This is a genomic window from Microbulbifer elongatus (genome assembly GCF_021165935.1).
GTDB classification, from domain to species: domain Bacteria; phylum Pseudomonadota; class Gammaproteobacteria; order Pseudomonadales; family Cellvibrionaceae; genus Microbulbifer; species Microbulbifer elongatus.
In genome coordinates, this window is record NZ_CP088953.1 from 344,825 (window position 1) to 402,495 (window position 57,671).

Consider the following 57,671-nt stretch of genomic DNA (forward strand, 5'->3'; position numbering starts at 1 on the left):
ATGTAGTACTCGTAGCTGCCGTCGCGGCCAAAGCCGAGGCCCGCCACCTGGCACATATCGGTGATGCTGATGGTGCCGTCGGCGTGTACCTGTACGAACTCATCCAGCAGGCCCTGGTAAGCTTTTTTCGCGGTGGCCAGGTACTTCTCTTTCGGCAGGTAACCCTGGTTCAGCGCTTTGGCGTAGAAGTAGGTGAACATGGTGCTGGCGGTGGATTCCAGGTAGTTCCCACGCTTGCCCGGCTTGTCGATGATCTGCCACCAGGTACCGGTTTCCGCGTCCTGGTATTTTTCGATCACCGGTGCAATTTCGGCGATCATGCTCAGCAGGTACTGACGCTCTTCGGTGTTCTCTTCGGGAATAAAGTCCAGTACATCCACCAGCGCCATGGCCAGCCAGCCCATACCGCGGGCCCAGTGGTAGCCGGAGAGACCGGTTTCCTTGTCTGCCCAGACCTGCTGACGCTTTTCGTCCCAGGCGTGGTAGAAGAGGCCGGTTTCCGGGTCTTTCAGGATTTCGTTCACCAGTTTGAACTCCGCCAGCACTTCTTCCACATCGGGTTCTTCGTGCATCAGCTGTTCGTATTGGGCCAGGAACGGAATGCCCATGTAAACGCCATCCAGCCATACCTGATACGGGTAGATTTTCTTGTGCCAGAAGGCACCGGCGCTGGTGCGCGGGTGTTGTTCCAGTTGCTCAAACAGGGTATCCACGGCTTTTTTGTAGGCCGGATCCTGGTTGCGCTCGTACATGCGCAGCAGCATGGTGCCGGCGCGGATGCTGTCGATATTGTATTTTTCCTGCACGTAACCGTTGATGCTGCCATCTTCGTTGACGAAGGAACCCATCACGGTCTGCACTGCATCCGCGTAGCGCGCTTCCGGTGCGACCATATTCAGTTCGTCGTAGGCCTGCAGCACCATACCGGTGGTGTACTCGAAATAGGACGGGCGCTTGCGGATGTGGTCATAACCACCGAAGCGGTAATCCAGGGTTTTGCGCTCAAGCTCGGAGTCCGCCAGCTTTTTGCTCCATTCCAGCGCAACCTCTGCGGTCAGCGGCTTGTCGGTTTCGGCAACACTTGCCGCAGTGGTCAGGCGCTGACGCAGCGGCATGGTGAGTTTTTCCGCTTCCTGCTTCAGGTAAGTTTCAAACTCGGCCTTGGTGGTGATAGGGCCGTGCTCACTTTTGCTTTCGTTGGCCCAGGCCGCCACGAAGTAGTACTGCACTTCTTTGTCTGCCGGCTTCAGGATCGCCACCTGGTTGTGCTCGTCGGTGGTGGTTTCCTTGATCACCTTGTTCTTGGCAATCACCGCCATACCCAGGTTGGCGCCATCCAGGCTCTGCGGGCCGTAGGTGCCGAAATAGGTATAGGCGTGGCCGGTAATATCGGTATCGCCCAAGATCAACTCGGTGCCCTCGTGATTCACGATACCGGCCACCAGGTTATCCAGCTCTTCGCTGGTTTTTGCATTCACTTCCACCAGGCGGCTGCCGGCGTGCATGGACAGTACGGCAGTCAGGTCGGTCTGCAGGTCGGCAACGGGCTTCCAGCCTTTGTACTGCACCTTGAACGAGGAGTAGAGCTCGCCGTTTTCGGCGATGTCTACTTGCCAATCCTGTACATCGCTTACGCGAATCACTTTTTCGCCGTCCCAGTAGCCGTAGCCACCAACGCCAACGGAGCTGCCTACTTTCAGTACGTCCATGCCCCAGTCGGCCGGTTCGTGGTAGGAATCAAATCCGTCCTGTCCTACCCCCTGCAGCACCGGGGTCTGCACTTTTTTGCCGAAAATATCAAAGCCGTTGCGCCAGTCGAGGTACACGCGGTAACCCACCAAGTCGGATTCAATACCGGGACCTTCGTAGCGGATAAAGTAGGAGTGGTCGGTGTGCTCTTCAGGCACATCGAGGGAGCTTACGTTCTGGAAGCTGCCGCCCTTGTATTCACGCTCAACCCATTCTCCACCCACCTTGTGGGAGATTTCGGCCTGGGTGCGTTTCTCGCCTTCTAACGGCGCATCGGCTTCGGCGATACGCAGTTTCAGAGTTTCATCGACGGCAACATCTACAGTGAAGAGGATGCCGTCTTTGCTGCCATCGGCATCTTTGTCGATGGTCTGCACGGGAATCTGTTCAGCCTGGTTCCACACTGCAATCGGGGAGGCAAAACCGGCTTTCAATCCGAGTTCGTAGAAGCTGAGGTAAACCGCTTCGTCCAGGCGCGGGAAATCGGACGGATTGGATAGTTCCAGGTGGGCGATAGCGCTGGGCTTTTCTGCAGCCGGAGCCGCAGCCTCTTCCGGGGACTGCGCGGCCTTTTCGCCACAGGCAGTCAGGGTCGCCGCGGTGAGCGCGAACGCAAGGGCATTCAGACCCCGCTTGCTTTGGGACGGATCAAACAGTTTCACAGACATCTCCACAAATTCGGGTTTTATTCTGTTGTTTGCCATTCGAAAAAAGAACGGCGGTAAATCGAAAAACGGCCGGGTGCGACTTCGAATTCTCAACACCGGTGTTTCCACCGGCAGAATCCCTGCACCCGGCCGCTCTATTCAGTACTGCATCGAGCTCTTAATCGTTACTTTTAATTAAAAGTTTGGATTAGAACTTGTACTGAGCACCTACGTAGTACTGACGACCGGTAGTGTGGTCAACCACGATACGACCGGAGCTGTCGATCATCTGACGGTTGGCTTCGTTGGTCAGGTTGATACCTTCGAAGCTCAGCTTCCAGTTGTCGTTCACGTCGTAGCTGGCTACGAAGTCGATGTTGCCAGTACCTTCGGTGTACTCGGTGTCATTACCGTTACGCACAGCCGCCGGAGATTGAGTCAGGTAGTCACTACGCTTCGCGTAGGAAACACGTGCGCTCCAATCTTCGTTTTCGTAGTACACGGTGGCGTTGTAGGTATTTTTGGACATACCGGTCAACACGTCGTACATCGGGTTTTCTTTGGTGCCGTAATTCATCTCGGAATCTACATAGGTGTAGTTCAGAATGAGGCCGTAGTTGTCGAAGAACATCTGCTGATACTGCAGCTCGATACCGCTCAGCTCACCACCTTCACCGTTTACGTTACGAGAAACATCCCAGATACTGGTTTCGTCGTAACTACCCTCATCGGCAAGCGCAGACGCGTCCAGGCCAGTTTCAGCCCAGGAAATACCGGAGTCGGTCTGACGGGTAATGAAGGAATCGATATCCTTATAGAAATAGGCTGCTGCGAATACCGCCTCATCAGAGAAGTACCACTCGTAAGACACGTCATAAGCCCGGGCACGGAACGGATCCAGTTTCGGGTTACCGTAGCTGATGCTGCCGTTAAACTGATCAATTTTACCGCCTGGAGTCAGCGACCCCAGAGACGGACGCGCCATGACGTCGGCCACGGACAAGCGCACGACCATGTCTTCATGGACGTCCAGCGCTAGGTTCAGAGATGGCAGGGTATCGTCATACTTGTTTTCGGCAGTGACGCCAACCAGGTTGCCACCGATGTCGGCGAGACCTGCGGATTCAACTTCAGTCGTTACCTGACGCACACCCACATTACCGCGCAGCGGCAGACCCGCAACTTCGGAACTCCAATCCAACTGCACAAAGTAGCCAAGGCTATCTTCTTTCACGTTACGGATATCTTGCGCACGCGGTGCCATACCGGCCGCAACTTCGTCAGCATAAGTGGCCAGGGTGGAATGCACATCGGGGGAGAACCAGCTAATACCCTTCATACTGGTTGTGCTGCCCGCGAGTTCAGTTGCGGAAATACCGCTGAACTTCGGACCAGAGCGCATTTCAGCCACATCGAACTCAAAGCTTTTCTGAGACACGCCACCTTTCAGCGTCATGGTGTCGTTCAGATCAAACTCCAGATTGAACGCCGCGGTGTCAAAGCTGTTATCCACAGTGTTTGGACGATGACGCAATTCAACGAAGTCAAAATTGGACGGGTCGGAAGTATCGAAGTCCGCAAAATCAATGCTGCCGCCGGAGGTGGTGGCGTTGTAGGTAAAACTGTTCTGCACATTGATTGCATCAACGATGGCAGTGGTCTGCATCGGGTTGCTGTAGTTGGACTCGGATGTACCCCAAAGGACATCACCGCGCAGACGATCGGTAAACTCGTGAGATGCACGGATTGATACCTGGTCGAATTTGGTTTCCAACTCATCGAAACGGTGCTCAACACGTAGATCGTAATTATCTACCGTCATGGAAGTAATGGTGCCATTACTGTCCATGGTGTAATCCGTCACATCGTATTCCGGGTAGTTGCCGCCATCCTTCAAGCTAACAGATACAAACTCTTCTTCACGAGTAGCGTCGAACCGAGAGGTCAGATAATCAACCAGAATTTCGGTGCTTTCGGTGGGACGGAACTGCAGAGTACCGGTAAAGCCCTGGCGCTCCTGCTCGTGGGTAAACTTGCCGTAGCGCGGAATACACGGGAAGAAACCTTCGTTCAGTGCTGCCAGCTCACTGTCATCCGCACAGGCAGAGCAATTGGCAATTTCTTCACTGGCAGTCCAGCGCACTGTGGAGAAACCTTCCTCCAGAATATTGCGATCGGAGTAGGAGTAAGAAGCCATCCAGCCGAACGTCTCGGCTTCGTTCTTGCCGCCTACCAGGAAGGAGGTACGCGGATTCGCTTCCTGTGACTGGCTGTTATAGCCGTACTGCATGTTGGCCGCGAAAGTAAACTCATCAGCCATGTCCAGCGGTCGGCCGGTACCCAGGTCAACGGTTGCACCCAGGGAACCCTCGTCGAGGTCTGCCGCCATGGTTTTATGAACGGTCAGATTGGAGAACAGCTCGGAAGCAAAGGTGTTGAAGTCAAAGGTGCGATCGCGGTTCGCGCCGCCGGAGGAATCGGCACCGCCGGTAGTGGAAATCGCTTCCAGACCGTTGATGCGCACACGAGTGAATTGGGAACCCAGGCCACGAACGGCAATGTTACGGCCTTCACCGGCATCACGGGTAATGGCGACACCCGGAATACGCTGCAGGGATTCCGCCAGGTTGAGGTCGGGGAAATCGGCGATATCTTCCGCCAGAATGGTGTCTTTGCTGCCTACAGCATCGCGTTTCTGGTCGAGGGCTTTTGCGAGGCTGGCACGGTAACTACCAGTTACCGTGATCTCTTCCAGGGCTGCATCGCCAATTTGGCTGTCTTGGGCTTGTGCAAAGGCCGGCACCGCAATCATGGCCATTGCAAGAGTGAGTGGTTTCAGCTCAAAGGTCTTCATGACTCTCATCTCCGCTTGTCGTCGTTATTCTGGTAAAACCTTTTTGGTAATACCGCTTATTATCAATGCAGGTCGATAGTCGCACACGGATTACCAACTATCAACTTTTGGCTGACCAATTTTTTACTTTTTTTGATTGCTTTACGGCCGATTAGGAAGAATATCGCGCCAGCCCGGCTTAATCCAGCGCGCGGGAGAGCGCGCTGTCGGGCTCAACGTGGTTGCATTTGCGTTAGATGGCTGAGAGGTCAGCCGGGCTGGAATAGCTGACCATTGATCGATAATTGACTCACGGTCAGGCCAGTCACTTCTTCGATTACACCAATGGAATCCGCGTGCTCAATGCGGCTGTTGGAAATTCGCAGATCGCGAATCGGGGCGCGCTCGAAGCCGCGGATCTGGAAGGCACGCCTGGCTTTCTTGCACACCAGGTTTTCCACCTGAATGTTGTAAACAGTGGGGTCAAAGTCGCCCTTGTCGCCTTCTTCGTAGTAGAAGTTGATGACGATGACGTCTTTTACCTCCCCAATGGTCAGATTCCGTACGTAGATATCGTGAATCTCGCCACCGCGCACGGAGTTGGTCTTGATCCGCAGCCCCCGCTCCAGGTGCGGGCTGCTCATCACACAGTCTTCCAGAAAGACGTTGCGCACGCCGCCAGAGATTTCGCTGCCCAGCACCAGGCCACCGTGACCATCGCGCATCTGACAGTTCCGCACCACCACATTCTCGGTCGGCACATTGACGCGACGGCCATCCGCATTGCGACCGGACTTGATCGCAATACAGTCATCGCCGTTATCGAACAGGCAGCCTTCAATCAGCACATTGCGGCAGGATTCCGGGTCGCAGCCATCGGAGTTTGGCCCATGGCTTCTCGTGGTCACACCGCGCACGGTGAGACTGTTGCACAGCACCGGGTGGATTACCCAGAACGGAGAGTTCTCCAGGGTCACACCTTCGATCAGCACGTTATCGCACTCGTAGAACTGCACCAGGGGCGGGCGCAGGAAGGAGCCTTCGGCGTAGAGGCGCTCGGCCACCGGCACACCGGCCTCGACATCTTTCATCAATGCATCACGGGGGCCGTGCTAGGTATCACCTTCATTGGTGCTGTTGTCGCACTTGGTATTTTTCCCCTTCCAGGGCCACCAGGTGTGGCAGTCGGCACCGCCGTCGATCAGCCCCTTACCGGTCAGGGCGATATTCTCGCACCGATGGGCGTAGATCAGCGGGGAGTACCCCATCATCTCCATGCCCTCCCAGCGGGTTTTTACCGCGGGCAGATAGCGTTCGGGTTCGGGGATAAAGTGAATCTCCGCACCTTCCTGCAGGTGCAGCTCGGTATTGGAAGCCAGATGAATGGGGCCAGTACGATATTTGCCCGCCGGCACCACAATGCGCCCGCCACCGGCCTTGCGGCTTGCCTCCACCGCTGCGGCAAAAGCTTCGGAGGCATCTTCACCCTCGCCTTGCGCGCCCAGGTCGCGCAGATTGAAATCGCGCGCGGGAATCACCGGCAGCTGGATATCGGACAGAATCTTCGGCACCCGAGCCCAGGGGCCGGCATATTCGGCCCGTGGCGGGCGGCTCATGGCGACGGCCTGGGGCAGCAGCCCCGGCACAGCGGGTAGCGCGGCAGCGGCGGCCAGTGATTGCAGGAAGACTCGGCGGTTGAGTCCGGTCATAAATACCTCCCGGGACTTATTCTTTTACAGGCGTAGGACTAGTGTTCATCGCTGACAGGTCACACAAATGGCAAGACCAGTTTCAAAGTCGGCTCAATAATGTCATACCAATTTAACCAGGACAATAACCATGCGGTCACGCCGATCGTGAATCCGCCTGTCCGGTTCGCGACAAAACTCCTGGATCGCGGCCGAGATAGCAGGCACAAAAAAGCCGGCACAGGGCCGGCTTTTCGGGGAGGCGGGATTGAGTCCTAGGGCAGCGCAAAACGCTGACGCGCGGCGCTCATTTCACGGCGCGCCTGCTCCAGTGCCTCGGCTTCCGTGGCATCGAGCAACTGCTGCACGACCCGCTGAAGGTGATCGCGCATGGCATTGCGCGCGCCGTCCGGGTCGCGGCTCTTGATCGCATCCAGAATCCGGCGGTGCTCTTCAATACGGGGCTTGGACCCGGCCTGACGCACCTTTTCCAGAATGCGGGCGGAAACCGATGAACTGTTGCGCAGCTTCCACAGGTGCTCACAAACCGACACCACCGCGTCGTTGTGGGTGCATTGGGCGATATGCAGGTGAAACTTTTCATCCGCGACTTCCGCACTGGATTCCGTCGCATTCTCCGCGACCATTTCTTCCAGGATGGACTCCAGCTGCTGCACCTCATCGTCGGTCATTTCGCGCGCAGCCAGGCCCGCGGCCTCGCCCTCAAACATCATGCGTGCCTACAGGATCTCGAATGCACCGATATCGCTCTCCCCGGCGGAAAAGGCGCTGGCTTCGGAGTCGGTCACGTAGACCCCGGAGCCACCTTTCACTTCCACACAGCCTGCCAGCTCCAGCGCAATGATCGCCTCGCGCACGGTGGGGCGGCTGACCTCAAAACGTTCGGCCAGTTTGCGCTCTGCGGGCAGACGGGTACCGGCCGGGTAGTCACCGGCGGCAATGGCAGCGGCCAGTTTTTCGGCCACCTGTTGATAAAGTCTGGCACCCTGCATTGAACTTCACTCCTGCAAATTTTGCTGCATCTGTTTTTGTTGGTGTTGCGCTCCGGGTACACCTATTTCGGTGCACCGCCGGCGCGGCCCATGCCGCACTCCGCTCGCGCGGCCGCCAGCCGACTCCCAACCGCTAGGTAATGGTAATCCCGATTGGGTCACTTTCAGACAAACCTGCCTGACCCATCCGCCCCCGCTACCGCACCGCTCGTCCGGCTCCCAAGCCGCATTTTCCGGCAAGTTTCGTGTGAACCGGTGCATATATATAAGTTGGGGAAATATTGCACGGATTCTAGCAGATGGGGTTTAACCACCACAATACAGAAATAGCCAATACAGTCTTACCAAATTGGTCTACCCTTCCGATTGCGGCCTTACCAATATAGTGTTAGATTGCAACCAATCATAACGACAACTGACCGCAAGTCCTTTTCAGCGGAGTCAGGACAAGATGGATCTCATTCATATACATACCGACGATAACGTCGCCGTCAGCAAGGCCCCTCTGCCCGCCGGCACGCTGGTCAACTGGCACGGCAGTCTGATGCCGCTGGTGACCGATGTACCCGCGATGCACAAGGTCTGCGTGCACCCGATTGCAGCGGGCCAGCCCGTGATCAAGTACGGCCAGGTTATCGGCTTTGCGCGGGAGGACATTGCTCCCGGCACCCACGTGCACGAATTCAATATGCAGGCGGGCGACCATCAGGTGGAGCACGACTTCTGCCGGGACTATGTGCCGACGGAATACGTCGCGCCAGAGCTGCGTGCCACATTTATGGGATATCGGCGCCCCACAGGCAAAGCCGGCACCCGCAATTATCTCGCCGTGGTTTCCACGGTAAATTGTTCGGTGACGGTGTCCCGGGCAATCGCCGCGCATTTTCGCGATAGTGGCAAGCTGCGTGATTTCCCCAACGTGGACGGTGTTGTTGCTCTGGGCCACGACAGTGGCTGCGGTATGTCCACGACCGGCGAAGGCTACCAGACCTTACTGCGCACCCTCCACGGCTATATCGCACACCCGAATTTTGCCGGCGTTCTGCTGGTTGGCCTGGGTTGCGAGGCCATGCAGATCGGTAGCCTGATGCGCGAAACCGGTCTTCGGGAAGGCGACAACTTCCAGATAATGACGATCCAGCAACAGGGGGGGACTCGCGCGGCGATCGAGTCTGGCATCGAGCGCCTGACTGAAATGCTGCCGGCTGCCAATGCCTGCGAGCGCGAGGTCATCCCGGCATCCGAACTGACCCTGGCGGTGCAGTGTGGCGGCAGTGATGCTTATTCCGGTATTACCGCCAACGCCGGTCTCGGCGCTGCTGCAGATATTCTGGTGCGCCAGGGGGGCACCGTGATCTATTCAGAAACCCCGGAGATTTTTGGGGCAGAACACTTACTGACTCGCCGAGCCTGCTCGCCTGAGGTCGCACAGAAGCTGGTCGACCGGATTACCTGGTGGGAGCATTACACCAGGATTAACGGTGTCGAGCTGAACAATAACCCATCCCCGGGAAACAAAGCCGGTGGCCTGACGACGATTGCCGAAAAATCCCTCGGCGCACAGGCAAAAGGCGGCACTACCGCACTGCAGGACGTTTACCTGTATGGTGAGCAGGTGCGCGAAAAAGGGCTGGTGTTTATGGACAGCCCGGGGTTCGACCCGGTATCCGTCACCGGGCAGGTGGCGAGTGGGGCGAACATCGTATGCTTCACCACCGGGCGCGGCTCGGCATTTGGTGGCAAACCGGTGCCGAGTATCAAGCTGGCGAGCAATTCGAACCTGTTTGAGCGTATGCGAGAAGATATGGATATCGACTGCGGCGGAATACTGGATAAACGGTTCACCGTCGCCGAGTGCGGCGAGATGATATTTCAGCATGTTCTGGCGATCGCTTCCGGCGAGCAGAGTGCCAGTGAAAGGCTGGACTACGGCGACAATGAATTTGCCCCCTGGCATATCGGCGCGGTGGTGTGATGCCATCCAGTCCGCCACAAAAAACCGGCATCCGATGCCGGTTTTTTGTGGCCACCGATGGTCAAACGGCAGTAATCAGGCCGTTTCCACCTCCTTTGGAAAATCCACCAGCGCCGACTGCAGATAGGCAGGCGTGCACTTGGGACACTGCTTGTACACAAAGGCTTTACGCGCGCGGTGATATTCTGCCTGCGGATCAAAGAAAGTGCGCCGCATAATCTCCAGCTCCTCACGACGATAGGCTGCCAGGGGCTTGATACGCTCATCCTCGGCGCGACGCTCCTGTTTCTCCGTCAACAACAGACTGACGCTTTCCGGTGCGGCCAGAGCCGTGCAGTAATCCCGCAACTCACGGTTAAAGGCCTCCGGATCTTCCGAAAACAGCAGATCGGCATAACCGTCCTCCAGCGCCTCCGAGGCAAGCACCGGCATACAGGAGGTGGTGTAGCGCTTCGCCATCTCGCCACCCAACCGGCGCGGCAACAGGTAGGTCCAGTACTCGGAACCGTATAGGCCCATGGTCTGATAATGGGGGTTGATCACAACCCCATCGCGCACGATGACCAGGTCTGACGCCAGCGCCATCATGGCCCCGCCAGCACCGGCATTGGAGCGCACCGCAGAAACCGTGATCTTGTCCTGGGTATGGATCACCTCTGCAACAAAATCATCGATGGCGTTAATGTTTTCCCAGGACTCCTCGGCCGGGTCATCCGCCGCTTCAATGGTATTGAGGTGGATACCATTGCTCCAGAACTCATCCCCGCCCATAAGCACAATCACCTTCACATCGGAAGCCGCCAGCTCGCGGTACTGAGCCAGCAACGCTTTGCACTGCCCGGTGGACATGGCACCGCCGTGAAAGGACCAGAATAGATAGGCCACATTATCGGTGTACTCGACCCAGATATCCTGCACCGCAGGCGGTGCTTCCGGAAGCGCATCCACCGGGTAATCCAGCAATGGCGGAATCACGTCTGCCGCCGGTAATTTGAAGCTACCGGCGACTTTGGCGTGAGAAAGCCACACCGCACCATCTACCGTTGCCCGACAGATGCGGCCACCGGCACTGACCAGATACGCCCCCGGTGTGCCGGTAAATTCCTGCGCCGCCACGCCGCCGAACAGGTTAACGGTGACCCCGCCGATTTCTTCCCGAATACCGGGCAGGCTATCCGCGGCACGCAGTTTTTTCAGCACGACCGCGGTGGTGTCCTGCTGCCAGTCGATGGCGCGGTCCTTCTGCGTCATGGTAGGTAACAGACAACCGGGCGCACGGGCTTCATCCAGCGGGCGCGGCACGAAATCATTCTCCATAAAAGACTGGATCGCCTGCTTTACCAGTGCCACCGCGGTGGTGGTAACTTCGCGGCGATAAAGGCTGGATTTGGACGCGCCCGGACGCAGTGGAAAGTTTTGTGTACCCCAGATATCCCCGGCATCCATGGTGTCATTGGCCTGCAGCAGGGTGACACCCCAGCGGGGCTGCTCCTGATGGATGGCCCAGTCCAGCGACGAAGGCCCGCGATCGCCTTCGATGCCGGGATGCACCACCAGACAGGGCAGCTGCTGCCATATCGCATCGGGAATTTTATGTTTTAAAAACGGACAGATGATCAAATTCGGACGAAAGCGCTCGACCGCTGCTTCCATCTCGGCGTCACTGGTCGCTAGTTGCACCAACAGTTCACACCCGGATCGAGACAGTTCGCGGTGCACGCGCTGACTCAAACCATTGAAAGCACTGCACAGTAGCAGTACGCGCATTTATACCTCCATGTATATTGATTGTTATTATTTACGTCCCCACATGCTTGCTACATACACGGTGAGACAACAGGATGATAATAAAAATTATCCCGAAATCAGCAAGCGATTTAGATTATCTCCCTTCAGTGAGAACCAGGTCCGACTAAATTGTTGCATTAAGTCTGCCAATTTTGCATCAGCCCCGGGTCGTAGAAATAAAAAAGGCACGAGTCTCGTGCCTTTTTTATCAGGTTTTTACGGTATTGAACGAATGACCGGTAAAAACGACGTATCGAATTTTTGTTCGGTTTCCATGCACCGTGGCGACGGCAATGGATGCCTGCGGGCACCACTGCGTGTCAGGAACGTTCGGGTGCTTTACTCAGCAGTACAATAATCAACGTAGCCAGTGGACCGAACAGCAAACTGATTATCCACCAGAAAAGCCCACTGCGATTTTTTCCCTGGGCAAGCCCCGCATTAATCAGAGACAGCGTTCCCCAGCCAACCAGCCACTCTCGCGACTGGATCATGACCTGATACTCTTCCATGCGGCGGACTCCTTGAAAATGGGGGCTATAACCGTAAAAAAATCAGGCAGCGTTAACTGTCCTGCAGGAAACGGGCAATCGTGCGGAAACCGTGCCCCTTGGCACCTTGCGCCCACTGATCGTTGGCACCGGGAAGGTAGGAGCCGGAAAGATCCATATGCACCCAGCCGCGCCCTTCATCACGTACGAATTTCGCGAGAAACGCCGCAGCAGTGGATGCGCCCGGGGTACCATCCATTCCGACGTTGGCAATTTCTGCAAACCCTGAAGGGATCTGCTCCAGATGAAATTTTTCCAGCGGCAGGCGCCAGGCTTTTTCATTTTCTGCTTTTGCTGCACTCAGCACCTTGTCCGCCATGGCATCTTCCAGGCTCAGTACCGAGTTGTAGTCCCGCCCGACTGCCATTTTCGCGGCACCGGTCAGGGTTGCTGCGTCGAGAATATACTGCGGGTTCTGGTCACTGGCCTCCAGCAGACCGTCCGCCAGCACCAGGCGCCCTTCCGCATCGGTATTCAGAATTTCCGCGGTCACACCATTTCTGTAGGTGATCACATCACCCAGTTTGAAAGCGGTTCCGGAGATCAGGTTCTCCGCACAACACAGGTACAGCTTGACGCGCTTCTGTAATCCTCGGGCGATAGCCAGTGCCAGGCCGCCGCTCACCATGGCCGCGCCGCCCATATCGGATTTCATATGCGCCATGCCCGCCGACGGCTTGATACTGTAGCCACCGGAGTCGAAGGTAATACCCTTACCCACCAGGCAGATATCCACCGCAGCATCGCTTTTTCCGGTGGGGTTGTAGTCCAGCTGCAGCATGGCACCGCCCCGCTCACTGCCACGACCTACGTTGTAGATGCCCATAAAGCCTTCATCCAGCAGCGCGTCACCGTCGACGATGCGGTAGCTCACCGCATCCGGCGCGAGCTTCTGCAGCATGTCAGCAGCACTTTCCGCCAGGGCGCGGGGAAAGATGTTTTCCGGGGAGCCGTTGGTGATCTCGCGCACCCATAACCCGGCCGCCTTGCGCGCTTCCAGTTCCTCGCGCTCCGCGCCCTCCGCCAGCCCCCAGTCCAGTGTGCTTTTGCGGTTGGGATTGTAGTAACCCGCCCAGAATGCCCAGCGGCTCTCCAGATCCCAGTTGTCACCGGCAAGAGTGATGTCGGTGATGCCCATACCATCCAGACGGCGCGCAGCGCGCTGTACTGCCACCAGAAGACCGCCGGTTGCGTCGGTGGCATGAATACGCGCTTCGGATTCCGCAAAGCTCAGCAGTGCATTTTTCCCCCAGTGCTCTGCCGCCGCAGTTGTTTCCAGCTTTACCTGCATCGCCGTTGTCATCTTCACACCTTGCTTGATTTCGAGAAATAGAATGATGGGTAGCCTAATGGCTGCCTGTGTCTGTGACACTGTATTGGGTCATTCTAGCAGCCTGCAAGGGCCAAAGGTTTGCGCGCCCCGGGACACTGCCGATACACTTCAGGGGTTAAAAATAACGACAAGGATGTGACTTATGGCCGATGCCTGCCACTACCACTCCAGCGCCGATGCCGTCTGGCACTGCACTGGATGCAGTAAGGAGTACTGCGGGGACTGCGTTCCCGGATCTGTGGATAACTATTATCAATCCACCCCCAAATGCATTCTGTGCAACAACCGGCTGGAAAATGTCGGCGCCAGCAACAAGGCCAAGCCGTTCTGGCAGATGGCCCCCTTCTACTTTCGCTACGCTATCAGCCCCGGTCCCCTGACCGTTTCCGCCATCTGTGCAGTGGCGGCGCTGGCCATCAGCGGACTTGGATGGCTCTCCATCTTTGTACTGGTGGCCATGCTGGCGGTGGTGATCCGCTACAACCTGCTGGTGATCGAGAAACTGGCCAGCGGCGACCTGAACGCCCCAACCTTCGGCGACGCCCAGGACGGGCGCAGCGCCGCGGTCTTTGCCCGTGTGATCGGCATGATACTGGTCGCCGGTGGCGGCGGTGCGCTGGTAATGAGCACCTTTGGCGAGGGCGCCACCCAGGCCTACTCCATCGCGCTGTCGCTGCTGGGCCCGGCGGCGATGATCGTGCTGGCGCTGGAACACAGCCTGCGGGCGGCAGTAAACCCCCTCAAGCTGCTGCATTTCACCCTGATTATCGGCTGGCCCTACTGGCTGCTGTGGTTGTCCACAAGTGCGGTCTCGGCGGCGCCGGGCCTTCTGCTGCCGGTGGTCGCCGGCAAACTGCCGGTGTGGATGCTATTGCCGTTACTGGCCTTCGCCACCAGCTATTTCTCGATCGTGACCAGTGCCATGATGGGCTACATCTGTCTGACCCGGCAGAAAAAGCTCGGCGTCACCTCACAGGTGGACGACCAGGACTATCTGGAGGAGCGGGAGTTTGACCGGCGCAAGGCGCTGGCGGATGCGAGTATTTTCCTGCGTGAAGGGCGCTTCGATGAGGCGCGCAAGACGCTGGTCAGCGTACTGCGCCAGCAGCCCAACGATATCCCCCTGAACGAACGCTATTACCGCCTGTTGCTGGCCACCGATGACAAGAAGGCCCTGCGGGAACTGGGGCCGCACCTGCTGGAACGGTTCGTTACCCTGAACCAGCCCCACAAGGCCGCGGAGCTGTATGTGGCGACCATGCAATCCCACGGCGCTCCGGCCATCGACAAGTCCTTATTGCGCCACCAGATCGCCGAGGCACTCTACCGCCAGCGCCAGTTCAAACCGGCACTGGCGTTGGTGAACAACCTGCACAAGGAAGACCCCCACTATACCCGTCTGGATAGCGCATACCTGTTACTGGCGAAAATCTATATGGACGGGTTCAACCGCACGGACAACAGCCGCAAACTGCTGGCGTTTGTGCGCGGTAAGTTTCCGAAAAGTGCGGTGCTTGGGGAAGTGAAACAGCTGGAGGCGATTCTCGCCGCGGAAGAAAACGCACAGCCTGCTTAACTTTCGTCACCCCCGCGAAGGCGGGGGTCCAGAATACCGAGGTGCCGAAAAAAAATTCTGGATTCCCGCCTTCGCGGGAATGACGGTAGAGAGACCTAAACCGCCGCCGGCTGTAACGTCCGCGCAAAATCCAGTGCCCTGCGCGCACGCTCTTCATCGCCGCAACGGCGGTAGTGTTCGACCAGGCCATTGGCCAGGCGCGCCATCAGCGGGTGGCGCTGCTGTTTTTGCTGCAGGCGCTGCAGTAAGACTTCCACCAATCCCCAGTGTTTTTCCCCCGCCGCCCGCTGCGCCAGAACAAGACACACACGCGCCGTGAGCGCACGGGGCTCTCGGGTTTGGGCGAGATAGGATTCCAACCCTTCCGCTACCGGCGCAAAGTCCTGCTCGGGCATCTTGGCCAGGGCAAACAGCCCCAGCCAGGCGCGGTGGTGGGCCTCGCTTTCGGGTGCCAGAGCGGTGAGCTCGATGGACTTCCGGATCAGGGACAGGGATTCCGGATGCTGCCTGACCGCGGCGGTGGCGGCCTGACCCGCCTCCAGCAGCTTGCCGCTATTCTGCAGGGATTCGATACGCGCCAGCGCCAATTGCTCCGGGGTCGGAGGCAGGTCTTCTTCCACTTGGATCTCGCGGCTGGGGCGCACGCGAATCAGCGCCATGGTGCAGACAAACCCCGCAATCAGTCCGCCGAAGTGCGCCCAGTAGGCGATATTCTCGCTGCCGAAGAAATACCCGAAGACTTCCTTGCCCAACCACAGGGGCAGCACCATCAGTGCCGGTGCGGTGAATTCGCCAAAAGCAAAACCCAGGGTGTAGAAGAACCGCAGTCGACGAATCCCGTAGACGGCAACAAACATACCCATCACCGCAGAGACGGCACCGGAGGCACCGATCATCGGCATCATGCTGCCCGCTTCCACCCCCATGTGCAGACCGGCGGCGGCGAGGCCACCGACAAGATACAGACCGATAAACCAGGCGGCACCCAGTGCCAGTTCCACCGACAGACCAAACAGCAGCAGGAAGACCATATTGCCCAGCAGGTGATCCCAGCCGCCGTGCAGGAACATATGCCCCAATAACCCCTTGAGGGTGGGCTCTGCGGGTATCAGGCCAAAGGCGAAACTGGAGAGGCTGTCGCGCCGCTCGGCAAACTGCTGCCGCTGCGCAAGCCACTGCTCCGCCCCTTCCTGCTCCAGCCGGGTCACCAGCCAGTTATGGAATTCGCGGCTCCACAGCAGCTGCTCGTAGATGAATTCTTCTCCGGCACCCTGCGCCTGGGTCCGCCACTCGGGCTTTTCCGCATCCACAAACTCGTAAAAGCGCCCCTCGTCCAGAACCGGCAGTTCGCTGGAGAAATAAAACTCTTCCGCCACCCGCCAGCGGTCTTCATCACCGCTCTGGTAGAGCACAAACACCAGCAGATTGGCGAGGATCAGCGCAAAACACACCAGTGGGGGCCGGCGCCAGTCGGGTTTGTTCTGAATCGGAATAATCAGCAAGAGGGGGCCTGCGGTCGGTTGGGCAGTGGGCCGTTGTTATCTGGGCCATCAGAATACAGGGGAGGAGAATAGAGGTCAGCCCCGATTTCTGCCCGAATGGCCACAATGACGGGTTTCGCGCCGCAGATAGCGCCAAAATCAGTGACCGGTTGGCGCGTCCCCGTCTCCACCGCTCTCGCCCCCGCTACTGGCGCCATCATCCGGGGCATCCGGCCAGTCCTCGGCGCCGGCGGAACCCCGCCGCTCTAAGGGCTTGCGTACTCCGCCGGCCTCGGGTGACGCGCCATCTGCGGGCGCTGGGGGCAGCGGCGCCCCCTCTCCCCAACTGCGCACATGCAGGTCCCGCTGCGGGAAGGGGATCTCGATGCCGCGCTCATCAAACTCCCGCAGCAGTTCAATGTTGTAGAGCGCGTTCAGATCACCGAGGGACGACACCGCATTGCTGTTGACCCACACCACCAGTTTGAAATCCAGCGCGCTGTCACCAAAGCCGGTGAGCCACACCTCGGTTTTGCGCTGCCAATTGGTAAAGGTGACCGGCACCCGTTCCGCCGCGGCCATGGCCGCCTCCCGCACCTGCTCCGGGTCGGTGCCATAGGCGACGCCGAACATCACGTGTATCCGACGCACCGGATCTTCCAGCGTGTGGTTGGTGACCCGGCCGGTCACGAATTCGGAGTTGGGTACCAGGATATCCACGTTGTCGCGGGTGGTAATCCGGGTGGAACGCACATTGATATCGCGGATGCGCCCGAACACCCCGGACTCCAGTTCCACCAGGTCGCCGACCCTTAACGGCTGCTCGAACAGCAGGATAATCCCGGAGATAAAATTGGAGAAAATCGCCTGCATCCCGAAGCCGATACCCACCGAGAGCGCACCGGCAATCAGTGTCAGCTTGGAGGTGTCCAGCCCCACCATGGTGAGAATGATGATGAAGGTGATCAGTACGATGCAGTAATTGAGAATCCGCCACAGGGTGTAGGCAGACTGCTCGGTAGTGCGGCTCTTGTGCACCATACGCCGCAAAATAATATTGAGCAGGCGGGAGCAGGCCCAGGCGCCGATGATCACCAGGGCCATCTGCGCGATGTCTTTCAGGGTAATCGCCTGCTCACTGATCGCGAACAGTTTGTAGTTGGCGAGATTGCGCCAGCCCGTGCGTATTTCCTGCAATTGATGCACGAAGCGTTCGCCAAGGGTTTTCCACCAGCCCTGCTGACGCTGATACACATACAGCTGCGCGGTCTCGTAGCGCTTTACATCGTCGATCAGGTCGTTGGTCCGCCCCAGCGCACTGTCGATTTTCTCGAACTGGCGCCACCATTTCCGCATGCCCTCGGTGTCTTCCCCCACCCAGGCAACAATCTGACGCTGGCGCACATTGAGCTGCCGGGAAAGGTTGGCCTGGGCTTTCTCCGCGTTCTCGACCAGGTCCTTGTCGATGGACAGGTTCTCGTCCTCACCGCCCGGTGCCAGCACACTGTTGATCGCCTGCAGTAGCTCCTGCTTGCGAATCTGCAAGCGGTTTTCCAGCGCCTCCACACTGAACACCAGCATTTTGATCTGCTGCTCCAGGGTGACTGCAGCATCGGAGCTTTCAAAGATCAGGTGCTGGGAATCGCTGCGCTCCCTTGCCAGTTCCTGCAGATTGGTTTTCTCCTCGGTACGCGCAGCCGCCAGCTTTTCCGCCACTTCGGCACTGTACTGCAGCTGTTTGAGCATACGCTCCAGCTCGGTACGGGCGAATGTCAGCTCCTCATCCCAGGCCGCCAGCTGATTCTTCAGCAGCAACTGCTCTTCGAGGGCCTGAATATGGGTAATCTGTGCGAGAAATACGTTCAGTGTGGCGCTGAGGAACTTGGGGTCATTGCGGTTGGTATCGCGCAGTACCATTACCCGCTCGCGCACTCGACTGAGGGACAGGGCGACGCCGTCGTCCAGCTGGTTTTTTTCCAGCTGCAGTCCGAGAAAACGCTGCTGCCCGCGGGCTACCGCCGCATCGGACTCCGCCCACTGCAATACCGTCGGCTTAGCCGGAAACTCCACATCCGGTAGTATCTGCACGCTCTTCAGGCTTTCGCTTTTCTCCCAGGTTTTGCGAATACCGGCAATGCGCTGGTTTACCCGTTTCACCCGGTCGTCCAGCTGCGCCTCTTCCGGTAGGTTATTACTCCACGTCTGCCAGGCGCTTTCTACATCCGCTAGCCACTGTGTTTTCTGTTCCTGGGTGGCCTCCGGCCATTGGGTCCACCAGTCTGCCGCCAAGGCGTTGAAGTCCGGCACGACGGGGGAGAATTCTTTGGGCTTGGTGGAGGGGAGCTGGGCCCAGGAAAGCGCGGGGATCAGCAGCGTTGCGAAACACAGGCACAGCAACAACCACCGAGCGATATCTGCCCGGGGCGCGTGCTTGTTGTGGGCGTGACTGGCGATCATGCCGTAACTTCCCTGTACCGCTGGAATTCACAACCGTCGGCGCACAGCGCAGGCTATACACCACACATCTGTTTCAGTGTAGATGAGCCGCACTGGTGGATTTCTTCCCTAGCGCTGACGGTCGTAACGCTGGATACAGTCCCGGTATTCCCGTTGATAAATACGCAATCGTTGACGGTCGAGACTGCTGCCCCGCTGTGCCGCACTGGTGGCATCCTGGCGGCACAGGGACTCCGCCAGGGCGCGATTGTCGTAACGTTCGCCATTGGCATCGTAGCGCGGGCGGATGTTGGCATAAGGGCTCGGATCCCGGCGACGGGGGTCGCGGTATCCGTCCTCCTGCAGGGGCTCACTGTTCATCCCATCGGGACGGGCGCCACTGGGTGGGACAGGTGGATAGGCGCGCGGGATACCAGAGCGGTCGCGCAGATTTTCCAGTTCCAGGTCGGGATCGCCGTAGAGACGGTCTTCATAAGCGCCCACCAGGTCACCGTTATAGTACCGCCTCCACTCGTAGGGTGGCGTGGTCACCACATAACTGCGCCGGCGGGGCTCGTAACGATAAAAAGTGCCGGTACCACTGAGAAAAAACCGCCGGCCATCGATTTCAAACCCCTGGCTGCCGTACGGCAGGAACGTGAGTTCCGCCCCCAGTGGAGGTTCCACCCGCAGGTAACCGTCATCCTCCTGACGGTAGAAATACCCTCCCTGGTAAAAATAGATATTGCCACTCAAGATCAGGCGGACGGCATCGGCCGACAGCTGCTTCTGGCGATTGGGATCACGGGCATAATCTTCCGCCGATTCCCCGCTGGACTGCCCCGCCGGGGGCGTGCTCTGCGCCTGCACTCCCGGAGGAACAGCGAGACTGGCTGCGGTCAGCAATGCAGCAGCCAGCAGATGCGGCCTGACTCCGCAGATGGCACACCTGGAGTCGATCAACTTGGGCAAATTCACCGGCAATTACCTCGCGGGATACCAGCAACCACTGCGCTCCGCAGCTTGTCGCCAGGGCAACACACAGCAGCGCACGGTCTCCCGCCACCGCGAAAACCCGCCGGCGGAAGGCCGCGCACGCATAGTAGCCGGAGGCGCCGCTCTGCTCAGGAGACCGGCGATCGCGGCAGCGCCCACAGGTACGGAGCCTGCGCTGCGCCTGCCACTCGACCGACTACTTATTCAGTGTAGTTTCCCTGGTGAATAACCCCCATGGCGCCGATCTCGCCACGCCATTCAGTTTGTCGGTCGGCGCAAAACCACGCTCAGACCAATGGCGGAAAAGCGGTTGTCCCCATCGTCGAAATAACCACTGGCATGCAACAGCTTCACGGCGGCACCGCCGGCCAGCCGGTCATCCAGCTCCGTGGCAAAGCTGCCGAAATCCGAGAAGAACAACAGTTCACGTCTGTCATCCGCCGGTACCGCGAGGGTGTAGATTCCACGACCAAAACGCTGGGCGTCCACTGGCGCGATCGACGGCAGCGCATCGAGGGTAAACAGATCCGTGTGATGGGCACCGCGGCGGATATGATGGGCTGCGCCGATGGCGCCCTCCGCAGACAGGGTGAGTCCCGCTCCGTCCAGGCTGACAAACGCACCGGTATCCCCCTCCCCTTGCCAGCTCAGCAGCATTCGCGCGCGGGCATCGCTGAAATCGGCAACAGAAAGTGCATTGAAATCGGTCGGCGCACCCGCGTACGGCGCCACATAGCCGCGAATACTCAGGGGCGCGCCGGGATCGATGGCACCAAGATCCAGGCCGGCGGCACTCACCTGATACGCCGTGGGGCTCGCATCGTTCTCCGGCACATCACCGGTCCCGGAAAAGTCGAACAGCGAAATATCGCGACCGCCAAAAGCCAGCGCCGCCACCTGCAAAGTGTCTGAAACCCTTTCACCACCGGTGGCAGACAAACGGGTCAGTAATAAATGCGCTCGCCCACTCTGCGCCTGTAACGTCCCGCGCTCATGCTCCCACTCCCCGAGAATCCGAATGCGCTGGCCGATGGAGATATCGTCGATGGTCAGCGGCTCAAACGGCTTCAGGAGCTTCCGCACCACCGTGGTGTCAGCCAGCTGTACCGCTACCTGTTGATTGAACGCCAGCGCGCCGTCGGTGCGCACCAGAGTAGCGCCCCGCACGGTCAGCAGGTTGTCCGAGCGCGCCACCACATGCCCTTCGACCGCGTCCAGCTCGGCACCCGGTACGCTGGCGCCAACGAGCACCGCACGCGCGCGAAACACCCGCGATCCTCCCTCGTAAACACCCATGGCGAGTGTCGCCGTGCCCGCTTCCAGTTCGGCCAACGCCGCCAGACCGGCTGCGCCGACGTAGGCCTCGCCATTGATCTCCCAGGTGGTTTCGCTGTCGGTTTCAATATCGACACCACCAAAGCGCCCCTGGCTGCGATAGAACGGCCGCACCGCGATACGGTAATCATTTTCGTTTTCCGCCACAGTGATCAGCGGGCCTCGAATGCGGAAGTCCTTATGCGCGTGCGCGTTGACTTCCGCCACCAGCACGGGATACAGGGTCACAGCGGGCTCCGCGCCACTCACATCAACGGTATGCGAGGCCGCCAGATCAAAATCTGCGGTAAGCATTGCGGGTATTCCCGGCGCGATCACCAGCTGGTTGCGATTGTCGATGGTCAACGCAAGCGTAATCTGCTCGATCTGCGCACCACCTTCATCCACTACCGTCGCCGCACGCGCTTCGCCGGCCACTTCCACGCGTACATCGGCCTCGCGATAATCCAGCGTAATCTCGCCACCTATGTAAGTGCCCACCGGCACAGTCGCTGCGGTGACCAATTCGGTAACGTCCACGTATTGCGCGAAATCCACCGTATTGGCGCTCGGTAATACTTCAACCACCACGCCATCGGCGCGCTCCAGGCTGAGCGACACCACAGCGACCTGGTACCGCAGGAAATCGCCGTCGGCATCGGTGATCCCCACAAACAGCGCACCGCATTGTTCTGAGTCGCTGCCGGTATCCGAGGTTTCGCACTGCGCATTGCTGGGTGGTGGCGGAGCGTTATTTTGTTCCCCGGCAGGGGCATTGCCACCAGCGCCACCGCCGCAGGCGGTTAGCAGAGTACTCAGTGCAAAGGCAGCCGACAGCTGGAACAGCCAGTGCCGGACCGGGGGTAGAGAGATTTTCCACATCCTTGATTCCTCGTTATCGGTATTCGTTTCAACAGGGTGAGCAGGGGTGAATTCGGCCGATTCGAAGATAACAACGGAACTGCGGGGAAAAGGTTGACAGGCGGGGGCAGGAAATATGCAGAGAGCAATATCTAGCGGAAAGGGAAACAGAAACGGGCGTGCACTTTCCCGCCGCTGTGGAAAAGTCACGCCCGTCTCAGGCTTTTATGACAGCCGGCTTATCCCAGGCCGGAAATCACTTCGCGCAGTTTTCCGACAATATCGTCGATCTCATGGGTCTCGATTATCAGTGGCGGTGACATACACAGCGCATCACCAATGCCTCGCGCCATCACACCAGCGTCCCAGGCCAGCGCCGATGCCTTGGCTCCAAATTTGCCTTTCAGATTTTCCGGCGCGCGCAGCTCGATAGCGCCGACCAGGCCGTAGTTGCGGACATCGATCACATTGTCCAGATCCGCGAGGCTGTGCAGCGCATTTTCCCAGTAGGATCCAATATCCCCACCCGCGCGGGTCAACAGCCCTTCGCGATCGTAAATATCCAGCGTCGCCATCCCCGCCGCACAGGCCACCGGGTGTGCGGAATAGGTATAGCCGTGGAACAGCTCCACCATCCCCTCTGCCGCCGCATCCATCACCGTGTTGTAGATCTTGTCGCTGACAAACACCGCGCCCAGCGGCACCGTGGCGTTGGTAATGCCTTTCGCCGAAGTAATCATATCCGGCGTCACGCCAAACTCTTCCGAGGCAAACGGCGATCCCAGACGGCCCCAGCCGGAAATTACCTCATCAAAAATCAGCAACAGATCGTGCTGATCACAGATCTCGCGGATGCGCTTCAGATAACCTTTGGGCGGCAGAATCACACCGCCGGCACCGGAGAAAGGCTCAATAATCACCGCTGCGATCTGATCCGCGCCGTGGAACGCCACCAGACGCTCCAGATCCTCCGCCAGCTCCACACCCTGCTCCGGCAAGCCCTTGGTGAACGCATTGCGCTCGATATCCAGCGTGTGACGCAGATGGTTTGCCTTCAGCGGCTGGCCAAAGCTCTGATAATTCGGCGCGATACCACCTACGGAAATACCGCCGAAGTTCACCCCGTGGTAGCCCTTTTCGCGGCCGATAAACATGGTACGGGTACCCTTACCCCGTGCGCGCTGGTACTGCAGCGCAATTTTCAGCGCCGACTCCACCGCCTCGGATCCGGAGTTACCGAAGAACACATGGTTCAGCGGATCCGGCGTGTACTGCACCAGACGCTCCGCATATTCAAAACTCAGCTCGTGGCCGAAATTGAAAATAGAGCTGTAATCCAGCTTCATCGCCTGCTGGTGAATCGCCTCGGCAATCTCACTGCGACAGTGGCCCGCATTGGAACACCACAGGCCCGCGGTCGCATCGATGATCTTGCGACCAGACCTCTCAAACAGGTAAATCCCCTCCGCGCGCTCCACAATACGCGGCGCCGCCTTGAAGGTGCGGTTGGGAGTAAACGGCATCCAGAATGCGTTGGTATTCAGTTCGGACATGATGTTCTCCGATTAAAATTTTTACGTGTCTCTAACGTAGTAAAAATATCGACGCGAAGGCAAAGTGCCGGGTACAGGTTTTCAGGAGCGTCGCAAACAGGAAGTTTGCGACGCAACGCCCATGGATGGGTTCACAGTGGTCCTGAAAACCTGTACCCGGTGCTTTGCCGCCACAAAACCTAAAAGAAGGTTCGTCAGAAAAGACGAAGCTCAAACCCCATAGCAGCAATATTTGGTCTCATAAAACTCGGCCATGCCCTCGACACCGCCCTCGCGACCGATACCGGATTCCTTGCAACCACCGAACGGCGCCACCGTCGTGGAAAAGACACCCGCGTTACAGGCCACCATCCCGTACTCCAGCGCCTCCACCACCCGGTTCGCCCGGTGAATGTTTTCACTCATCACATAGGCCGCCAACCCGAACGGCGTATCATTGGCGCGCTCAATCACATCATCTTCATCAGAGAACTTCTGCACCACCGCCAGCGGCCCAAAAATCTCCTCACGAGCAATGCGCATCTCATCGTGCACCTCCGTCAACAGCGTAGGCGCATAGAAATTCTCCCCGTTGGGCAGAAAATCCCCGCCCAACAGAAGGCGCGCCCCGTTCGCCACCGCCTCTTCAACAAGGCCGTGCACCCGATCCACCGCCCGGCGGAAAATCAGCGGCCCAAACGTCGTCCCCTCATCCAGGCCATGACCCGGCTGAAGTCTTTCCATCTGCGCGCGCAACTTATCCACAAACACGTCGTGCACCGACTCGTGCACGTAAATCCGGTTGGTGGACACACAGGTCTGCCCCGCATTGCGCATCTTCGTCGCCATACAGGCGCTCACCGCCATATCGATGTCCGCATCGTCGAACACGATAAACGGCGCATTGCCGCCGAGCTCCATCGACATTTTCTTGATGGTGCTCGCGCACTGGGCCATCAGCAGCTTGCCCACCGGCGTCGAACCGGTGAAGGTGAACTTCGCCACCCGCGGATCCTGGGTCAGCACCTTGCCAATCGCGGCAGAATCGGTGCCCACCACCACATTCAGCGTGCCCGCCGGCAACCCGGCCTGCTCCGCCAGTGCACACAGGGCCAGGGCCGACAGCGGCGTTTCCGACGCCGGCTTGATCACCACCGTACAGCCGGCCGCCAGCGCCGGCGCCGCCTTGCGGGTAATCATCGCATTGGGGAAATTCCACGGGGTGATGCAGCTCACCACACCCACCGGCTGACGGATGGTGTGCAGGCGCATGGCCGGGTTGTGCGTGGGGATAGTCTGACCGTAGGCGCGACGACACTCCTCCGCGTACCACTCGATATAGGAGGCGCCGTAGTCGATCTCACCCATGGCCTCTGCCAGGGGCTTGCCCTGCTCCAGGGTCAGCAGGCGGGCCAGATCCTCTCGGTTCTCAGCGATCAGCTGGTACCAGCGCTTCAGTACGGCGGCACGTTCGGCGGCGGTTCTGCGGCTCCATTCCGGGAAGGCGTCGTGGGCCGCGCCCACCGCGCGCTCAGCGTCGGCAGCGCTGCCATCGGCAATCTCTGCCAGCAACTCTCCAGTCGCCGGGTCAGTAACTGCTAACTTACCGGCACCCTCGCACCACAGGCCATTGATGTAGTTCTGGGTCTTCAATAGCTGGCTATTATTCAATTTCATCGAACACTCCCTAATCAGCCGGTATATAAGCTTTTCATGGATTCTGGCCCGGTACTTCGACGGCGAATAGTAAGATCTTTGCAACTAAAGTTTAAATCCATCAAACTTTGTGAAATTCCCGATTCTAGGAACCTGCCCTGTAGGCGAGCCCATGCCAGATTCGACCCCGAAACCCGCAACAAAAACCAAGCCAACCAGCAGCAAGCATGCCCTTTCCGGCCGCCTCAGTGATATGGACCTGCGGCTGCTTCGGGTCTTTCGCGAAGTGGTGCAGGCCGGCGGCCTGGCGTCTGCGGAGGTCGCGCTCAACATCAACCGCTCCACCATCAGTGTGCACCTGACGGACCTGGAGACTCGCCTCGGGATGCAGTTGTGTATCCGCTCCCGCGGGCGCGCGGACTTCAAGCTCACCCCCGAGGGCGAGTCCCTGTACCAGGCCATCCTCGAACTGGACGGGCACCTGGCCACCTTCAAAAGTCAGGTCAACGCCATCCAGTCACAGCTCACCGGCAAACTGCGGGTGATCTTGCCGGACGATGCCCTGGCCATGCCCCAGCTGGATCTGCCCGCCACCATTGCGCGCCTGCGCGAGCGGGCGCCGCAATTGCAACTGGATATCCAGCTGGCAGCACCCCACGAGCTGGAACTGGAAATCCTCGCTGGCCGCGCCGACGTGGGCATCAACCCGCTGCACTCGCGCCGCCCCGGCCTCAGCTATCAGCCACTTTTCAGTCACCAGTCCCTGCTCTACGCAGCCGCCGGTCATCCGTGCACAGTCGCCGATACCGATGATGAACGGATTACCCAACAGGAGCTCGCCGCCCCGGACCACGCGGTGCTGTCCGGTGCCGCGCACCTGTACCGCCTGTTCCCCAACAAAAGCATCGCCAACCATATGGCCGCGCGCCTGGCGATGATCCTGTCGGGAAAATTTATCGGCTTCCTGCCCACCTATCTGGCGGAGGAATATGTTAGAAATGGGCAGCTGGCCGCACTGAGGCCAGAGCGCTTCTGCTACCAGATCCAGAATGCGATTACCTGTAAAAGCAGCGCGCTGGAACAGCCAGCGGTGCAGTTGTTCACCACTTCCATACGCATACACGACAGCCACGTAAAGCCATGAAAACCAAGTTTTATACAGAGCAAACGCTGAAATCATGGGATCAGGCTGCGGAAATCCACCACCGCAGAAACCCCGGTCTGGCAACCCAAACCAAAGCGCCGGATTTCAACGCTCTACACGAGGAATTTAATCGCCTTGTTGACGCCAGGCTTGTAGCAGATTCGTCCGTCGCACAGATTTGCTGCAATAACGGAAAAGACCTGCTGTCGATAAAGAACAAAGGGGCGGGATACTGCCTGGGAATTGATGGCTCAAGTAAGTTCATCGAGCAAGCGCGCGCTCTTGCCAACCATCCGCACTACTCAGATGTAAATTTTGAAACACACAATGTCTACGAAATTCCGGAGCATCACCACGGGAAATTCGATATTGTCGCTATCACCGTAGGCGTACTGAACTGGATGCCGGACCTCGATAAGTTCTTTACGGTTTGCAGCCGCCTTCTGAAACCCGGCGGCTTCATGCTGATGGAAGAAATGCACCCGGTGCTCAATATGTATGAAGAAGGAAACCCCTCATACATTGCCTACTCCTACTTTAACCGAGAGGCACAGATTGATACCCACGGGCTGGATTATTTCTCTGGTGAAAAGTACGACGCAGAGCCCAATTATTACTTCCAGCACACGTTAAGTGACATACTCTCCGCAGCGATCGCCAGTGGCCTGCAGCTGCAGACATTCGAGGAGTCTCGATCCAACATCGGAAATTATTGTGGCGATCTGGCCAGCTCGCCACTCAGTCCGCCAATGGCTTTTATCGCCAGCTGGAAGAGAACCTGATTCAGGACAATGAACACAAAAACATGACAGAAAAGCAGAGAATGCTCGCCGGCGAAATGTACGACCCGGCAGATCCGGAGCTCGCCGAATTGCGCCTGGCGGCTCGCCTGCTGTTCGAACAGCTGAACACCGTCAGCCAGCAGGACAGGGTGCGACGGGATAAGTTGATCAGGCAATTATTTGGCAGCACTGGCGAGCAGATTCAGATCGAGTCTCCCTTCCATTGCGACTACGGCGAAAATATTCACGTAGGCGAGAATTTTTTCGCCAACTTTGGTTGTGTGATTCTGGATGTAGCCGAAGTCCGCTTTGGTGACAATTGCATGCTGGCCCCGCAGGTTGGCATCTATACCGCGACCCATCCACTGGATCCGGCAGAAAGAAACAGCGGGCGAGAGTACGCCAGGCCGATCACCGTTGGCGACAACTGCTGGATCGGGGGCATGGCGGTGATCAATCCCGGTGTCACCCTCGGCAACAATGTGGTGGTCGCCTCCGGTGCGGTCGTCACCAAGAGTTTTGGCGACAATGTGGTAGTGGCCGGAAACCCGGCGAAAGTCATTCGCACCATCGAACCGACCTCCTGACCGGAATCGACGAAATACCATGCTGAACGCCATCCATCACGCCGCAATCATCTGCTCGGATTATCCGCGATCGAAACACTTTTACACGGAAGTTCTCGGGCTGGAAATCATTGCGGAAAACTACCGCGCACAGCGCGATTCATGGAAGCTGGATCTGCGTCTTGCAAACGGCGGCCAGATTGAACTGTTTTCATTTCCCGATGCACCAGCGCGACCCAGTTACCCCGAGGCCCGAGGACTGCGCCACCTGGCGTTTGTGGTGGAATCCATTGACGAGGTGAAAGCCCGCCTGGAGTCGCGCGGTGTAGAGGTAGAGCCGGTGCGGCTGGACGAGTACACCGGCAAGCGTTTCACATTTTTCAGTGACCCGGATGGGCTACCGCTCGAACTCTACGAACAGTAAACCCCTGCACAAATAAAAAACGGGGCGAAGGGTGACCGCGCTTGCGCGTCGCACTCTTCGCCCCGCCAGTTTATCTTCAGCGGACAAAGTCTCCGTATCAGGGTGTCGCCTTGGTGGCACCGCCAGCGCCACTGGCTTTTTTGTCTTTTACCGACGCCTTACCCTGAATCTGACTTTGGTTATTGCCTTTGTCCGCAATGGCCGGCTTCAGTTCCGCCAGCATCATCTTCATCTGGTTGTATTCGGCTTCGTTGGTCAGTTCCAGCATCAGCGGCTGGGCCACCTCGGCGAAGTACTCCGCATCTTTGCGATCGTACAGTTCCTGGGCCATCCACTGGGCGATATGCAACTCGCGGGGCGCACGCAGGTAGGCCTGCTCCAGCATTTCCACGTACTGCTTTTTCGGGTAACCCAGCATCTGCATGGTGATCGCCAGGCCGTACCAGTTCATCGCTTCATCGGCCTGGTTGTTGACCAACCTGACGAACTTGTCGCGGGCTCCCTTCAGCATTTCCTTGCTGCGATCACCACCCAGGGTGCTGATCTCACGGTTCAGCCACAACCAGGCCTGGGCTTTCTGATACCAGAACTTGTCGCGGTTCGACGGCGCCACCTGAGCCAGCAGGCGCGCGGCCTGATCGAAGTCACCGGCGCGGGTAGCGGCATCGGCGCGCACTGCGGTCAGCTCCGGCGAGTAGAGGTTGGCGCGCTCGGCGTACTCGACCAGGTCGTGAATGCCGTGCGGGTTATAGCCGGATTTCACCAGGAAGCGCGCCAGCTCCACGACGGTTTCCTGCCCGCTGAGCACCGTCAGTTTGGGGCGTTCCGGTTTAAAACTCGCCGGAACTTTACCGCGCGCCAGCTTAAAGCGGCCATCTTGAAACTTCTCGTTGTAGATATCCTCGATCTCACCGATGGACATACCCAGGTTTTTCGTCAACGCCTTCACCGGGTCGGCGCCGTTGTTGTAGTCCACAACAAATTGTTTGAATTCCTCGGTCTTGCCGCTCTCCATCACGATCCAGTGTGCGAGCATCCAGCCACTGGCATACACGCGGCCTTTCTCTTCATCCGGCGTGTTATACACGGTGGCACGCAGCAGTTCCTGCAGGGGCACCGGTGCGGTGTACAGCAGGGTCATGGCGCGCTCGCCGGGAATGGCACCGATATCGTAGGTATTACCCGGGCCAAAGGTCATGGTGGACATGAACTCGGCAAAGCCCTCGCTGTACCAGTAGGGGTAGTGGGTCGTGGTACCGTTGTAGCTGAGAAAGTGGGTGTATTCGTGGAACAGAAACTCCCGCGCTTCCAGCTGGCGCTCCCCGGTACGGCCATCCAGGTTCACCAGGGCATAGCTGCCCTCGGCGGTGGTATCGAACAGACCATTGGTCAGCTCGGAAAGATCTTCCCCCACCAGGCCGGCATAACTTTCGCGATCCGCTGCGGCGTAGATGGTCAGTTTGGCGCCATCGTCTTTCGCGCCCAGCAAATCCAACGCGACCGCACGGTAGCGCTCCAGATCCTCCGCCAGGCGACGCACCGAGCCCGGCTCACCGTTGGTGATGATCTGAAAGTTAGCGCTGTCAATTTCGTACCAGGTGTCTTTCGCCAGGTTGTCCGCCATTACATCGCTGGTAAACAGCCATGCGCCGGAAAAAACGACCAAGTATGCGAGCATTCGTGAAAACATATTCTGACCACCCGGAGTTTTCGCTAGATCTTCTCAGAAGGAAGCAACTGTTCACTTTTTGAACGACGTTGCGCGAAATTCCACAATACCTGTTTTCACTGTTTAAAAAAAGAACAATCTTAAACGAGAACCTGTAATTCATCCTGAGTATAAGCCGGTCACAGACCAGCTGGTCGCCCCCGGTCACAAAATGACCCTGAAGTTCTACGTATAGGTACGCGTCACTGACTGATAAGTAATTCACAGTCACAGAAATTTCATCTTCTCTGCCTGGGTCCTCCCCATAGACTCCAGTTTCTGGCCGGCTCAGGTAATCCATACCGAACCACTGCCCCCTGCGAAAAGTGGGGCCCGGCCGGAGCGATGACGCTGTAATAAAAGAAATAAATACAGAGAGAAGAGCATGAAAACACTCGCCCTGCCGGCGCTGCTGGCCGGTGCCCTGTGCGCCGCATTTACCCCTGCCACTCAGGCCGCCCCCACCTTTATTGCCGACCTGGATATCACCACCTTCGACGGCACGGAACTGGACGCCAACCTGTTTATCCCCGACACCCCGGCCCCCGCCGGCGGCTATCCCACCGTGCTGTTTACCAACAGCTGGATGCTCGACAAGCACCAGTACCTGCTACAGGCCGCCGAGCTTGCCGACATTGGCTACCTGGTAATGAGCTACTCCACCCGCGGCTTTGGCACCTCCGGCGGGATGGTGGACGTGGCCGGAGAAAACTCCATCCGCGATGCCGGCGTGCTGATCGACTGGCTCGAAGCCCACTACCCGGTCGGCAAACTGGGGATGGCGGGTATCTCCTACGGCGCCGGGATCTCCCTGATCACCGCCGCCCGGGACCCCCGCGTGGACGCCGTCGCCGCCCTTTCCGGCTGGTCCGACGTGATCGAAGGACTCTACCCCGGCAACACCGTCAATCTGGTGTGGGGCACCATCCTCACCACCACCGCCCTCAATCTCGACCCCGAAGTCGACGCCATCTGGGCCAACCTCCGCGCCACCGAAAATATCCAGGGCGTCGAGGAATTTGCCGCGCCCCGCTCCGCGCTCTCTTACGTGCCAGAACTGAACAGCAACGGCACCGCCGTGCTTATGTCCAACAACTTCGCCGACTACCTGTTCAAACCCAACAGCATGACCCAGCTCTACAGCCTGCTGGACGGCCCCAAGAAACTCCTGTTGAACCCCGGCACCCACGCCGTCACCGAAACCCTTGGCGGCAACAACGGCCACATCTGGGCCACCACCTTCCGCTGGTTCGACCGCTACCTCAAAGACCAACCCAACGGCATTGATCACGAGCCCAAAGTGGACATGACCGTGCGCATCAGCAACAGACTCGAACAGTTCGACGACTTCCCGGTAACCGACAAAACCACCCGCTACCACCTGCACCCCAGGTTCAGCTACTTCAACAACGCCAGCATGAAAACCCGCCCCTACAGCGGCTGGGGCTGGAGCAACGACTTCCACGGCGGTTCTGACACCAAAGCCGGCACCGGCATCCCCGTCATCTCCGACGCCCTCGAGGGCTTCGGCATTCCCGTCTACACCGCCATGACCGGCATCAACGGCTACCACGCCATCGAATACAACTCCCCGTTACACTGGAGCACCTTCAAAATCCGCGGCACCCCAAGCCTCGAAATGTGGATAAAACCCAGCAAGCCCGAAGTGCAACTCCAGGTACACCTCTACGACACCGGCCCCCTCGGGCTCGGCCGCCTCATCACCCACGCCCCCTACACCCTGCACAACGCCAAAGTAGGCAAGGCACAGAAGATCTCCATGGACCTCTTCACCACCGCCTATGACGTACCACCGGGGCACGTGGTGACCCTCGCGATTGATACCGAAGGTGCGATTTATCAAAAGCCGGAAGATACAAACTATGAAATTGAGGTGCCCTATCGCAGCAGCCGGCAGTCGGTGCTGACGATTCCGCATTTGTAATCGGTCACAAGAAAAAGCACTGCAGTAACACGCGAAGGAGGGGTGCCGGGGATCGGTCTTCAGAAGCGTCGGCGACAGGACGTCGCCGACGCAGCGTAAAGGGATGGGTCCACAACGTTTTTTAAAAAAATGGGGGCTTGGAGCTTGGGGTAAATATGTCGAATTTAATCACAACAGATAGGGTTCCGACTTTACCAGGCAGAACTTGTAGCGTCCCTCCCAAAACGTGCCAGACCGCCTGTATGCTCGATTGAATATCGTACATACATCCGGACAAGGGATTGCAACATTCGGGAAATACTATCATCAGTTTCCGGCGTCGCCAGTAGATGAACATGATTGGTTATAAATACCCAGGCATGGATTTTTACCTGGGATTCCCGTGAATACTGTTTCAGCCAGCTGGCGTAGGCAACAAAGTCATCTTCGCAACAAAACAGATTTGTCGATTGTTACCTCGCCGAATCAAATGCTGAGGCATACCGGCGGGCGTGAGTCGAGGCAATCTAGCCATGGTTCCTCCTTGAACGTATGGCCATTATGAAAAGTACAGGCTTGGTCCACATAGTATAAATTGACGTCAAAATTTTTCTCTGACCCCAATATTTTCCTGATCCTCAAGCACGCCGCCAATCGGCTCTCGGCGGGGGATGCGGCTTAGCGGCTAAGAGGGGAATGCCAGATAACACAAAGCCCCGGCAGATGGCTCTGCCGGGGCTTTGGTGGTTTATTCGGTTTCAATGATTGCTGCTTTTAAACTGCCGGACAGCTTCTTCAACTGACTTTAATGGAAAATACGAATAGACCAAGATAGACCGATTTTTTTTAGCATCACTAACATCTTGATAATCTGCCACAGCCTTACTTTCAATGAGCCCAGGAATTATTGGGTTCTGAACAGCCTCCCATCGCACAGCTCTAAAATCGTGATACACATTAGGCCCCACGATTTCTAAAGCCAACGGCCCAACATAGCTAACTGGCTCACCATCACTATCAACATCTTCACTCTTAGAAAGAAATAAAAGATACGGTACTCCAATTTTCAATCCGGCCGAAGCACGGAAACAAATTTTTCTGCCCTCATATGAGCCAAAAATAATTCGCTCTAAGCGAGCACAGTACCTAGAGGTAGGACTTAAACCCGCTCCAGTTAAACTTTGATCGGAAGACTTTCCCTCATAAATAAAGCCGGTGGCTATCGTCTCCGACTGATTGACAACAGCTTCGAACGTGGGGACTCGAATAGTGGCCGCCTGAACCGTTGATTACCAAACCAGAGCTAAACAGAAAACCGATAGAAAGATCCTTTTCATGCTCATTTACCTCCTAAAGCCCTATACTTCTGATATGCCTTATAGCCGTAGTTTTCCGCTCCCAAATGGGGATAGACCGCTGAACCTATATCCACACCCAGTGTATGGGCTGCCTCGTGCCCCATCGCCCAAACAACACTGCCAGCGGGAGATGTATTCAGATTGCCAAGAATGGTTGGATTGGAATCCGGGCCCATGATTACCGCAGCTTCCATGGGAGTGAAGGCTCCACGGTAGAGAACAATTTTTCCACTGTCTTGGAAAAATTCGCCGCCCATTTCGAAGCGACTAACATTATCGACCTGAGTACAAGGGCCATCACATATAACCCGGCCAAAAGTGTTGTCATACATCATGTACTCATCAACATATTCAAATGACGTACCATCTGCAGCCTCTATCCCGAACATCCCTTTATTCTCCCAAACCCAATTCGCGTACTGCTCTCGCCCTTCAGATGTACTCAAATCGAATCCAGGAATTTTTTGTCTGGATTGAGCTGCTGCGCTCAGTAACATCGCAAAGGCGGCGGTACTAGCCCCATTTGCAAACTTCCCACCAGTAGCCCGAGATACAGTCCCAGCAATAGCAACACGCGCTGCGGCTTTACCCAAATTTGCCCAACCGGCGCCAGACTCCAATTTAAGAGAACCACCAGTAACAGCGCCAACACCGGCACTGACAAATCCGTGCCCGAATTTTCCACCCTGCAAAGCGCTCGTTATTCCTCCCAGAGTAGAAAATCCAAGAGTTTCAAGGTTAGCTCCAAAACCGCTGCCTTGCGCAATCGTGCCGCCAACGTAGGACATCGCTGCGGCAGATACTCCCGCTATTAACGCATCGCCAAAATCAGCCCCTTGTACCATCGCCTGCGCAAACGTGAGAACCCCGACAGTGACTGCGATATATGCAACTTTGACTTTGGCAACGGCCATCACGATACCAACAATAGCGGGTATAATGTGACCGCTCGGATCGGTGTAAGTCAGGGGATTGTTCAGCACATAACTATATCGGTTATAGCTCTGTGCATTGTCTGGGAACTGCAGTATCGGATCCGCCTGCAAAAACCTCCCCAACCGCGCATCATAAATCCGCCCATTCATATGAATCAGTCCCACCTGATCCAACATTTCATGGCCGGTATACCCCCGCGTGGTAAGACTGCTGTCGAAGCCCTCGAGTTCCGAGGTAATCAGCGCTTCCTAGCTCAGTGCATTGCGCCGCTGCCCCCAGGCATCGAAGGACAGTTCCTGCAGGATTGACCCGCTTGCGTCTGTAATCACATCCACCGAGCCCAGATGATCCTTGTGCAGATAGCGACTTTCACGCTCACCACTGCTAATAGTGACCACCGCACCTCCGGGCAGGTAGCGCTTGACCTCTTCGCTACCGTCGGGCCGTGAGATTCGCTCCACGTTGCCGATATAACGGGTCTCGGTCACCGCACCGCTGGACGTGGTATCGATGCGCAGGTAGCGGCTGCGATCCGGTCCGTACTTGAATTCGGTAACGTGGCCATTACGGGTATTTTTGATCCACAGCGGCTTATCGAAGGTGCTGTATTGCAGGCTGCGGCTGCTGTCTTCGACCATGTTGCCGTTGGCATCGTACCGGTACTGGACGCCGTCGGAAGTGGCACAGACTGCGTGCGGACCGGCAGCATTATCGCATTCACTTTCGTCGGCGTAGTAATAGTCGCCCACATCGGATTTGTATTCGATGTTACCGAGGCCGTCGTACTGAATCGTCTGCGACTCGCGACCGGTGACCTGCGCACTCTTCAGGCGATTGAGACCGTCGTACTCGAAATCCTCAAACAGATCTTTGTCGCCGCTCTCGTCTTTGCGCCAGTCCAGGTTGCCCAGATTGTCCCACTGGTAGGTGAGCTTCTGGACATGGAAGGCACTGCCGATTGAGGCGGTCTGGCCCAGCAGGCGACCGGTGGCCGGGTCGTAGGTACGTTCGGTAACCACGCCATTGCCCTGCTGGAAGCGGGTAACATTGCCGCGCTCATCCATGGCCAGCACGGTATAGAAGTTTTCCGCGCTAGCCTGGTTGACAGCCTCACCATCCACCACGGCCTTTAAATAGCCGTAATCGTTGTAGCGGTTTTCCGTGGCGCTATGACTGAAGCCGTCGCCGCCGGCGTCGAACTGCTGGAACACTCGCCCGTAGCCATCGTAAGTGGTGCGCTGTACATACTCGTCACCCGTCTCGCCCATATTCTGGTCGATGCTGGTGATCTCAACGCGCCCGAACCGATCGTAGCTGTGGTGCTTGATATATCCGCTCTCGACGTCCATAACGTGCTCAAGCGCCCCCGGCGGAATCGCCAGAGCCCCCTCCGGATACTGCCACGCACTATCGGTGTTGTATGTCCAGTAGGTATCGCCTTCTATATCGTCCACAGAGGCGAAGTCTTGTGGGTTGACGTTGCTGGCCAGTGTGGCGGGATCTTCGATTGCAACGTGGCGGTAGTCTGTGCGGCGCACCTGGCGGCCGAGCATGTCGTACTCATTGATCACCAGCTGCCGCTTGGCATCAATCTGCCATACCAGTTCACCAAAGCCGTTGTACCCGTAGTACCAGTCACCTTTGTCCGGATCCTTCATGGACTTTTTACGGCCGAGTTTGTCGTAGTCCATCGTGGTGACGGACTGTAACAATCCCTCGTCGCCGGTGCGGGTGACGGTCTTCAGATTGCCCTGGGCATCGTAAGTGTATTCAAGTGTGCCGCCAAGGTTGTCCTCGACAAACACCAATTCACCGCGAGCGTTCTTACGCTCCGTTTTGGTATGCCCGTTCGGGTTGGTGGTAACGGTCTGGTAGCCGCTGTAGTCAACGTGCACATCGTGAGCGATACCACTGTCACCGATAAAGCCATTGAAGCTGATGGTTCCCGGCAGATCGGTACCCACCACACGGCCGAGGATGTCGTAGTCCATCACCGTCCAGTGCTGGGCGCTGTTGCGGTAGGGCTCGGACTTGCGGTAAGTGCGGCCAAGCTTGTCGTATTCGGTATCTGCGAATACCCAATTACCATCAAATCCGCGGGTACCGCTGCGTACCTCTCGTGCCAAGACATCAAAGCAGGCCAGTGATTCCGCACCTCCCGCTTCCGTTACGGTCTGCTGGTAGACACTGCCAACGGGGCAGCGGTCACCGGCGGCCGCTAGTAGGGTCTTGGAGAAAGCGCCGGTCTCGCTGTACTCGAGTACTTTACGCCCAAAGGCATCGTACTCCATGAATGCAGACACGCCGGCAATATCGGTCACATGTACCGGTAACCCCAGGTGATTGCGTTCAATCACCTCCCGGGTTTTCTGCTGGTAGGCGTTCTTCTCCCACAAAAGATAGCGGCCCTGGTCGTTCTCGTACCTCCATTCACTAGAGCGCGAAGCCTCGCCGGCGGACTCGCGGGTTGCGGTTTTCTTGTTGCCGTAACTGTCGTAGGTGTAGCGCGTGGTCAGCGCAAACTCACTGTCCGGCTCAATTTCTTCCCACTCGATCAGTCCCGCGTAAGCACCGGTCTGATAGTAATCAAAACTGCTGGTGCGCGTTTCTTTTTCGAACACGCCGGCCACTGTGCGGTTGTGCTCTACCACGGTGTGAGTGAGGCGTCCAAGCTCTGCGTAAGTGGAAAGTGCCTGTTGGTCACGGATAAACGAAACACTATCACCGGAACCGCCATAGGTGTTCCCGGTAATGGTCACGAAAGTATCGCCATTGTCCTGTGCGGTAGTAACGATGATATCGGTCGGATTACCATAGTTGTCGTATTCATTGACCGTGGTGACCGTCTTGATCGGTGTATCGTCGGCACCATTTAATGCGAAGCTTTCCTCCACGCTCTGAGCCAGCCGCGGCTGTAGTGGCCCAAGCTCGGCACTGCCGCTATCCATGGCGGCCGTGCGCCAGCTTTCTTGCCAGGCTTCGCCATCGCTATTTTTCAGTGTCCAGGTGTTAACGGAGCGGCTGAGTAATTTGCCGTCTTTGGTTCTAACCTCGGTACTCTGCGGGTAGCCCTGATAAGGGAAGTCCTGCCGGTAGGTGGTACTCGTCTTTACCCCAGTTTGTTCATCGACGGTAGTGAGCTTTTCGAACCCGAGCATACCCCGGCCGCCAGCCTGAATCTTGGCCTGGGCGTAGTAGTAGCTGATCGCGCTTTTCGCATCAGGATCGGTGCCTGTCGGTGCACTGCTGTCCACGCGGGTGACCAAGTACATGGGGCCCATCAGTTCCAACGCCGGGGATGGTTTACCCAGCTGCTGGTCACCCTCCCAGGGATCATTCTGGTAGCTGTAATACTCTGCCAGGTCTGCCACTTCAAAATCGCGACACCAGGGCAGGTAATTCGCCCCATTTGACTCCGGATAGGTATCGCCATACCGGGCACTGGAACAACGCTTTTCAGTGGTGGCGGTGATATCCCGGCGGGTGTAGTGGCCGGAGTGAGTTAGTGAGCCGTAGGCTATCTCGGTCTCGGCGCCGAGGCCGTTGGTGATTTTTTCCACCACATTGACCGGCACGCGGACATCCGTGGCTGGATACAAATAAGCACGATCATTCTCGACACGGACATAGTCACTGACACCATCGCCATTCATATCGACAAACAGATGAAGAGCGTTTTCCTCGCCCGAGGTTTGGCGGAAGGATTCTGCTTCGCCAAACTCCCCGTGGTCACCATCCAGGCTGTGCCAGCGCCGGACTTTGAGTCGGCCCGCCTCGTGGTCGTGCCAAACCAGATCGGTATCGCCATCGTTGTCGTAGTCGAAGTACTGACGATTCTCAGGGAACTCTCCGAGTGCCACGGGCTCGCCGAAACCGTCACCGTTATTGATACGGTAAAAGCCTTCGGCGCCTTTGCGATACACGACATCCGGCAGGCCGTCGCCATTAATATCTGCTGCCTCCGGGGTTGTAACGCGCCCCAGGTAAACATAGCTGCGGTATTCACCCAGCCCCTGAGAAGCAGTAATGGCAACTCCGCCGGTGTAATAACAGGGTCTGCCCGGGTCGGAGGTGGGGGGAACACACTCGGCGCTCATCGACAGATCGACGAAGGGATCCACCAGCCCGTCGCCATTGAAATCCGCTGGCGCCGCCTTGTGACGCATACGTGCAGTGCGCTGGGTAACATCGCCACCCATCGGGTTTTCCCAGTCGACCAGATCCCAGTCGATATCCAGCGTCACATCTTTCTGCTCACTGAAAGCGTAGTAACTGCTGCTGGACGGCAAACCGGCGGGCTCCAGCAGGCGATAGTGGTTGTGCGTCAGGTAATCCACCAGGCCGTCGCCATTGACATCCGCGAATTTGGCGTAGCGCTCGGTCAGTTCCGGTAACGGCGTCGGACTACCAGTTAACGTCCACTCACCGTCGGCATCCGGTTGTGCGAGCACAACCCCCCAATGTTTCTTGTCATCCAGGTAGGTAATCAGATCGCTGCGGCCATCGGCGTTGTAGTCGATCATCTGCCATTCATAGGGCCGGCTGGTATTATCCGGCTCCCGATAGACGGTGCGTTCTTGACCGAACCCCGACTCCTCTGCCAACACATACTTGAAGGTCTGGAAGGCGATATCGCCAGAACCATCGTCATACCAGTCCGGCTCGAGCCAGATCAGATCCATGCGGCCATCGCCATTGATATCCACGGGACGCGTGCCCGCTGCCAAGCGATCGTCCTGCTGGCTCAGCGTAAGGCCATCGCTGGCACTTGCGGAAAAGCTGCCAGGCACCGGCAGGCGCCAGTCAAACACAGTATCCGACTGGCACTGACTTCCTACGCACTGGCGGATACGCTCCAGTCGACTCAAACGGTCGGCGGGATAGTTTAGGTAGTCGAGCTCGTAACGCCGCACCTCCCACATACCGTTTCCGCCATCATTGCGGACGCGAACGGCAGAGAGGCGCTTACCGGTTTGCAACAGTTCACCAGCGGTATAGCCGCGAATCGGGTCAGGGCGCCCCTCGTAATCAAACAGAAGCCCGGCTTTGTAACCAGTTTCCCTGTTGCTATCCACATCGGTATACGCATAACGGATTTCAGCAATACGGTGACCACTGTTGTCGTTCGCATAAATAAATTCGATACGATTGCTGGCACTGTCTTCAAACGTACTGATACTCCAGCTCATGGCGCCCTTTTCGACAGAGCGACGACTATCTAGCTGACGGCCATAGTAGCTGATAGAGCCATCCTTACGCTCGACGGTGAAATAGCTGTCCTCGCCAGTGATAGCGCCGTGCAGCTCTACCAGTGCAAAGCTGTCCACCTCGGTGCGGTACTGACTACCGGGCGCGCCGTATTCGCCCTCTACTACCAGCAGGCGCTGGCCGTCCAGGCAAAAGCGGTCTTCGCCACTCCAGGTGATGGGCCTGGCCCGACCATCCTGACCCAGGGTCTGGCGGCAACGGGAGATTGCCGACAGGCCGCCGATGGCCCAACCGTGGCCTAGCAAGCCATTGCCGGACTGACTGGAATAGTTGAGCGAGATCTCTGGAGCTACGCCCGCAGTACCGGCAGGCAGGCTCAGTGGGATGCGGTAGCTGGCCGCGCCGGACTCGCTGACGCGGAATTCCCCTGGCAAGCTGCCGGTCTGCGCGGAAATATTCAGCTCCCAGTCTTCCACCGTTGGCGCCGGTTCCGGTGCGGGCGGCTCGTTCAGCACGCCGCGGCGACAGAGTTCGGCACAGGGGTCTATACCCGCCAGGAAGGCGTCCCGGTTACTAACACCATCCCCATCGGCATCGGAATCGCCGCTCTCAACTCCGTCACTGCCGAAATAGAGAATTTCCCAGTAATCCGGCAGGCCGTCTTCGTCACAGTCGCGGGTGTATTCATCACCCTCGTCACAACTGAATACCGCCCAGGAATAGTCCTGTACGTACATATATTCAAAGCTGCGGAACAGGAGATCACTGGTCGCCGCAATGTATTCCACCGACTGGGCAAACAATACGGCTATCTGTGCACGGCTGGCACCGCCAGACATGGCGTCCAATAAGCGATTTCGAGTGTAGAGTTGACCACTGTGAGTAAACGCAGGCTGCTCCTGTCCGGGGAAAGCGCGCTCGTAGAGTGCGTCTACAAACGCCGTATCGTCCTGTAAAGGTGGAAAGGTCGCCTTGCCAGTGTCGGAGGACAGGAATGCCTCGGCTACTTCCTCAATGCCAGCGCGGTTTACCAATGCGTAGGTCCAGAAGGTCAGCACATCGCGGGAAAGGGATAGCTCGGGTTGCAGCAGCATCCGGTACAGCCGCGCCGCCATCCGGTATTCCGGCAGGTGCCGTTCACGAGGCTGCCAGTCCAGCGCCTCCATGCTGTCTTTCAACAAAGAACTATCGCTGCTCTCCCAAGCAAGCTGATCCGGCCCCAAGATGCCCCGGCCCAATGCATATACCCGCGCGCTACCGACAGTTGTGAAATACAGAGTGCCATTACCAGCCAGCACCGGCGTTTCCGCGATCCCGGCACCAGCCGGATATGTCCACTGCACGGCTCCGTTTTGCGCCTGCACCGCGTAGATGGCACCGTCCATGGAGCCCTGATAAAGAATCCGGTTCTCGTCCAGTACAGGGGAAGCCACCAGATCCCCCCCTGTTTGCAGACGCCACTGCTCCAGGCCATAGGGCGTCAAGGCATAGAGGTAGTCATCCAGAGAGCCCACGTAGATATTGCCATTCACCGAATCCACCAAGGGGGTAGCCTTGACAGTATCCTGGGTAGCGAAAGGCCAGCCGTCTTTCACTGAGCCGTCTTCAGGGTTCAGTGCATAAACATTACTACCGGATCCCACATACACTGTGCCGTCCGCGCCGACTGTAGGGGCGGAATCAATTTGACTCAAGCGCTCCACCGTTGGGTTACCGTAGACCTCAATACCAGCACGCGCACCACTTGGCATTGCAACGGAAATATGCAGCCCGTCCTGTTCATTGAACGCGCTTTTCATTGCCGCGCTTAACGGGATGTGAACGTAAGTGGTGGGGTCCTGCTGTTCTATTGGGCCATTGTTCTGAGGTGGATACCAGTCGAGATCATTGTTGGCAATCGACAGTTGGTCACCATTGCGGAGGTTCGTCAGAGTAAAGGCAGCACCCGGGTCCAGGCCGATACCGGCCACGCGAAGGCACTGACCATCACAGGCGGACTCGGCGCCCAACAGGGTTGGCGGCACCACTTCGACGGTGACAATCTCTCCATCACTGCTACAACTGGTTTCTGCATTGCAGGCATTCACGCGATAGCTGTAGATACCCGGATCGCGATTGGGGATGGTAAAGGTGGGGGAGTAGCCCGCGTCCTCACTATGGAGCGGACGCGCGACCTCACTCCAACTGGCTGGAGAATCTACTCCACCCGTTTTTTCCTCCACCAGATAATGACGCGGTTTAGGCGACGTGGTGACCGAATTCCAATTCAGTTTGGTACGACGGGTAATATCAAAACCCGCATGTACCGAACCGGCAGTCAGCCCAGCAGGGGCTTGAGGTGCCACTCGCACTACATCGACAGTAAATTCCGGGCTCCACTGAGGTGGTTCCAACTCATCGCTACAACCAGCGGCGTTGCAGGCGACTACCCGGTATGAGTACACCCCATGCGATTGATTGGGGATAGTTTCCGACTGACCGCTAGTTTCATACCATTTTGCATCGTTAGTATTGCCATCCCTTACCTCCTGCAGCCTGTAGCTCGGCGCACCCATTTCATTCCAGGAAACGGTGTAATAATCACCAGTAAAAGTGTCACCACTGCTCAACGAGTACTCGCCACTCCCATCTACTGCCTTGACGGATATCGTGGTTGGCGCTTCAGGTGGTAGAAGCGCGTCGAAGCTTACCTCATGAAAAATTGTGCCAGAGTCGTTGTCGTCGTCATACACGCGCACGCCCAGCAAATAACTACCTGCTTGCGGGACCGTCCATTGCGCCTCGAATTTTTCCCAGCCGTCTTCGATCCCTGCACTGATACCAGTAGCGATTACATTCGTGTCACTATCTAACAGGAATTCGACGCGCGTTGAATCGATAGTGCCGTCACTATCTCTCGCCAGTGCGATCAGGGTGATCTCCTCTCCCTCAACAATTGTCTCTGGGAGGGCATCGAGATCCAGCGCCACTTCCGGATGATCGTTAGAGCCGACCAGAATCGTTCGCGATGTCTGCGTCTCTTTGCCGTACTCATTTACAGCAACGGCAATAAGTTTGATTGTATTGTCTTCGACGGATGGCCAGTTCACACTGTAGCAATTGTTACATTGGTCGATGCTACTATCGATATCAGTGGCCACGCCGATATAGTGCGAAGAAAAATCTTCGTCGCCCGAACTCACGACTTTATTTCGATAAAATTCTACGCTGCTAATCTCGTAACCGTTTCCATTTACCGATACCGCCAGTGTTTCATATTGCCCGACTTGTAGAGGGTCCTCCCCATCAGGAAGACGCCATGAAACTACCGGCGGGTTAATTTTCTGTACGGTTACCGACTTTTCAGGACTGGGATCGCCACACTCAAGTGCATTACAGGCGAAAACACGATAGCGATAAGTCCCTTCAGGACGACCGCTAACAGAGTAGTTAGCCGTAGGGAAGTTAACTTTCTTGGCGTAACAGTGCCCGTACTGGTCTTCCCCAACGTTATACGGGTTATTGGTTGAACACCAATTTTCACCGCCGACTTCGCGTTCCTGAACCAGGTAGTAATCGAAATCGCCTGAACTAGGTGGTTGCCATCCTATACTGTAGGTTCCGTTCTCGGCTTCCAAAGATGATGGGAGGGAATTGATATGCGGTTTTTCGGGTTTTTCTGGCTTATTGACCACAACCGCAATGATAGGAGTATCCGCTGAATCTTGGATAGGTCCATGCATAGCGCATGGACCTATATCGCAATACCTTTTTACTTCCGCAAAATATTCATACGTACCATTCTCTCTAACAACTGGTACTGTGTATGAGCCATCAAAATCTGGATCTCCTCCTGCATAAGGAAAGTACAAAGATTCACTCTCATCTATAAGAGTCCAGCTCTCTCCAGCGCGCTTTTCGTAAACCTTGTAAATATTCCTAGCATTTCCAGCGGCGATCGGATAGGCGGTTACAGTAATTAAGTACTCACCATCGTTACTTTCTACGCCATCACTTATAGATACCGAAGGCGGCCAGCTTGCATGAGCTGATTGCGAAGCCCCCAAAATTATTACGGAAACAGCTAGCACATTCCGAAAAATTTTAAAGATAGAAGCAAATCCATTTGTCATTTTAGCGTTGCCTTTACATTCTCTTCAGCGCGGAGCGCTTTCATTTACTCTTATTTTTGCTTCAACAAGAATCCGCAAAACTGCAGCCAAAAGTTGGTCTAACCGCCGGCCTATAATCTACAAATCCAGCTAAACTGCAGTTCTCTACGAGTGAGAGCAATTATAGATTTCGGTTCCACAGGACACGTTCAGCCGCAGAAGGGGTAACGGCGTCCAGAGCAAATACTTGATTCGCTTCGGTATGCACAATCAATTTATGTCCGGAAAGTACTGGGCTGGCCGTAATAGTCTGACCGCCTGGCAACTGGAAGCGCCACAATTCCTCGCCGTTATCACTATTGAACGCGTAGATATTTCCGCTGTAGGTAGCGATATAGATGATGGCGTGGTCGTCACTTAGCAGCGGCCCGGCAACCACGGCTCCGTCGGTATCAACCTGCCATAAAAGGCTCTTATCAGCAGCCAGGGCATAAACACGGCCGTTTCCCCCAAGCGAGCCACTGCCACTAATATTGGCACCTACAATCACCCGCTCTCCGCTGATGGCCGCTTTACCCATCACGACTCCAGCGCCCTCCAATGTCCACTCGATCTCTCCACGAGGGTCGACCTTATAGAAATTGCCATCAAAAGCACCCACATACGCGCTGCCATCACTAGCCACAGCTAGCGAAGTTGCGATCTGATCCGGCACTGGGATGCTGGGCTCACTCCACAAATCCGGTGGTGGAGGCAGGTCCAGCGTGACAGCCAAACTGCGACTTACCTCTCCCTGGGGGCCGCGTGCGGTGAGGGTATAATTGGTTGTAACTTGCGGGCTGACATTCAGAGTCCCCTCTGATGTCAGAATGGATGTGACACCGTCTCCCACATCATTGCTTAACTCGATGTGCTGCGCACCATGGACCCGCCAGCGCAATTCCACCCGCTGCCCTCCGCTCTCAATAGCGGAAGGAGAGGCAACAAAACTCGCGATACTCAATGGTGGGAAGCTGGCGGGGTCTTCTGGATCACTGCCCGCTGCGACTTCGTCTGCATCGTTAATGCCGTCGTTGTCACTGTCCAGCTGTGCAAGCGAGCACCCATCTGCATTCACCGGCTGGCCGCTTGAAGTTTCCGCACATTGGTCGATGTAGTCGGCTACTGAGTCACCATCAGTGTCGATTGCAGTAGTAATACTCGCTTCACCAATATTGCCTGCCATATCCATGATTGAGGCAGTTAGCATCACCTCGGAATTACTCGGGAGCGATTCTGGCAAAGTGCAGTTGATGAAATTTTCACTGATCCTACAGTCCGCAACAGGACTCCCAGCCATAAGCACTTCTAGACTTCCGGGGTCCAGGGCCAGGTTGTCGGACACCAACAACTTTAATTGCGGCTGAGGCTCTCTAACCAGAGAGCCATTTACTGGGGAGACGAAGCTTAACTCAGGCGCGACTTGGTCCAGGTTATAAGAAATTTCGAGTCTAGACAGATTGCCGGCCAGATCTTCGGCGGTACCAGTTGCAGACAAATCTTCACCATCGCCACTCAGGGTGAGGTCCTCTGGGCACCGGACGATACCGCTCAGGTCGTCGCTACACTTATAACTAACGGTTACTGGGGCATTGTGCCAACCCGCCGCATTGGCTGCAGAAGATAAATTGGCAGTAATTTCTGGTGCGGTAAAATCAATGTTGACGCTGCTCTGGACTTCAGCCGTATTGCCCGCAATATCAGTGGCTCTGGCGGCCACGATCTGGCTGCCCCCCTCCTCGCTAACTGACACTTCTTTCGGACACTCGATCACACCGCTCAAAGTGTCCGCACACTGATAACTAATACTCACCGCTTGCCTATGCCAGCCGGCGCTGTTAGCGGTAGGTATAATATTGGCGTCAATCTGCGGAGCCGTTTTATCGATACTGACGGATACCTGTGTTTCTGCACGATTGGTCGCTTTGTCCTCTGCGATCCCGGTGATGGATTGGCTGACGCCCTCCTCGGTCACAACAACCGGGTCACTGCAACTTTCAATACCACTAAAGGCATCGGAGCAACTAAAGGTCACCGTCGCATTGCTGTTATGCCAGCCAGCCGTATTTGCTGCCGGGTCGATAGCAGCCGTTATTACCGGGTTTTCACTGTCGATCCCAATAACTTCCGCGACCAACCCACTACCAGGCTTGCCGCCCAGTTGTACAATAAGGGTGTTCTGAATTTGCAGAGAGACGGGAACTTCCAAAAAATCGACTTTTCGGCTGAAGTCGTTTGGGAACAACAGCTCACTGCCATTCAAAACCACCGTCGCCGATGTAACTGGATGTGAATCTTCGGCGCCGTTGTATACACGCAAGCGATAAGAGCTCCCTGCCACAGGAGCACCGAAATTAATTGTTTCTTCCACCGGCTGCCCTTTATCACGGACAAAAAGGTAACTACCAGAAACCTCGAATTCACCGGCATAAGACTGGGGAATAGAAACAGCCAGCAAAAGAGCCCAAAAATAAAAAGAATGCACATGAGTTAACGACCGACGATATCGGCGTATCAATGGAAGCAACATTTCCCCAGCCCCAAATTTATTGATTTTTTTTTGTCACAAGATGCAAAATTCACCACTTCTGGCAAATGACGCAAAATTAAACCAAAAACTGTGTCACAGTTTCAGGGGGAACGAGAAAACTACGATGAATATCCCGCCAACATTTAGTTGCCAAGGAAACTTATTCAGATATTTGTAATTTCTTGTAATAGGGATGAGCAGATATCACTCGAGTTGACCAATTAAAAATCAAACCTAGAAATAGCCGAGCTTTTCAGCAGCGCCTTCACCAGATCGGCCCCTTTTCTGCAATCCCTCATAATCTGCTTGAATGCATCCCTCTTCCCAACTTTCACCATGACCATGCGGTCATACCGACAGTGGCAAACAGGCGCGCTTAATCCACCAAAACCGGTGCTACAACTTCCGATGCGCTGAAGGGCTTCGGTACGGTATCCCGGCGTCCGCCAATATGACCGACACTAACAGCTACCACACCATCAAAAACAAGCTTGCCGCTACGCTGGAGTCCGCGTCTCCAGCTTTTTGCCGCCCCTAAGCTAGTTCAGAGCCCTGTCGAGCCGGCACCAGACACATTCTGTCCCGCCCCCCCTCCAAACCACCCCACCCAACCCGCTACAATAGGAACAACCAGCGAACCAACCATTCCAAAGCAAAGATTTACCATGCGAATTCTTACTCTTCCGGCCCTGCTTGCCGGACTGATACTGCTCACCGCCTGCGGAACTGACAACAAAACCACCAGCGACCCCAACCGGGAAAACGCGACACAGGAAACCACCGCCAGCGAGCAGACAGTGGAGACAAAAACCACTGAGGCCAAACCCAGCGTCGAAGAACAAGCACCCGCCGGCAAACTCCCCGACGGCGTGCGCCCCACCGCCTATCGCCTCGACCTCACCCTCGATCCCCGCCAGGATACCTTCCACGGCCAGGTGGAAATTGACATAGAAGTGGACAAAGCCACCGACCACATCTGGATGCACGGCAACAACATCGACGTCGCCGACATCAAAGCCATCGTACCCGCCCAAGGCGATGAGAAAGAAAAAGAAGTCGCCGCCCACTACCGCCAGATGCTCGACAGCGGCGTGGTGCGTGTGGACTTCGCCGGTGGTATCCCCGCCGGCAAAATCACCCTGCGCACCAAATACAGCGCCCCCTTCGATAAAAACCTAGCCGGGCTGTTCAAGGTCGAAGAAAAAGGCGATGCCTACGCACTGGCCAAATCCGAATCCATCCAGGCGCGCCGCTTCCTGCCCGGCTTCGACGAACCCGGCCTGAAAGCCACTTACGATATCAGCCTCACCATCCCCAACGGCTACAAAGCCATCAGCAACGGACCCGAAACCGAACGCGTAGACGCCGGCAACGGTATGGAAAAGGTCATCTTTGCCCAGACCCGTCCCATGCCCACCTACTTACTCTCGCTCGCCGTAGGCCCCTTCGACGTGGTCGAGCGCCCGGACATTCCCGCCAACAAATACCGCAAGGACCCACTGCCCCTGCGCGGCTTCGCGCGCAAAGGTCGCGGCAAGGATATGGCGTACGTGCTGGATAAAACCCCGGAAATGCTGCGCATTTTTGAAGAGCAGCTGCAGCGCCCCTATCCCTTCCGCAAGCTCGACATCATCGCCGCTCCCCAGTGGCCCAGTGGCGCCACCGAGCTCTCTGCCGCGATTACCTATCGCGAACAGCGCATTCTGGTGGAAGGTGACGAACCCGCCCCCGGCCTGCGCCTGGCCCTGCTCGGCGTACACGCCCACGAAATCGCACATATGTGGTTCGGCAACCTGGTCACCCCGCCCTGGTGGGACGACCTGTGGCTGAAAGAAGGCTTCGCCACCTGGGGCACCCCGCTGGCTCTGACCATCATGGAACCGGACGGCGGCCACGACCTGAATGCCGCGGTGCGCGCCATCAGCGCAATGAAACTGGATTCCCTTGCCAGCACCCGCGCTATCCGCGAGCCGATTACCGACAACAACAATATCCGCAACGCCTACGACGCCATTACCTACTCCAAGAGCCTCGGTGTTATCCACATGGTGGACGAGTACTTTGGCGCGGACACTTTCCGCCCGGCACTGGGCCGCTACATAGAAACGTTCGCCGATGGCGTCGCGGACTCGCCGGACTTCTACCAGGTGATCGGCGACGAAACCGAAAGCCCGCAGCTCAACGAAACCTTCCGCACCTTCGTAGAGCAGAAAGGCGTACCCCTGCTGTCACTGACCGTAAACTGCAATACTCAGGGCCAAGCCACGGTGATCGTGCAGCAACAGCGCTACAAACCACTGGGTTCCCCCATTGCTGAAACCGGCCAACAGTGGAGTATCCCATTCTGTATGCGCACCGATTCCGGCGTCGCCCAGTGTGAATTTCTGAGTGACCGCCAACAGGAGATTGCCGTATCCGGCGGCACCTGCCCCAAGTGGGTCATGCCCAATGTGAACGGCAGTGGATACTACCGCTTCACCATGGAAGAGAAATACTGGCAGTCCCTGCTGGATGAATTCGACAATCTCAATCCTACCGAGCGGCTGTCTCTGATCGACAGCGCCTTCGCCGCCTTCGAAAGCGGAAACCTCCAACCGGGAACACTGCTGGAAGTCGTGCGCCTGTCGGCAACCTCTGACAAGCGCCAGGTGGTCGAGGCACCTCTGGGTTACCTGGCCAAATACTCGGACCATTATGTAGACGATGCCAATGCCACCAACTGGCAGGGCTTTCTGAAAAAACTGTACGGCGCGAAGGTGCAGCAGCTCGCAGGTGAAAATGACTCCGAAAGCCAGCTACTGCGCAGCCGCCTGCTGGGCTTTCTCGCCCTGGAGGCGAAAGACACGGACACCCGCCAGCAACTGCAACAACAGGCGGAACAGTTTACCGGTTTCGATGGCGAGCGCGATCCAGCGGCACTGGACTCCGATCTGTATGAAAGCGCGCTTACCGTTGCCATCCAGGATTCCGGCACGGCATTTCTCGACCATCTGATCCAGGTCCGCAGTGAACTGGATGACCCGCTGTTTGAGAGCGCCAGTGCCAATGCCATGGGCCGCGTTACCGACCCGCTACAACTGGACACCATCCACCAGCTGGCACTCAGTGAGAAAATGGGCGCGCGGGAAGCGTTTGGTCTGATCCAGAACGCCCTGATAGAACCGGAGCTTCAGGCTAGAAACTGGCAGTGGCTGCGGGACAACTTTGCCGCTGTAGTTGCTAAAATTCCGGAGCAGTGGCGCCGCAATACCCCGCGCTTTGGCGCCAACTTCTGTGACCAGCCTTCACTGCAGCAGATACAGCTACTGTTTACCCAGCAACAAAAACTGGTACCCGGCTACCAGCGAGCCCTGGCGCAGACCGAAGAAGGGATTAATCTGTGCCTGGCACTGAAAGAGAATGGACAGGCACTGGTGGAGAGTCTCAAATAAAAGGCAGTGGCTATAGCAGCTTCGAAAATGGCAGCCATGGCTGCCATTTTTTAGCGCTTTTTATTCAACACTTATACCGGCATCCTCCAGAACCTGCTGGATCGGCTTCAGCTGCGCACGCAAGTGATGCCACTTGTGTACGGACGACTGGTATACCGGCTGCCGAACTTGCGCAGCACTCGCTGTTGAAGTGCCCGCAACCTGGGAATAGTAGTGTTCCAGCACCTGATCTTTCCAGGGGACCCCGCAGGCCGCATAGACCGCACGACTTGCCGAGGGAAGATCACTGACCAGATCTTCATAGTGCACATCGATAACCCGCTCTGCGAACACCTCACGCCAGTGCATCATCAACTTTCGATACGAGCAATAGTAGCGTGCCAACTCATGCTGATCGTACGAAAACGGGTAGGCGCTCTTGAACAGCGTTTTATAGGTGGCGTAGCAGGTATCCATCGGGTTGCGCGCCAGATGCACTATCTTGGCCGCAGGTAGCGCTCTGGCAATCCACCCCAGGTACAGAAAGTTCATTGGATTTTTATCAATAATCCACTGACTCCCTGTCTGACGGGCTCGGGCACGCATCTGCCTGATATACAGGCTTCCCACATTTGCAATATCCAGATTATTGCCCGCTGTCAAAATAACATTGCGAGTTTCATCCCGCTCGCAATCCGTAGCGGCCTGCTGTAATAACAGGCGCGCGAACGTATCCGGCTCACCCGCTGAAGCGACCTCGCCGGACGCGCAAAGAATCCTATCCAGCAGTGTAGAACCAGTGCGCGGCATGCCAAGCACAAAAATAACCTCTTGACCCTGCTCGCAGGGAACAGCTCGGCCCGACAGAAAATTTCGGTCAAATACATCCGCAATCTCTGTCATCACCGAAAGGTCGCGACTTAGCTGATAGTCGATATTCTTGCGGCGGGATTTGGCACCTTTTTCAAGTGCCGCAAAGCTTGCTGCGTACTCTTCCAGGTCCTCGTACTCTTTGGCCAGCGCATAATTCAACTGAATCGCTGCCTGCTCTGGCAGTCGATCTCGAGTGACCAGGGCACTCAGTTCGCCCACATGATTGCGGTTTGCTTTCTGCTTACGCAGATCAGATCGATTCTTGTATGCTTCCCAATCATCAGGCCTAAGGGCAATGACTCGGTCATAGAGTATTTCTGCACGCTCCAGATTTCCCATGGCACGATTCGCCGCAGCACAGTTGAACAGCAGCAATGGCTCTTCAGGCTGTTTGGTTACCGCGGTTTCAAACACTACAAGTGCGTGCTCATGGGATTCGCACATGGTAAATAGATACCCAAGTTGCGAAAGCGTCGCGCTATCGAGCAGTTCTAGATCCTCAAAATCTGCGGACTGCAGTGTACCCAACGCACCAGCGATATCCCCTTCGCGTACATAACTGGTCGCAATATGGAGAAGGATCGGCCAGCGTCTTGGTGCCATTCCCGGGAAAAGTGTCAAAGCCTGTTGAAGCTGGCTTCTCGCGGCAGAGAACTTTTGACCTGCCATCAGAATATCAGCATATAACCGTCTGCCACTTGCAAAACCTGGTGACAGTTCAACAACTGTACGAGCGACTTCTTCTGCCTCCCGTAAGTGACCGGACTGAAAAAGTTTTCTGGCCCTGGTATAGGCCTGTTTCGCTTCACTGCTTGGCTCGGCGTGTAATGACATGACTTCTAACTTGTCTGAGCTTTACAGAACAGTGTACCCGTTTCCCGCACATAAAAAAGCCGGCCACAAGGCCGGCTAAACAGGATCTAGAAAAACAACAATGAACGTTTAGAAGTGATAGCGACCAGAAACACCGAATGTACGCGGCAGACTGATGTAGTCTTTGGAGGAATTACCGTAGAAGTTCTCCGCCGGATCCGTCCCCATATGAGCTTCTGTCAGTGCCCCGGTTACACCATCTTCATTGAAAAGGTTCTTGGCATAAAGGGTGACATCCCAGTCGTCTGCCACCAGCGTGCTGCTCAGGTTCCATAACTGGAACCCGTCAAACTCTGCTGCAGTCGCCCCGTCACCAATGGAGTTGGAGGTTTCCGATTGGTAGTAACCATTCAAACGACTAACCAGGGTGAAGGCACCGATGGTCGTAGTGTGATCCATGGCGACCGACAGGGTGTGTTCGGCGGTGCCCGGCAAGCTAGCGCCTGACTCTGCAACAATGTATTCCCCAGTGACACCACTGCCCTGGAAGTTACCGTAGGGCTGATAGAAATCGGCGGTCAGTTCAGCATCGACAAACGCATAACCGAGGTTGTAGCCGATGCTCTCGGTCAGGTCACCCTGCAGTTCCAGTTCCAGCCCCTGAGTTCTGGCTTCATCCCCATTGACCGCAGCGAAGAAGCCCCAGTTTGCCGTAGAAGTATTCAACTGTGGATCGGCCCAGTCCATACGGAAGAGCGACACGGTGTAACGCAGAGAGTCAGTGGTACCTTTCACACCCAGCTCGTAGTTCATCACCTGGTCGGATCCGTACTGCAGGTAATCCGGGCTCTCGGCAAAGCCGCCGACCAGAGGCACCGCATTGGCGCCGCCACGGCGATAGCCTTCGGAAACGGTAGCGTAGAGCATGGTGTCCGCGTTCATATCCCAGGAGACATTCGCCTTCAACAGGGTATCGCTCTCCTCGGTAGTAAAGCTGGCTTTGGTGTCCTCTTCCGGCTCGGGCCAGATCGGCAGCTGCAGTACGCTGTCATTGGTCAGCTTATTATCGAAGTGACGCAGGCCAAGGGTCATACGGAAAGTGTCGGAGAAATTGAACGTGGTTTCACCGAAGATGGCCGCGTCGGTAAAGCTCTGGTTGCGGCGGAAGTAAAAGTCCTGGTCCTGAACGTTTGCACCCCAGCTGGCAAACTCTTCAGCGAAGGAGAGTCCCGGAGTCCAAACCGCAGGGGCCTCAGCGGCCCACGCGGCCCAGCCGGGCATATAACTGTTCTGACCCGCGTTGCTCTCCTGATCCATATAGAAGAAGCCCGCTACCCAGTCGACAAACTGATCACCATTGGAAACCAGGCGGATTTCCTGCACCAGCGCGCTGTCGTCGTAAAAGCGTTCGGCCTGAGCCAGCGGTCGCGGTGAGCCACCGTAGTAGGCGCCGAACCAGTCATTCTGTGCGTAGAAGCCGGAATTGTCGCTGATGGCGATGCCATCGTGGGAATAATTTGAAGTGCTGGAGGTAAAGGTTGCAAAACCCATATCCAGTGAAATTTCCAGCGCGGTAAGAGACACATCCCGCTCGGAAGGCTCCAGGGTCACCGCACCATTTTCGTAGTCATCGTAAAACTCTTCTTCACCACTCACCCAGTTGCTGCCGCGGGTAACCTGACGACGGCCACCGATTTCATCGCTCTGCATCTGGTGAGAAAGCTGCACACTCAGTTCATCATTCGGCTCGATCAGCAGCGATGCGCGTGCGTAGGTAATATCTACGGTATCCGCATCCTCTACACTACGGAATACCGGTGCCCCATTGGCAATGTCACCGCCGGCCGCAACCGGAGCACCCTGGGAATCAAGCTCGTAAACGTTGGTGTAATCCACAATACCATCGTTGTCGATCATACCCGCGGAAGCGCGCAGCGCCATTTTTTCACCGAGAGGAATATTGACCAGTGCGTCGGCACTGAAGTTGGTGCCACCAGAGCCCTCGGTCTGGCTGACGCTGCTACCCACTTTCGCTTCAAACCCTTCGGTAGAAGGTTTGGCCATGATGTAGCGAACGGTACCCGCCAGAGAGCCTGATCCATACAGCGTACCCTGTGGGCCACGCAGTACTTCCACACGCTCAATATCTTTAAGAATAAAGTTGCCGTACAGAGGCGTGTCATCAACGTAAGTGGCAACGGTTGGCACAGCGGAGAGAGGAACATCACCGTTCGCACCACTGTCGACATTCATACCACGGATAATGACACCGTTGACGGTGCCCGAATTGCGGTAGCCCCGGTCAACGACGGTCAGCCCTGGAACACTGCGCATCATTTCTGCGGCATCGGTAATCTGCCCCGCTTCGAGCTCATCCCCACTCACGGCAGAAATGTTGTATGGAATATCCTGAACGCTCTCCGCACGGCGGGTAGCAGTCACAATCACTTCCTCAATAAGTGATTCTTGCGCACTCGCCAGCTGCGGAACGGATAGCAGCGTACCCGCGGATACTGCCGCGACGGCGGTTGCCAGTGTGGATTTGCTAAACCCCTGCTTGATTGGTTGCTTCATGATGCCCTCTGCTAGGTTTGGATCTCTTATTTGAATATTCGCCGCTGGCCAAACTACGCCGGCTGTTGTTGTGATTCTTTTGTATAACTGGACCCTGGCCTATACCTAGTGCCAGTTAGTCTACAACGACTGGTCCAGTTTGTTGTGGTTGTTAAAAGCCATCCTGTGAGAAATGAACTTTTGCTTCGCCGGTCTTATTCCGGCACTTTCAGCTCGCCAAGCTGCTCCAGTGCAGGGGATACCGCACCCCGCTCGTACTGTGGATAGTGCACCTTGCCATCGCGGAAACTTTTCAGGGTTTGTCCCAGGCCTTTCATGCCGCGCTCGCGCACCTGGGTAACTTTTTCTACATCCAGATAGAGGGAGATAATTTCTTCCTCAATAGAGGCCTCATGCAGGGTATCGCCTTCTGGCCCGACAATGATCGAGCGGCCGTTGCCCTGCTCGCCGGCTCCGTTTACATCGACGATGTAACACTGGTTCATCACCGCACTGGCGCGCACCATGGAGAGTTCGTCTTTGCGGTCAATCGTGTCGGTTTTGGTGGGGTGGATAATCACTTCTGCACCCATCCAGGCCATGGCTCGGGTGGTTTCAGGGAACCACATGTCGTAGCAGATGGAGACCCCAAAGCGCCCCACCTCGGGCACATCAAACACCACGAACTGGTCTCCTGCTGTGACGCCCTTTTCGTACGGCAGGAACGGGTAAATCTTGCGATAGCGGGCGATGACTTCACCGGCTGGATTGATCACCGGCGTGGTGTTGAACACGGCACTGCCACACTTTTCATACATGGACCCGGGGATCAGCCAGATACCCAGTTCCCGTGCGGTGCGGCAAAAGGCATCCTCTTCGGCAGAGGGGAGTTCGCGGGCGTGTTGCGCACCGACACCGCGCAGCGCCAGCTCGCTCAGCACGATCATTTTCACCCAGGGGTAACGCAGTTTGGTGCGTTGAATTTTCTGCAGCAGCAGCTCCAGGTTGTCTGCCTCATCCAGCTTCAATTGCAGTGCTGCTATTCCGAAAGACCTGCGGTTGCTACTCATCACACCGGTTCCTGGTTCTGGATTATTGATTGTTGTTGTCGCCACAGCCTTGGCGGAGCATTTCGCGCAGCCGTGGCCAGCTGGATTAATACTGGCCCAGAGCGAGGCACGGCTATAGGGCCAGATTGGCGGGAGGCATGAGTCCAACCGGGGTGGAGACGGAGTATCGGGGGATTTGGACCTAACGCCGGAATGAATCTGGCACTATCACGCAGGCTGTAATAAGTTAGCTTTGGTCCGGCACAGGAACCGACCGCGACTTCTTCTGAATGGACGTCCGCTCAACAAATCGGTTCATCAAACAAGACAGATAACAATTCGCCACAGCGCCGGAGTACCCATGGAAAACCCAGCCCAGTCTGCAGTAACAGACGCCCCCGAATCAGGCTATTCCGGAAATAAAATTCCCGAAAATACCCACGGGCGCGGCCTTCTGGTCAGTAACGGCTGGATCGCGAGTATTTTTCTCGCCTTCCTGTCTTCCGCCGGTCTTTACTATGTGAATATTTTTCCGGTCATTGTGGATGCCCTGATGGCCGGTGCCGGCCTCAGTGCGGAGCAGGCGGGGCAGATCACCTTTGCCAACACCATGGGTGCGGTAATCGGCGCATTTACAGTTTCCTGGCTGATTCGGCACATTCCTCGCTGGAAACGCGCAGCGGCAATTCTGCTGTGCTGCTCCATCGGCATGGATGTGCTCACCATCCAGCTGGCCAACCTGGACCTGCTGATCCCTCTGCGACTGGTACACGGTATTCTCGGCGGCGCACTGGTGGGGCTGGGTTTTGCGGTGATTGCCCGCAGCGGCATTGCCGGGCGCAGTTACAGTATGGTGCTGCTGGTGCAATATACCGGCGGAGCCATCGGCGTGGGCTTTCTGCCTGCACTGGTAGCCGAACACGGTACCTACGTGCCCTTTTTCGCGCTGATCACTTTCAGTGTCATCACGCTGCTGATGCTGCCGTTGATCGCGGACTATCCGCTGCCAACAGAGGCAGAGAATCGTCAACGTGCGGAAAACGCAGCTCCGCTGCCACTGTTGCCGATCATCATTACGCTGATCGCACTGTTCTGTTTCCAGTTTGCGAACATGGCTCTGTTCGCCTTTATTTTTGACCTCGGCAAAACCTTTGCACTACCCCTGGGCTTTATCAGCCAGACCCTGTTCTGGGCCAACCTGATCGCAATTGGCGGCGCGGCACTGGCGGCGGTGACCGGACAGAAATATCCGCTGGCCAAGCCTCTGGCCGCCGCCTTGATCATCACCCTGCTCGGCCTGCTGCTGTTCGTATTCAGTGATATTCGCCCGCTGTTTATTCTGGCGAATGTGGTTACCGGGATGACCTGGGCTTTCTGTGTGCCCTACTTCCTGACCATGGCCTCGCGGTTTGACAGCGCCGGCCAGATGGGTGCCTTTGGCGGTTTCGCGTCCAAGCTTGGCCTGGCCTGTGGGCCACTGTTTGCGGGGTATTTCATTACCGGCGGGGGCAGCTATACGCAGCTGGTCATCGTTACCGTTGCGGTACTGGCAATTTGTCTGGTGGCGGTACCGGCTGCAGCGCGACTCGATCGCGCGTCTTGAGTTTCTCACTCGTTGGCAATAATCGCCGCATCAATCAGCTTGCCGGTTTCATTAAACCACTTGATGCGGTGACCGTCGGTCACCACGTAGAAACTGGCTTTGCGACCGTAGGACCAGGTGCGCCACTGGCGCACCCACTGGTCTCCATCGAGCCACCAGCGCCCGGTGTCGGTCTCGTCCATCTCCACATCGTTGCGGGAATAGCCGAGCATGGTGCCATCCGGTTTGAGCTCGATACGGTAGGACTCACCCAGGGTGTTGGTGCCAAGAAATATGGCTCCGGGCATTTCCCGCTGCAGATCTTCCGCGCTCAGGCGCCGGCCAGAGGCCACATCCAGTGACTCCTCCTCCGCCTGCAACTCTCCGTTGATCAACTGCGCAAGCACCCGCACACCTCCCTCGATCTTGTCGGCATCGATTGCAGAAAAACCGAGGCGCACGGCACTGCCATCCCCCACGGTTTCCAGCAGCAGCCCGTTCTGTTCCGCACTGGTCTGGAGTTGGGCACCATCGACATGGGGAGGTAATTCCAGCCAGCATGCAGTACCGCAGCTGGCGCGACGTACCTTGAGTTTGGGCAGGTGGTACATCAGGGCCTCCCCCAGTGCGGTCCACCGCTCCTTCAGCTGCTGCGTGAGCTTGAACAGCGCCGCGTCCAGGTGGCCGGCCGCAACGAACTTGGCCAGCAACCGCTGGTTGAGCGCCGGCACGCGTTCACGCAGGGTGTAGCGCAGTGCACGCAGCCGTTGAATCACCGGTTTGGGTGCCACTACAAACGCCAGCTGCATGCCCGGGTCGATGATCTTGGGGAATTGATAGAGATAGATTACTGAACTGCCCCCATCCATGCTTTTCAGTGGCGGCAACGGATTGCCGTGGTAGCAGAAATCGTGGTCGCAGTCGTTCTCAATGACCACCGCCTGCTGCTCCCGCGCCTGCCTTAACAGCTGACGGCGGCGCTCAAGGCTGGTGGTGACGGCGGTGGGGTTATGTACATTGGGCTGCAGATAAATACTGTGGGCCGCCTGGAAGGCGTCATCCAGTAACGGGCCATCGGCATCCTGGGAGAGCGGCAATATCTGTGCACCGGTGCGCCGGAAGATCTCACCGGTCTCGCCGCCGGCGGGCTGCACCAGCGCAAGTTTGCGCTGGCTGCCAAGCAATAATTCTCCCAGCAGATAACAGGCCTGCTCCATCCCGCTGGTGAGCAGTATCTGGCCCGGGTCCACGT

33 protein-coding genes (2 of these 33 running past the window's edge) are annotated in these 57,671 nt (G+C 56.9%); 9 read left to right on the forward strand and 24 right to left on the reverse strand.

The window, feature by feature from the left end:
- The 6 genes from LRR79_RS01430 to LRR79_RS01455 form a co-directional block, all read right to left on the reverse strand.
- Nucleotides 1-2,411: the 5' portion of a glycoside hydrolase family 88 protein gene (locus tag LRR79_RS01430; protein WP_231758660.1), read on the reverse strand. Its footprint begins 94 nt before the window's first position; only the first 2,411 of its 2,505 coding nucleotides appear in the window; the start codon lies at nucleotides 2,409-2,411; the stop codon falls past the left edge of the window.
- A gap of 193 nt (nucleotides 2,412-2,604) precedes the next feature.
- Nucleotides 2,605-5,250, reverse strand: coding sequence for a TonB-dependent receptor (locus tag LRR79_RS01435; protein WP_231758661.1), 2,646 nt, complete (start codon nucleotides 5,248-5,250; stop codon nucleotides 2,605-2,607).
- Nucleotides 5,251-5,498: 248 nt separating this feature from the next.
- Nucleotides 5,499-6,320 carry a glycoside hydrolase family 28 protein gene (locus LRR79_RS01440; protein WP_231758662.1) on the reverse strand — a complete coding sequence of 274 codons (822 nt, stop codon included), beginning with the start codon at nucleotides 6,318-6,320 and terminating at the stop codon, nucleotides 5,499-5,501.
- Between the two features lie 21 nt (nucleotides 6,321-6,341).
- Entirely contained in the window at nucleotides 6,342-6,938 is a 597-nt protein-coding gene (locus LRR79_RS01445) for a glycoside hydrolase family 28 protein (RefSeq protein WP_231758663.1), read from the reverse strand.
- Nucleotides 6,939-7,192: 254 nt separating this feature from the next.
- Complete coding sequence (locus tag LRR79_RS01450) at nucleotides 7,193-7,651, reverse strand: FadR/GntR family transcriptional regulator (RefSeq protein WP_231758664.1); 459 nt, start codon at nucleotides 7,649-7,651, stop codon at nucleotides 7,193-7,195.
- Between the two features lie 6 nt (nucleotides 7,652-7,657).
- On the reverse strand, nucleotides 7,658-7,930 hold the full coding sequence (locus LRR79_RS01455) for a FadR/GntR family transcriptional regulator (RefSeq protein ID WP_231758665.1): 273 nt from the start codon (nucleotides 7,928-7,930) through the stop codon (nucleotides 7,658-7,660).
- A gap of 451 nt (nucleotides 7,931-8,381) precedes the next feature.
- On the opposite strand from LRR79_RS01455, the gene LRR79_RS01460 reads away from it, so the two are divergent.
- Nucleotides 8,382-9,905, forward strand: coding sequence for a UxaA family hydrolase (locus LRR79_RS01460; RefSeq protein WP_231758666.1), 1,524 nt, complete (start codon nucleotides 8,382-8,384; stop codon nucleotides 9,903-9,905).
- 75 nt (nucleotides 9,906-9,980) lie between these two features.
- Here LRR79_RS01460 and LRR79_RS01465 read toward each other — a convergent pair whose 3' ends face one another.
- The 3 genes from LRR79_RS01465 to pepB form a co-directional block, all read right to left on the reverse strand.
- On the reverse strand, nucleotides 9,981-11,672 hold the full coding sequence (locus LRR79_RS01465; RefSeq protein WP_231758667.1) for an enoyl-CoA hydratase-related protein: 1,692 nt from the start codon (nucleotides 11,670-11,672) through the stop codon (nucleotides 9,981-9,983).
- A gap of 341 nt (nucleotides 11,673-12,013) precedes the next feature.
- Nucleotides 12,014-12,205, reverse strand: coding sequence for a hypothetical protein (locus LRR79_RS01470; RefSeq protein ID WP_043319635.1), 192 nt, complete (start codon nucleotides 12,203-12,205; stop codon nucleotides 12,014-12,016).
- A gap of 52 nt (nucleotides 12,206-12,257) precedes the next feature.
- Nucleotides 12,258-13,547 (reverse strand): aminopeptidase PepB, encoded by a 1,290-nt coding sequence (gene pepB, locus LRR79_RS01475; protein WP_231758668.1) that lies wholly within the window; start codon nucleotides 13,545-13,547, stop codon nucleotides 12,258-12,260.
- A gap of 172 nt (nucleotides 13,548-13,719) precedes the next feature.
- Here pepB and LRR79_RS01480 point away from each other — a divergent pair, with 172 nt between their 5' ends.
- Nucleotides 13,720-15,153 (forward strand): hypothetical protein, encoded by a 1,434-nt coding sequence (locus tag LRR79_RS01480; protein ID WP_231758669.1) that lies wholly within the window; start codon nucleotides 13,720-13,722, stop codon nucleotides 15,151-15,153.
- 95 nt (nucleotides 15,154-15,248) lie between these two features.
- On the opposite strand, the gene LRR79_RS01485 is transcribed toward LRR79_RS01480, so the two are convergent.
- The 6 genes from LRR79_RS01485 to LRR79_RS01510 form a co-directional block, all read right to left on the reverse strand.
- A complete protein-coding gene (locus LRR79_RS01485; RefSeq protein ID WP_231758670.1) occupies nucleotides 15,249-16,655 on the reverse strand; it encodes a rhomboid family intramembrane serine protease in 1,407 nt (468 codons plus the stop codon).
- Nucleotides 16,656-16,793: 138 nt separating this feature from the next.
- Nucleotides 16,794-19,091 carry a mechanosensitive ion channel domain-containing protein gene (locus LRR79_RS01490; RefSeq protein ID WP_231758671.1) on the reverse strand — a complete coding sequence of 766 codons (2,298 nt, stop codon included), beginning with the start codon at nucleotides 19,089-19,091 and terminating at the stop codon, nucleotides 16,794-16,796.
- A 108-nt stretch (nucleotides 19,092-19,199) separates the two neighbouring features.
- The gene (locus tag LRR79_RS01495; protein ID WP_231758672.1) at nucleotides 19,200-20,048 is read right to left on the reverse strand and encodes a DUF3827 domain-containing protein; all 849 of its coding nucleotides are present in this window, start codon (nucleotides 20,046-20,048) and stop codon (nucleotides 19,200-19,202) included.
- A gap of 276 nt (nucleotides 20,049-20,324) precedes the next feature.
- A complete protein-coding gene (locus LRR79_RS01500; protein WP_231758673.1) occupies nucleotides 20,325-22,262 on the reverse strand; it encodes a hypothetical protein in 1,938 nt (645 codons plus the stop codon).
- A gap of 218 nt (nucleotides 22,263-22,480) precedes the next feature.
- A complete protein-coding gene (locus LRR79_RS01505) occupies nucleotides 22,481-23,794 on the reverse strand; it encodes an aspartate aminotransferase family protein (RefSeq protein WP_231758674.1) in 1,314 nt (437 codons plus the stop codon).
- A 210-nt stretch (nucleotides 23,795-24,004) separates the two neighbouring features.
- Nucleotides 24,005-25,450: an NAD-dependent succinate-semialdehyde dehydrogenase gene (locus LRR79_RS01510; RefSeq protein ID WP_231758675.1), complete on the reverse strand. Its 1,446-nt coding sequence runs from the start codon at nucleotides 25,448-25,450 to the stop codon at nucleotides 24,005-24,007.
- 151 nt (nucleotides 25,451-25,601) lie between these two features.
- Between LRR79_RS01510 and LRR79_RS01515 the strand changes: the two genes are divergently transcribed.
- The 4 genes from LRR79_RS01515 to gloA2 are packed head-to-tail and all read left to right on the forward strand — an operon-like array spanning nucleotide 25,602 to nucleotide 28,345.
- On the forward strand, nucleotides 25,602-26,573 hold the full coding sequence (locus LRR79_RS01515) for a LysR family transcriptional regulator (RefSeq protein ID WP_231758676.1): 972 nt from the start codon (nucleotides 25,602-25,604) through the stop codon (nucleotides 26,571-26,573).
- Nucleotides 26,570-27,355: a class I SAM-dependent methyltransferase gene (locus LRR79_RS01520; RefSeq protein WP_231758677.1), complete on the forward strand. Its 786-nt coding sequence runs from the start codon at nucleotides 26,570-26,572 to the stop codon at nucleotides 27,353-27,355. The genes LRR79_RS01515 and LRR79_RS01520 overlap by 4 nt, the downstream gene beginning before the upstream one ends.
- 23 nt (nucleotides 27,356-27,378) lie before the next feature.
- Complete coding sequence (locus tag LRR79_RS01525) at nucleotides 27,379-27,942, forward strand: sugar O-acetyltransferase (protein WP_231758678.1); 564 nt, start codon at nucleotides 27,379-27,381, stop codon at nucleotides 27,940-27,942.
- Between the two features lie 19 nt (nucleotides 27,943-27,961).
- Nucleotides 27,962-28,345: an SMU1112c/YaeR family gloxylase I-like metalloprotein gene (gloA2, locus tag LRR79_RS01530; protein WP_231758679.1), complete on the forward strand. Its 384-nt coding sequence runs from the start codon at nucleotides 27,962-27,964 to the stop codon at nucleotides 28,343-28,345.
- Between the two features lie 97 nt (nucleotides 28,346-28,442).
- On the opposite strand, the gene LRR79_RS01535 is transcribed toward gloA2, so the two are convergent.
- Complete coding sequence (locus LRR79_RS01535) at nucleotides 28,443-30,023, reverse strand: hypothetical protein (protein ID WP_231758680.1); 1,581 nt, start codon at nucleotides 30,021-30,023, stop codon at nucleotides 28,443-28,445.
- Between the two features lie 415 nt (nucleotides 30,024-30,438).
- Between LRR79_RS01535 and LRR79_RS01540 the strand changes: the two genes are divergently transcribed.
- Entirely contained in the window at nucleotides 30,439-31,998 is a 1,560-nt protein-coding gene (locus LRR79_RS01540) for an alpha/beta fold hydrolase (protein ID WP_231758681.1), read from the forward strand.
- Nucleotides 31,999-32,735: 737 nt separating this feature from the next.
- Here LRR79_RS01540 and LRR79_RS01545 read toward each other — a convergent pair.
- From LRR79_RS01545 to LRR79_RS01560, 4 genes are all read right to left on the reverse strand, one after another.
- The gene (locus LRR79_RS01545) at nucleotides 32,736-33,047 is read right to left on the reverse strand and encodes a hypothetical protein (RefSeq protein WP_231758682.1); all 312 of its coding nucleotides are present in this window, start codon (nucleotides 33,045-33,047) and stop codon (nucleotides 32,736-32,738) included.
- 269 nt (nucleotides 33,048-33,316) lie between these two features.
- A complete protein-coding gene (locus tag LRR79_RS01550; protein WP_231758683.1) occupies nucleotides 33,317-34,447 on the reverse strand; it encodes an RHS repeat-associated core domain-containing protein in 1,131 nt (376 codons plus the stop codon).
- 72 nt (nucleotides 34,448-34,519) lie between these two features.
- On the reverse strand, nucleotides 34,520-42,661 hold the full coding sequence (locus LRR79_RS01555; protein ID WP_231758684.1) for a SpvB/TcaC N-terminal domain-containing protein: 8,142 nt from the start codon (nucleotides 42,659-42,661) through the stop codon (nucleotides 34,520-34,522).
- 1,090 nt (nucleotides 42,662-43,751) lie between these two features.
- Complete coding sequence (locus LRR79_RS01560) at nucleotides 43,752-46,139, reverse strand: outer membrane protein assembly factor BamB family protein (RefSeq protein WP_231758685.1); 2,388 nt, start codon at nucleotides 46,137-46,139, stop codon at nucleotides 43,752-43,754.
- A gap of 665 nt (nucleotides 46,140-46,804) precedes the next feature.
- Here LRR79_RS01560 and LRR79_RS01565 point away from each other — a divergent pair.
- Entirely contained in the window at nucleotides 46,805-49,570 is a 2,766-nt protein-coding gene (locus LRR79_RS01565; protein WP_231758686.1) for a M1 family metallopeptidase, read from the forward strand.
- 60 nt (nucleotides 49,571-49,630) lie between these two features.
- Here LRR79_RS01565 and LRR79_RS01570 read toward each other — a convergent pair whose 3' ends face one another.
- The 3 genes from LRR79_RS01570 to LRR79_RS01580 form a co-directional block, all read right to left on the reverse strand.
- Complete coding sequence (locus LRR79_RS01570) at nucleotides 49,631-51,256, reverse strand: tetratricopeptide repeat-containing sulfotransferase family protein (RefSeq protein ID WP_231758687.1); 1,626 nt, start codon at nucleotides 51,254-51,256, stop codon at nucleotides 49,631-49,633.
- A 108-nt stretch (nucleotides 51,257-51,364) separates the two neighbouring features.
- Nucleotides 51,365-53,809, reverse strand: a complete 2,445-nt coding sequence (locus LRR79_RS01575) for a TonB-dependent receptor (protein ID WP_231758688.1) — start codon at nucleotides 53,807-53,809, stop codon at nucleotides 51,365-51,367.
- A gap of 194 nt (nucleotides 53,810-54,003) precedes the next feature.
- Complete coding sequence (locus tag LRR79_RS01580) at nucleotides 54,004-54,858, reverse strand: carbon-nitrogen hydrolase family protein (RefSeq protein WP_231758689.1); 855 nt, start codon at nucleotides 54,856-54,858, stop codon at nucleotides 54,004-54,006.
- Nucleotides 54,859-55,198: 340 nt separating this feature from the next.
- On the opposite strand from LRR79_RS01580, the gene LRR79_RS01585 reads away from it, so the two are divergent.
- Complete coding sequence (locus LRR79_RS01585; RefSeq protein ID WP_231758690.1) at nucleotides 55,199-56,440, forward strand: MFS transporter; 1,242 nt, start codon at nucleotides 55,199-55,201, stop codon at nucleotides 56,438-56,440.
- A gap of 5 nt (nucleotides 56,441-56,445) precedes the next feature.
- Here the strand turns inward: LRR79_RS01585 and LRR79_RS01590 are convergent, their stop codons facing one another.
- Nucleotides 56,446-57,671: the 3' portion of an aminotransferase-like domain-containing protein gene (locus LRR79_RS01590; RefSeq protein ID WP_231758691.1), read on the reverse strand. 574 nt of this gene lie beyond the right edge of the window; the window shows 1,226 of its 1,800 coding nt (coding positions 575-1,800); the start codon falls outside the window, past its right edge; its stop codon occupies nucleotides 56,446-56,448.

What these genes read in the sequence shown, in the direction of transcription:
- LRR79_RS01435 (WP_231758661.1), bottom strand. Translation starts at nt 5,250, where the DNA reads ATGAAGACCTTTGAGCTGAAACCACTCACTCTTGCAATGGCCATGATT.
- LRR79_RS01440 (WP_231758662.1), bottom strand. Translation starts at nt 6,320, where the DNA reads ATGAAAGATGTCGAGGCCGGTGTGCCGGTGGCCGAGCGCCTCTACGCC.
- LRR79_RS01445 (WP_231758663.1), bottom strand. Translation starts at nt 6,938, where the DNA reads ATGACCGGACTCAACCGCCGAGTCTTCCTGCAATCACTGGCCGCCGCT.
- LRR79_RS01450 (WP_231758664.1), bottom strand. Translation starts at nt 7,651, where the DNA reads ATGATGTTTGAGGGCGAGGCCGCGGGCCTGGCTGCGCGCGAAATGACC.
- LRR79_RS01455 (WP_231758665.1), bottom strand. Translation starts at nt 7,930, where the DNA reads ATGCAGGGTGCCAGACTTTATCAACAGGTGGCCGAAAAACTGGCCGCT.
- LRR79_RS01460 (WP_231758666.1), top strand. Translation starts at nt 8,382, where the DNA reads ATGGATCTCATTCATATACATACCGACGATAACGTCGCCGTCAGCAAG.
- LRR79_RS01465 (WP_231758667.1), bottom strand. Translation starts at nt 11,672, where the DNA reads ATGCGCGTACTGCTACTGTGCAGTGCTTTCAATGGTTTGAGTCAGCGC.
- LRR79_RS01470 (WP_043319635.1), bottom strand. Translation starts at nt 12,205, where the DNA reads ATGGAAGAGTATCAGGTCATGATCCAGTCGCGAGAGTGGCTGGTTGGC.
- pepB (WP_231758668.1), bottom strand. Translation starts at nt 13,547, where the DNA reads ATGACAACGGCGATGCAGGTAAAGCTGGAAACAACTGCGGCGGCAGAG.
- LRR79_RS01480 (WP_231758669.1), top strand. Translation starts at nt 13,720, where the DNA reads ATGGCCGATGCCTGCCACTACCACTCCAGCGCCGATGCCGTCTGGCAC.
- LRR79_RS01490 (WP_231758671.1), bottom strand. Translation starts at nt 19,091, where the DNA reads ATGATCGCCAGTCACGCCCACAACAAGCACGCGCCCCGGGCAGATATC.
- LRR79_RS01500 (WP_231758673.1), bottom strand. Translation starts at nt 22,262, where the DNA reads ATGTGGAAAATCTCTCTACCCCCGGTCCGGCACTGGCTGTTCCAGCTG.
- LRR79_RS01505 (WP_231758674.1), bottom strand. Translation starts at nt 23,794, where the DNA reads ATGTCCGAACTGAATACCAACGCATTCTGGATGCCGTTTACTCCCAAC.
- LRR79_RS01510 (WP_231758675.1), bottom strand. Translation starts at nt 25,450, where the DNA reads ATGAAATTGAATAATAGCCAGCTATTGAAGACCCAGAACTACATCAAT.
- LRR79_RS01515 (WP_231758676.1), top strand. Translation starts at nt 25,602, where the DNA reads ATGCCAGATTCGACCCCGAAACCCGCAACAAAAACCAAGCCAACCAGC.
- LRR79_RS01520 (WP_231758677.1), top strand. Translation starts at nt 26,570, where the DNA reads ATGAAAACCAAGTTTTATACAGAGCAAACGCTGAAATCATGGGATCAG.
- LRR79_RS01525 (WP_231758678.1), top strand. Translation starts at nt 27,379, where the DNA reads ATGACAGAAAAGCAGAGAATGCTCGCCGGCGAAATGTACGACCCGGCA.
- gloA2 (WP_231758679.1), top strand. Translation starts at nt 27,962, where the DNA reads ATGCTGAACGCCATCCATCACGCCGCAATCATCTGCTCGGATTATCCG.
- LRR79_RS01535 (WP_231758680.1), bottom strand. Translation starts at nt 30,023, where the DNA reads ATGCTCGCATACTTGGTCGTTTTTTCCGGCGCATGGCTGTTTACCAGC.
- LRR79_RS01540 (WP_231758681.1), top strand. Translation starts at nt 30,439, where the DNA reads ATGAAAACACTCGCCCTGCCGGCGCTGCTGGCCGGTGCCCTGTGCGCC.
- LRR79_RS01550 (WP_231758683.1), bottom strand. Translation starts at nt 34,447, where the DNA reads ATGTTGGATCAGGTGGGACTGATTCATATGAATGGGCGGATTTATGAT.
- LRR79_RS01560 (WP_231758685.1), bottom strand. Translation starts at nt 46,139, where the DNA reads ATGTTGCTTCCATTGATACGCCGATATCGTCGGTCGTTAACTCATGTG.
- LRR79_RS01565 (WP_231758686.1), top strand. Translation starts at nt 46,805, where the DNA reads ATGCGAATTCTTACTCTTCCGGCCCTGCTTGCCGGACTGATACTGCTC.
- LRR79_RS01570 (WP_231758687.1), bottom strand. Translation starts at nt 51,256, where the DNA reads ATGTCATTACACGCCGAGCCAAGCAGTGAAGCGAAACAGGCCTATACC.
- LRR79_RS01575 (WP_231758688.1), bottom strand. Translation starts at nt 53,809, where the DNA reads ATGAAGCAACCAATCAAGCAGGGGTTTAGCAAATCCACACTGGCAACC.
- LRR79_RS01580 (WP_231758689.1), bottom strand. Translation starts at nt 54,858, where the DNA reads ATGAGTAGCAACCGCAGGTCTTTCGGAATAGCAGCACTGCAATTGAAG.
- LRR79_RS01585 (WP_231758690.1), top strand. Translation starts at nt 55,199, where the DNA reads ATGGAAAACCCAGCCCAGTCTGCAGTAACAGACGCCCCCGAATCAGGC.